This is a genomic window from Nocardia iowensis (genome assembly GCF_019222765.1).
In the GTDB taxonomy this organism is placed as follows: Bacteria; Actinomycetota; Actinomycetes; order Mycobacteriales; family Mycobacteriaceae; genus Nocardia; species Nocardia iowensis.
The window spans coordinates 115,344-173,014 of sequence record NZ_CP078145.1 but is presented as its reverse complement, the minus strand read 5'-3'; the positions used below and the strand labels follow the sequence as shown (position 1 = coordinate 173,014).

The 57,671-nt window shown below is 66.7% G+C and carries 44 protein-coding genes and 1 pseudogene (2 of these 45 cut by a window edge); 19 read left to right on the top strand and 26 right to left on the bottom strand.

Going from position 1 to position 57,671, the window contains the following annotated elements; all coding sequences use genetic code 11:
- The 18 genes from pks13 to KV110_RS00655 all read right to left on the bottom strand — a co-directional run.
- On the bottom strand, window positions 1-4,983 hold the 5' portion of the coding sequence (gene pks13 / locus KV110_RS00740; RefSeq protein WP_393538188.1) for a polyketide synthase Pks13. Its footprint begins 234 nt before the window's first position; only the first 4,983 of its 5,217 coding nucleotides appear in the window; the start codon lies at window positions 4,981-4,983; the stop codon falls past the left edge of the window.
- Window positions 4,984-5,179: 196 nt separating this feature from the next.
- On the bottom strand, window positions 5,180-7,093 hold the full coding sequence (gene fadD32 / locus KV110_RS00735; RefSeq protein WP_218472619.1) for a long-chain-fatty-acid--AMP ligase FadD32: 1,914 nt from the start codon (window positions 7,091-7,093) through the stop codon (window positions 5,180-5,182).
- Between the two features lie 191 nt (window positions 7,094-7,284).
- Window positions 7,285-8,304: an LLM class F420-dependent oxidoreductase gene (locus tag KV110_RS00730; protein WP_218472618.1), complete on the bottom strand. Its 1,020-nt coding sequence runs from the start codon at window positions 8,302-8,304 to the stop codon at window positions 7,285-7,287.
- 269 nt (window positions 8,305-8,573) lie between these two features.
- Entirely contained in the window at window positions 8,574-9,518 is a 945-nt protein-coding gene (locus KV110_RS00725) for a cutinase family protein (protein WP_246634290.1), read from the bottom strand.
- Window positions 9,519-9,556: 38 nt separating this feature from the next.
- Window positions 9,557-10,087, bottom strand: coding sequence for a DUF732 domain-containing protein (locus KV110_RS00720; protein WP_218472616.1), 531 nt, complete (start codon window positions 10,085-10,087; stop codon window positions 9,557-9,559).
- Between the two features lie 101 nt (window positions 10,088-10,188).
- Window positions 10,189-11,985, bottom strand: coding sequence for an alpha/beta hydrolase-fold protein (locus tag KV110_RS00715; RefSeq protein WP_246634289.1), 1,797 nt, complete (start codon window positions 11,983-11,985; stop codon window positions 10,189-10,191).
- 179 nt (window positions 11,986-12,164) lie between these two features.
- Window positions 12,165-13,199: an alpha/beta hydrolase gene (locus tag KV110_RS00710; protein WP_378735776.1), complete on the bottom strand. Its 1,035-nt coding sequence runs from the start codon at window positions 13,197-13,199 to the stop codon at window positions 12,165-12,167.
- Window positions 13,200-13,526: 327 nt separating this feature from the next.
- Window positions 13,527-14,522, bottom strand: a complete 996-nt coding sequence (locus tag KV110_RS00705; protein ID WP_218472613.1) for an alpha/beta hydrolase — start codon at window positions 14,520-14,522, stop codon at window positions 13,527-13,529.
- Window positions 14,523-14,891: 369 nt separating this feature from the next.
- The gene (locus KV110_RS00700; RefSeq protein ID WP_218472612.1) at window positions 14,892-15,953 is read right to left on the bottom strand and encodes an alpha/beta hydrolase; all 1,062 of its coding nucleotides are present in this window, start codon (window positions 15,951-15,953) and stop codon (window positions 14,892-14,894) included.
- Between the two features lie 301 nt (window positions 15,954-16,254).
- Window positions 16,255-17,316: an alpha/beta hydrolase gene (locus KV110_RS00695; RefSeq protein ID WP_218472611.1), complete on the bottom strand. Its 1,062-nt coding sequence runs from the start codon at window positions 17,314-17,316 to the stop codon at window positions 16,255-16,257.
- Between the two features lie 238 nt (window positions 17,317-17,554).
- Window positions 17,555-19,519: an arabinofuranosyltransferase AftB family protein gene (locus tag KV110_RS00690; RefSeq protein ID WP_246634288.1), complete on the bottom strand. Its 1,965-nt coding sequence runs from the start codon at window positions 19,517-19,519 to the stop codon at window positions 17,555-17,557.
- A 4-nt stretch (window positions 19,520-19,523) separates the two neighbouring features.
- Window positions 19,524-20,450, bottom strand: coding sequence for a decaprenyl-phosphate phosphoribosyltransferase (locus KV110_RS00685; protein ID WP_218472610.1), 927 nt, complete (start codon window positions 20,448-20,450; stop codon window positions 19,524-19,526).
- A gap of 78 nt (window positions 20,451-20,528) precedes the next feature.
- Window positions 20,529-21,080 (bottom strand): phosphatase PAP2 family protein, encoded by a 552-nt coding sequence (locus tag KV110_RS00680; RefSeq protein WP_218478066.1) that lies wholly within the window; start codon window positions 21,078-21,080, stop codon window positions 20,529-20,531.
- 62 nt (window positions 21,081-21,142) lie between these two features.
- Window positions 21,143-23,083: a glycosyltransferase gene (locus KV110_RS00675; RefSeq protein WP_218472609.1), complete on the bottom strand. Its 1,941-nt coding sequence runs from the start codon at window positions 23,081-23,083 to the stop codon at window positions 21,143-21,145.
- Entirely contained in the window at window positions 23,080-24,309 is a 1,230-nt protein-coding gene (gene glf, locus KV110_RS00670) for a UDP-galactopyranose mutase (RefSeq protein ID WP_218472608.1), read from the bottom strand. The genes KV110_RS00675 and glf overlap by 4 nt, the downstream gene beginning before the upstream one ends.
- A 173-nt stretch (window positions 24,310-24,482) precedes the next feature.
- Entirely contained in the window at window positions 24,483-25,049 is a 567-nt protein-coding gene (locus KV110_RS00665; RefSeq protein ID WP_218472607.1) for a hypothetical protein, read from the bottom strand.
- Between the two features lie 86 nt (window positions 25,050-25,135).
- Complete coding sequence (locus tag KV110_RS00660; protein ID WP_218472606.1) at window positions 25,136-25,891, bottom strand: MerR family transcriptional regulator; 756 nt, start codon at window positions 25,889-25,891, stop codon at window positions 25,136-25,138.
- Window positions 25,892-25,974: 83 nt separating this feature from the next.
- A complete protein-coding gene (locus KV110_RS00655) occupies window positions 25,975-26,916 on the bottom strand; it encodes an EamA family transporter (protein ID WP_218472605.1) in 942 nt (313 codons plus the stop codon).
- 109 nt (window positions 26,917-27,025) lie between these two features.
- On the opposite strand from KV110_RS00655, the gene KV110_RS00650 reads away from it, so the two are divergent.
- Window positions 27,026-27,526, top strand: coding sequence for a MarR family winged helix-turn-helix transcriptional regulator (locus KV110_RS00650; RefSeq protein ID WP_218472604.1), 501 nt, complete (start codon window positions 27,026-27,028; stop codon window positions 27,524-27,526).
- 17 nt (window positions 27,527-27,543) lie between these two features.
- On the opposite strand, the gene KV110_RS00645 is transcribed toward KV110_RS00650, so the two are convergent.
- On the bottom strand, window positions 27,544-29,157 hold the full coding sequence (locus KV110_RS00645) for a SpoIID/LytB domain-containing protein (RefSeq protein ID WP_246634287.1): 1,614 nt from the start codon (window positions 29,155-29,157) through the stop codon (window positions 27,544-27,546).
- 265 nt (window positions 29,158-29,422) lie between these two features.
- On the opposite strand from KV110_RS00645, the gene KV110_RS00640 reads away from it, so the two are divergent.
- Window positions 29,423-31,837 (top strand): N-acetylmuramoyl-L-alanine amidase, encoded by a 2,415-nt coding sequence (locus KV110_RS00640; protein WP_343224158.1) that lies wholly within the window; start codon window positions 29,423-29,425, stop codon window positions 31,835-31,837.
- 270 nt (window positions 31,838-32,107) lie between these two features.
- Here KV110_RS00640 and KV110_RS00635 read toward each other — a convergent pair whose 3' ends face one another.
- Window positions 32,108-32,947, bottom strand: coding sequence for an HAD family hydrolase (locus KV110_RS00635; protein ID WP_218472602.1), 840 nt, complete (start codon window positions 32,945-32,947; stop codon window positions 32,108-32,110).
- Between the two features lie 412 nt (window positions 32,948-33,359).
- Here KV110_RS00635 and KV110_RS00630 point away from each other — a divergent pair, with 412 nt between their 5' ends.
- The 9 genes from KV110_RS00630 to KV110_RS00590 all read left to right on the top strand — a co-directional run bounded on the left by KV110_RS00630 (window position 33,360) and on the right by KV110_RS00590 (window position 44,452).
- Window positions 33,360-34,337, top strand: a complete 978-nt coding sequence (locus tag KV110_RS00630; RefSeq protein ID WP_218472601.1) for an ABC transporter permease — start codon at window positions 33,360-33,362, stop codon at window positions 34,335-34,337.
- Window positions 34,334-35,254 carry an ABC transporter permease gene (locus tag KV110_RS00625; protein WP_218472600.1) on the top strand — a complete coding sequence of 307 codons (921 nt, stop codon included), beginning with the start codon at window positions 34,334-34,336 and terminating at the stop codon, window positions 35,252-35,254. The genes KV110_RS00630 and KV110_RS00625 overlap by 4 nt, the downstream gene beginning before the upstream one ends.
- Complete coding sequence (locus KV110_RS00620; protein ID WP_218472599.1) at window positions 35,251-37,101, top strand: dipeptide ABC transporter ATP-binding protein; 1,851 nt, start codon at window positions 35,251-35,253, stop codon at window positions 37,099-37,101. Before KV110_RS00625 ends, KV110_RS00620 begins: the two co-directional genes overlap by 4 nt.
- Before the next feature lie 12 nt (window positions 37,102-37,113).
- The gene (locus tag KV110_RS00615; RefSeq protein ID WP_218472598.1) at window positions 37,114-38,802 is read left to right on the top strand and encodes an ABC transporter family substrate-binding protein; all 1,689 of its coding nucleotides are present in this window, start codon (window positions 37,114-37,116) and stop codon (window positions 38,800-38,802) included.
- A gap of 44 nt (window positions 38,803-38,846) precedes the next feature.
- Window positions 38,847-40,523 (top strand): ABC transporter family substrate-binding protein, encoded by a 1,677-nt coding sequence (locus tag KV110_RS00610; protein ID WP_218478065.1) that lies wholly within the window; start codon window positions 38,847-38,849, stop codon window positions 40,521-40,523.
- Between the two features lie 37 nt (window positions 40,524-40,560).
- Window positions 40,561-42,231 (top strand): ABC transporter family substrate-binding protein, encoded by a 1,671-nt coding sequence (locus tag KV110_RS00605; protein ID WP_218472597.1) that lies wholly within the window; start codon window positions 40,561-40,563, stop codon window positions 42,229-42,231.
- On the top strand, window positions 42,228-42,890 hold the full coding sequence (locus KV110_RS00600; protein WP_218472596.1) for a hypothetical protein: 663 nt from the start codon (window positions 42,228-42,230) through the stop codon (window positions 42,888-42,890). The genes KV110_RS00605 and KV110_RS00600 overlap by 4 nt, the downstream gene beginning before the upstream one ends.
- Before the next feature lie 111 nt (window positions 42,891-43,001).
- Entirely contained in the window at window positions 43,002-43,724 is a 723-nt protein-coding gene (locus KV110_RS00595) for a FadR/GntR family transcriptional regulator (RefSeq protein ID WP_218472595.1), read from the top strand.
- Between the two features lie 23 nt (window positions 43,725-43,747).
- Window positions 43,748-44,452, top strand: a complete 705-nt coding sequence (locus tag KV110_RS00590) for a sterol desaturase family protein (RefSeq protein ID WP_218472594.1) — start codon at window positions 43,748-43,750, stop codon at window positions 44,450-44,452.
- A gap of 93 nt (window positions 44,453-44,545) precedes the next feature.
- Here KV110_RS00590 and KV110_RS00585 read toward each other — a convergent pair whose 3' ends face one another.
- Window positions 44,546-44,998, bottom strand: a complete 453-nt coding sequence (locus KV110_RS00585) for a MarR family winged helix-turn-helix transcriptional regulator (protein WP_218472593.1) — start codon at window positions 44,996-44,998, stop codon at window positions 44,546-44,548.
- 100 nt (window positions 44,999-45,098) lie between these two features.
- On the opposite strand from KV110_RS00585, the gene wrbA reads away from it, so the two are divergent.
- From wrbA to KV110_RS00560, 5 genes and pseudogenes are all read left to right on the top strand, one after another.
- Complete coding sequence (wrbA, locus tag KV110_RS00580) at window positions 45,099-45,713, top strand: NAD(P)H:quinone oxidoreductase (RefSeq protein ID WP_218472592.1); 615 nt, start codon at window positions 45,099-45,101, stop codon at window positions 45,711-45,713.
- Window positions 45,714-45,737: 24 nt separating this feature from the next.
- A pseudogene (locus KV110_RS00575) lies at window positions 45,738-46,323 on the top strand (MFS transporter); the annotation flags it as partial.
- Window positions 46,324-46,377: 54 nt separating this feature from the next.
- Entirely contained in the window at window positions 46,378-46,599 is a 222-nt protein-coding gene (locus KV110_RS00570; protein WP_218472591.1) for a heavy-metal-associated domain-containing protein, read from the top strand.
- A 29-nt stretch (window positions 46,600-46,628) separates the two neighbouring features.
- Complete coding sequence (locus tag KV110_RS00565; protein ID WP_246634286.1) at window positions 46,629-47,600, top strand: DUF748 domain-containing protein; 972 nt, start codon at window positions 46,629-46,631, stop codon at window positions 47,598-47,600.
- Between the two features lie 72 nt (window positions 47,601-47,672).
- Complete coding sequence (locus tag KV110_RS00560) at window positions 47,673-49,922, top strand: heavy metal translocating P-type ATPase (protein WP_218472590.1); 2,250 nt, start codon at window positions 47,673-47,675, stop codon at window positions 49,920-49,922.
- A gap of 165 nt (window positions 49,923-50,087) precedes the next feature.
- Here KV110_RS00560 and KV110_RS00555 read toward each other — a convergent pair whose 3' ends face one another.
- Window positions 50,088-50,978 (bottom strand): NAD(P)H-binding protein, encoded by an 891-nt coding sequence (locus KV110_RS00555; protein WP_218472589.1) that lies wholly within the window; start codon window positions 50,976-50,978, stop codon window positions 50,088-50,090.
- 95 nt (window positions 50,979-51,073) lie between these two features.
- Here KV110_RS00555 and KV110_RS00550 point away from each other — a divergent pair, with 95 nt between their 5' ends.
- Window positions 51,074-51,943 carry an AraC family transcriptional regulator gene (locus KV110_RS00550; RefSeq protein WP_478356838.1) on the top strand — a complete coding sequence of 290 codons (870 nt, stop codon included), beginning with the start codon at window positions 51,074-51,076 and terminating at the stop codon, window positions 51,941-51,943.
- Between the two features lie 60 nt (window positions 51,944-52,003).
- Here the strand turns inward: KV110_RS00550 and KV110_RS00545 are convergent, their stop codons facing one another.
- Window positions 52,004-52,750 carry a lysophospholipid acyltransferase family protein gene (locus tag KV110_RS00545; RefSeq protein WP_218472587.1) on the bottom strand — a complete coding sequence of 249 codons (747 nt, stop codon included), beginning with the start codon at window positions 52,748-52,750 and terminating at the stop codon, window positions 52,004-52,006.
- A gap of 15 nt (window positions 52,751-52,765) precedes the next feature.
- Window positions 52,766-53,512 carry a lysophospholipid acyltransferase family protein gene (locus KV110_RS00540; protein ID WP_218472586.1) on the bottom strand — a complete coding sequence of 249 codons (747 nt, stop codon included), beginning with the start codon at window positions 53,510-53,512 and terminating at the stop codon, window positions 52,766-52,768.
- 229 nt (window positions 53,513-53,741) lie between these two features.
- On the opposite strand from KV110_RS00540, the gene KV110_RS00535 reads away from it, so the two are divergent.
- Complete coding sequence (locus tag KV110_RS00535) at window positions 53,742-54,581, top strand: hypothetical protein (RefSeq protein ID WP_246634285.1); 840 nt, start codon at window positions 53,742-53,744, stop codon at window positions 54,579-54,581.
- 42 nt (window positions 54,582-54,623) lie between these two features.
- On the top strand, window positions 54,624-56,162 hold the full coding sequence (locus KV110_RS00530; RefSeq protein ID WP_218472585.1) for a Rieske 2Fe-2S domain-containing protein: 1,539 nt from the start codon (window positions 54,624-54,626) through the stop codon (window positions 56,160-56,162).
- Between the two features lie 154 nt (window positions 56,163-56,316).
- On the opposite strand, the gene KV110_RS00525 is transcribed toward KV110_RS00530, so the two are convergent.
- Both KV110_RS00525 and KV110_RS00520 read right to left on the bottom strand, forming a co-directional pair.
- Window positions 56,317-57,273, bottom strand: a complete 957-nt coding sequence (locus KV110_RS00525; protein ID WP_246634284.1) for a DMT family transporter — start codon at window positions 57,271-57,273, stop codon at window positions 56,317-56,319.
- A gap of 92 nt (window positions 57,274-57,365) precedes the next feature.
- Window positions 57,366-57,671 carry the final stretch of an oxygenase MpaB family protein gene (locus tag KV110_RS00520; protein ID WP_218472584.1) on the bottom strand. The gene runs 948 nt beyond the window's last position, so the window shows 306 of its 1,254 coding nt (coding positions 949-1,254); its start codon lies off the right edge, out of view — the gene reads right to left on this strand; it ends in the stop codon at window positions 57,366-57,368.

Sequence of the window (57,671 nt, the reverse complement as noted above, 5' to 3'; positions counted from 1 at the left end):
CGTCGTCTTGGCCAGATGCCGTCCCTCGATCCACGAGGTGCGCTGATGCTCCAGCACACCGCCGGGGATCTTGGTGCCGCTCATCTTGACCAGATCGCTGATCATCTTGAACTGCTCTTCATCGGTAGCCGCCGCCAGCGTCTCCAACTGCTCGCGATCCAGCTCACCCTCGACGCCGTAGGTCTTCTTCGCGAAGACCTGGTAGCGCTCGATGCGGCGTACCCGTTCCTCGGGGCTGTTGTCCTCGTCCTCGACCGGCATGGCCAGGTCGATCAGACCGACGATGCGGACGTCGGCGCCCTCGGCCCGCAGCAGCTGGGCCACCTGCAGCGCGAACACCGCACCGAGTGACCAGCCGTACAGGACATACGGACCGTCACCTTGGATCTTGCGGAGCTCGGTCACATACTGGCGCGACCGCTCCAAGATGTCACCCTCGACGCGCTCGAAGCCGTACATCGGAGTGTTGGCCGGAAGCCGCTTCAGCAGCGGTTCGTAGACCAGCGTGTTGCCACCCGACGGGTGGAATACGAAGACCGGCAGGTCATTCGAGCCCTCTGGCCGAGGTCGCAGCGGCCGGATGAACCCGTCCACATCGGCACCGCTGTCCTGGAGGTTGCGCACGATGTCGGCCAACTGCTCGATGGTCTCGCAGTCGAGCACGTCGTCCACGGTGACCTCGGCCTTGACCCGCTCGGTGAGCCGGGCCGCCAGCTTCTCGGCGACCTCTTCCTCGAGGATCGGCAGGGTGTTGAAGATGCCTCCGGCGGACTTGCCGGTGACGACCGCCCAGGTGGCGAAGGTCAAGCGCTCGGCGGCATCACGGGGCGGCACATCGTCTTCGTCCGCGGACTGCTGACCGCCGAAGACCGGAGCGGCCGCAGGCGGCGAAACAGGTTCGGCCACAACAGCTTCGGTCGGCGCGGCAGCGACGGGGGATTCCGCCGCCGCAGGTGTGGCATCGGCCGGTGCGGACTCGGTCACTGCGTCAACCTCGGCGGTCGGCGAACCAGCCTCGGCGGCAGTGGTATTCGCGGCTGCGGCGGCAGCGATCGCGGCCGGGTCCTCGCCAGCCGCAACAGCGGCACGAGCCGCCTCGATGAACCCGGCGTCGATCGTGGTCTCTTCGCCCGCAGCCTGCTTGGCGGCGACCGCCGCCAACTCCTCGCGGTGCTCGATGGCGTAGCGCAGTACCTTGCCGACCTCGTTGAGGTTGGCGTCGCGCACCGCCTGGATCTGCAGCTGCGGGATGTCGAATTCGTACTCGACGCGGTTCTTGATGCGCATCGCCATCAGCGAGTCGAGGCCGAGCTCCATCAGCGGGATCTCCATCGGGAGGTCCTCGACGGCGTAGCCCATGGACTCGGCGACGATCAGCGCGAGCCGATCCTCGAGCTTCTGGGTGCCGTTGGGATCCCACCGCTCACCGAAGGTCTCCACGACCTCGATGTCGGCATCGCTGGTCGGCGCGACCGCGGCGGCCGGAACAGACTCGGCCACAACAGGTTCCGGTAGCTGCGCACCGGAGGTGACCACCGCGTCGAACAGCAGCCGGAAGGCGTTGCCCTCCTTGGCGTGCACCTGCACCGAGGCGCCGCCGGGGTGCGGGGTCAGTGTGGTGGTCAGCGTGCCGGTGGCCGGAACGGTGGCATGCGCGATCGAAGCGCCCAGCGATACGTCGCTGAGTACCTGTGCCGCAGCGGCATTCACCAGTGCGGCGAGATCGGTGACCGAGGACGCCTGGACTTCCCATGCGTGCCTACCATCCGGCATGGCCACGTGCGCGCCGGGCACCCGGCCGTTGCCACTGCCGCCGGCCAGCGAAACCTTCGGCCAGAACTCCTTGCGCACGAACGCGGTTCGCGGAACATCGGCGTACTCGCCCGCGGGCAGCAGCGACGGCAGGTCCACCTTGTGCCCGTGCACGTACAACTGGGCGAGGGCTCCGATCACGCCCCCCGCCTCGTCTTCCTTGCGCTTGAGCGTCGGGATGAGCTGTGCGTCGTGCAAGCCCGCCGCGAAGGTAGTGCCAAGCACCTGCATCAGCGCAACGGAATTCGGCGCGAGCTCCAGGAAGGTGGTGTGCCCGGCGTCGACCGCGAGCTTCACCGCGTTGGTGAAGTACACGCTGCCGCGCATGTTCTTGACCCAGTAGTCCTCGGTGTGAATCGGGTCGTTGCCCGGGCGGTAGAACTCGCCTTTGTGCACCGTCGAGTAGAGGCCGGTCTTCAGCTTGGTCGGTTCGATACCGGCCAGCTCCGCGGCCAGTTCACCGAGCAGCGGGTCCATCTGCGAGGTGTGGCCCGCGCCGCGGGTCTGCAGGATGCGGGCGAACTTGCCCTCCGTCTCGACCCGCGCCACGATCGCCTCGACCTGCTCCCGCGGGCCGCCGATCACCGTGTTGGTGGGCGCGGCGTATACGCCGACCTCGACGTCGGGGTACTCGGTGAGCAGCTTCTCGATGTCCTCGGCGCTGTACTCGACGAGCGCCATATTGCGCACGTCGTCGTCGGTGATCATCTGCTCGCCCTCGTGCATCAAGCGCGAGCGGGCGCAGATCACTCGGACCGCGTCCTCGAGCGGCAGGCCACCGGCGATGTAGGCCTCGGCGACCTCACCCATCGAATGGCCGACCACCGCGTCGGGTTGCGCGCCGTGCGCGCGCAGCAGCGCGGCAAGGCCGATCTGGATGGTGAAGATGCCGACCTGCGAGGTGCCGACGTTGTAGTCCTGGCTGTCGTCCAGGAACATGTCCCGGATCGAGTACCCGGCCTCGTCCTGCACCAGTTCGTCGACCTCGTCGACGGCCTTGGCGAAGATCGAGTTCTCCAGGTAGAGCGCCTTGCCCATCTTCCGGTGCTGCGCACCGAAACCGGAGAGCACCCAGACCGCACCCATGGTGGCGGGCGCGTCGGCGGTGAACACACCGTTGCCCGGCTTACCCGTCGCGATGGCACGCAGACCGGCGACGGCCTCCTCGTGTGTCTTGGCGAGCACGACACCGCGCGAACGCCAGTGGCTGCGCTTGGCCAGCGACCGCGCCACGTCCTCCAGCGAAGCATCGCGCCCCGCTTCGGATTCCAGCCAATCGGCCAGCTCGGCGGCGGCACGGCGGCGGCGCGAGGGCAGATAGCCGGAGACCGGCAGGATCACCGGCAGCGGCTCGGTGCGCTCGGCGGTCCACTCCGCTACTGGCGCCATGGATTCCGCGACCGGCTGGGCGTCCGCGACTGGTGCGGGAGCCTCGGCGGGCTCGTCGGCGGCCACCGCGTCCGCTTCCGTGATCACATCGGCCGTCTCGTCGTCGAGGTCGGCATCGAGTGCCGAGGCGGCGACCTGCGCGGCGGGCTCGGGCGCGACCTCGGCCGAGGCCGGAACGTATTCCTGCACAACGACATGCGCATTGGTGCCACCGAAGCCGAAGCCGGAGACGCCGATCGTCGCCTTGCCGCTGTAGCGGGGGAATTCGGTCGGCTGGTCGACAACCTTCAACCGGGCCTGGTCGAACGGGATGTACGGGTTCGGACCCGCGAAGTTGATGTTCGGCGGAATAACGTTGTGCTGCAACGCCATCACGATCTTGGCGAAGCTCGCCGCGCCGGCGGCGGACTCCAGGTGGCCGAAATTGGACTTCGCCGATCCGAGCAGCGCGGGCTTGTCGTCGTCACGACCACGACCGACCACCCGGCCGAGCGCGTCCGCCTCGATCGGGTCACCGAGCAGCGTTCCCGTGCCATGCGCCTCGATGTAGTCGACAGTGGACGGCACGATGCCGGCGTCCCGATATGCCCGGCGCAGTACCTCGGCCTGAGCATCAGGGTTCGGCGCGACAAGACCGTTGGATCGTCCGTCGGAGTTGATCGCGGAGCCCTTGATGACGGCCATGATTCGATCACCGTCGCGTTCCGCATCGGCGAGCCGCTTGAGCACGATGAGCCCGGCACCCTCGGAACGGACCATGCCATCGGCATCGGCGGAGAACGCCTTGATACGACCGTCCTTCGCGACCGCGCCGACCGAGTCGTAGCCCAGTGTGACCATCGGTGCGAGCAGCATGTTCACACCACCGGCCAGGGCCAGGTCAGCGTCGCCCTCACGGAGCGCGCGCACCGCCTGGTGTACCGCCACCAGCGTGGACGAGCACGCGGTGTCGACGGCGACCGAGGGGCCGCGGAAGTCGTAGAAGTAGGAAACGCGGTTAGAGATGATGCCGGACGACGCACCCGTGATCCCGTAGGCGGCGGCCGAAGCGGGCCGGTTCGGGTCCTGGTCGCCAACCCCGAGCGCAGCGACAAGCATGAAGTCGCTGGTGGAAGTGCCGATGAAGACGCCGACCGGCGCGCCTTTGAGGTCGCTCGCGGGAATCCTGGCGTGCTCCAACGCCTCCCAGGTCAGCTCCATCATCAGGCGCTGCTGCGGATCGACACTCTCAACCTCGATCGGCGACATCGCGAAGAACTCCGCGTCGAAGCCCTTGACCACGTCTTGGTCCAGATATCCGCCGAGGGTGTTGGCGGCGGCGATGGCCGCGGCCGCATTCGGGTCCGTGGCGAACTCGCCCCAACGACCCTCGGGCAGTTCGCGAATCGCGTCGCCGCGATTGATCAGGAACTCCCAGGTCGACTCCGGCGTATCGCCCGCACCGGGCAGCCGGGTCGACAGGCCGACGATGGCGATGTCGTGCGCGTCGTTCGGCTGGTAGCCCGCCGTATAGAAGGAGTCGCCGGAAGCGTCTTCCACGCTTTCCGGCTCTCCGTTGATGACCACCTCGGCCAGCGAGGCGATCGTCGGATGCTGGTAAACGACGGTCGCCGTCAGCACCACACCGGTCAGTTCCTCGATGTCACCGCCGAGAGCGATCGCGTCGCGCGACGCGAGCCCGAACTCCTCCATCGGCCGATCGACCGTGATCTGCTCGATCGGCTGCCCGGTCGCCTCGGCAACCCAGTTACGCAGCCAGTCCCGCAGCTCGGCGACCGTCATATCGGTCTGCGCGCCGGAAGCCTCGCTGGAGGCGGCGGTCACCTGCGCCGGAGCCCGGTCGGCGTCCGCGTCGGCGGGCAGAGTATCGGTCGTCGTGCTGGACGTGCCCTCGTTGTCAGCCATCAATTCCTCAAGCTACCTGTCTGCGTACCGGGCGCGCCGCGAATGTCGGCTGTCCGAGGGCACCCCTGGGCAATTACTCTTCCGGTGCATCGGGGAATGCCTGCTGGATGTAACCACCCCGCAGCGTTCCCTCCAGATAGGCGGCCTTGCAGGCCCGCCGGGCGATCTTGCCGCTGGAGGTCCGCGGAATCGAACCCGCGGGAACCAGCAATACGTCTCGAACGGTGACACCGTGGCGCGAGGCCACGGCGGCGCGGACCTCGTCCGCGATGGGTAGCGGATCGGCTTTGCCCGCACCCGGCCCACGCTCGGCCACGATCACCAGCTGCTCGGAGGCGTCGTCGGCGTCGAACTTCAGTCCCGAATGGCTGCCCTGTTCGAACACCAGCGCGGGTAGCTGATTGGCGGGCACCGAGAACGCGGCGACGAAGCCGGGGCGTAGCGCCTTCGAGGCTTCCTGCGCGGAGAACTCCAGATCCTGCGGGTAATGGTTGCGGCCGTCGACGATGACCAGGTCCTTCACCCGCCCGGTGATGTACAGCTCGCCGTCGAGGTACACGCCGTAGTCGCCGGTGCGCATCCAGTTGGCGTCGTGGTCGGCGCCTTCGGCGTGGCTGCCCTCGGGCAGCCGGTGCGGCACCTTGTTCTGGAAGGTCGCGGCGGTTTCGTCCGGCCTGCCCCAGTAGCCGATGCCCATGTTGTTGCCGTGCAGCCAGATCTCACCGACCCGGCCGTCGGGTAGCTCGCGGCCCCCGTCGGCCTCGACGGTCTCCGGATCGACGATCACGGCCCACTGCGACAGCGCGACGTAACCGCAGGAGACCTGCGCGATGGCGTTCTCCGAGCCGGGCTCGACCTTGACCATCCGGCCCGCGTTCAGCTCGTGCCGGTCGACGTAGGTGACCTTGGCTTCGTCCTCGGCCTTGGTCGCGGACACGAACAGCGTCGCCTCGGCCATGCCGTAGCACGGCTTGATCGCGGTCTTGGGTAGGCCGTAGGGCGCGAACGCCTCGTTGAACTTCTTCATCGAGGAAGTGGTGACCGGCTCGCTGCCGTTGATCAGGCCGATCACGTTCGACAGATCGAGCGACTCGCCGTTCTTCGGCAGGCCGCGCGCCGCGGCGTGCTCGAACGCGAAATTCGGTGCTGCGGCGAAGGTTCCGGCGCCGTCGGACTGCGCGGCGAGTTCCTTGATCCAACGGTACGGACGGCGGACGAACGCACTCGGCGACATGATGGTGATGTACTTGCCGCCGACCGCGGGCAGGATCACCGTCAGCAGGCCCATGTCGTGGAACAGCGGCAGCCACGTGACGCCGCGCGAGTTCCAGTCCAGGTTGATCGCGTCCACCATCTGCAGCAGGTTGGTGCCGACCGCGCGGTGGGTGATCTCCACACCGGCCGGGGTACGGGTCGAGCCCGAGGTGTACTGCAGGTAGGCGATGTCATCGATCGCGATGTCCGGGCGCACCCAGCCTTCGCCGACGCTGTCCGGGATGGCGTCGACCGCGATGATGCGCGGTCGCTGCGCGGCGGGCAGCGCACGGAAGAACTGACGCACACCGGCCGCCGAGGAGCTGGCGGTCAGGATGGCGGCGGGCTCGCAGTCGCCGAGCACGGCGTGCAGGCGATCGGTGTGGCCTGGCTCGTCCGGGTCGAACAGCGGCACCGAGATGGTGCCGGCGTAGATCGCGGCGAAGAAGGAGATCACGTAATCCAGACCCTGGGGGGCCAGGATCGCGACCCGGTCGCCCGGGTTTGTCACCTGCTGCAGTCGAGCGGCCACCGCGCGCAGCCGAATGCCGAACTCACGCCACGTCAGTTCCTGCGCCTCGCCATCACGCTCACGCGAGTAATCGATGTAGCGGTACGCCAGGGTGTTCGCGTCGTTCCGGGTGTGCTTCTCGACGTGATCGACCAGGGTGTGATCCTCGGGAATTCGGATGTTCCCGGTCTCGTCCAGGTAGTCGTCGAAAGTCTCTTCCATTCCTTCTTCTCCTCCGAGGCACGCACAGCAAGACGGCGACAACGCCGCTGTTATCTGTGGGGCCCCGACTCGCTTTCGCCCGCGGGTGGCTCCAAGTGCCCGAGTCAGCCTGCAGTTATTGGGCGGTCTGCGCGGTGACCGCTATCGGCTAGATGTACTCAAACCAGAGTCATGTTACAGAGAAGACCGGCTCACTCGTCTCGCAGCAGGGGAATAACGGGGGCGAATGCGTCCATCTGGGTGGGAAAGACCCCGACATACGACATCGAGGTGAGTTGGCGCACACGACGGATCTGCTCGGCGATTTCCTCGAAGCTGCCGATGGCCACATACGGCGAGTTGAGGATGTCCTCGACCGAAAGCTTCACGTCCACCTCGAGATCCGGGTGCAGGCCCCGCTCGATCGCGGAAAGCGCCATCTCAGCGGTCTTCTCGCGATCGTCGGTGATCACGATGGCGGTGATGGCCCAGTTCAGCTCGATGTCGGCGAACCGGTCACCGGCGGCTTCCCGGATCAGGTTCACCTTCTCGATCGTCTTCTCGAGCGTGATGCCCGACAAGAGGCCTTTACCGTTCTTGGTGGTCACCGGCACGACGGAGATGATGTCGGCGTGCTTGGCCGCCAGCCGCAGCATCTTCGGGCCGCCACCGCCGGTGCAGATCGGCGGACGCGGACCCTGCCGCGGCCGAGGCGTGCCCTTGACCCCGCGCACCTGGTAGTACTTGCCCTCGAAGGTGCATTCCTGACCGCGCAGCAGCACGTCCAGGATGGTCAGCGCCTCGTCGAGCTTCGCCAGCCGAACGCCGGGCGTCTCGTAGGGCAGGCCCGCGGCGACGAACTCGTCCTGCTTCCAGCCCGCGCCGAGGCCGACCTCGAGCCTGCCTTTGGACAGCACGTCGATGGTGGCCAGATCCTTGGCCAGCACCACGGGGTGCCGGAAACCGTTGGCCAGCACCGATGTTCCGAGGCGGATCTTCTCGGTGGCCTGGGTCAGCGCGCCGAGGGCCGCGATCGGGCCGATCTGGTCACCCAGGTGATCGGGCACGACGAAGGTGTCGAAGCCGTACTCCTCGGCCTGTTGCGCCGTCTGGATGAACTTGCGGGCGCCACCTTCTTGCTTATTTCCCTCGCCGGCTGCCGCGAAGCGGAAGCTGCGCAACGGCGTACCAAGCGCGGTCGACTCACCGGCTGGTGCGGCGGCTTCTGTCATGAACTCATGCTCCTGGCTGTAAGGAAATTCGGGCGCGATGGTGCAGGCCGGTCATGCCCCGAGCGCGGAGTCGGGGTTGCCTGCGTCGCGATCACCAGCGCACTTTACAGCGTGCCGGCCAACCGGAGTCGCGCTTGTCACGGCAGTACTGGGTGTACTGCGTGCCGACCCGGGTATTGCCTGTGACTTCTCACGACACCACCTCGCTAACGCTCGGCTCCGTCGTGCGAAGAACGCGCTGCATCTTCGGTTCGCTCGCTGACGCTCGCTCACGAATGTGGTGGATGCGGCGCGGATTCGACGAGACCGTTCGCCCAGTTGACGGTCCACTGGGTGGAGGTGGTCCCGTTCTCGTCGACGACGAAACCGTTGTACAGCGCGTGCACCGGATTGCCCGCCGCGCGCACCAGTGCGCCGACGCTGCCCATGATGTTCCACGGGCTCAACGCTTCTCGCGGTGCGTCGCAGATCAGGTCGCCCTGCGCGCAGATGGTGTAGGTGCGATCGGCCAGTTCACCGAAGCCGCCGGGTCGCGGCCCGGTCATGGTGATGCCCGGCACGTTGAGGCCCTTCAGCGCGACCTCGGCACCGACCCCCGGTGGCACCGCACCGATCTGGATGGGCTGGCCCGGACCCGTATCCCCGGTGCGCCGACCATCCGAAATGAGCGTCACGCCGAGCACCTTGTTGGCCGGGACCGGACCCTTGCCCGCGCCGATCTGCGAGGCCACATCGCCCGCGATCACCGCGCCCTGGGAGAACCCGGCGATCACGTAGGTGGTCAGCGGACATTCGCGGTATCGCGCCTGCATCGCGTCGACCATCCGCTGTGTGCCCTCGGACCGGCTGTTGTTGTAGGACTGCTGACCGTCCGGCGGGATCGCGATCGGATTGGAGAACTGCGCGACGTACGGGACGGTGTACACGTCCAGCCGTTCCTTCGGGAACCGCTGCTCGACCGGGTTGGAGATGTTGAGCATCAGCGATACCGGGTTCGCGGTCGGATTGTGCGGGTCGTCGTTGCTGTTGGACTCCCAGGTGCCGGGCACCGAGATCATCTGCACATCCGGACAGGTCGCCGACTGTGAGGTCGGCTCCTTCGGCGGCTTCGGCCCCGGCTTCGGCTGGCGCAGCAGCCCGGCGAGCAGGTACCACAGCAGCAGCACCACGACGATGATCAGGATGGGGATCCCGATCAGCAGGAGACATCCCACCGGCCGCGACCGGCGGGATGTCGAACCGCGGCGCGCACTCACTGGCAGTACGTCTGCTTCGCGGCGCTGATGTAGATCTGCCCGGCCTTCTCCACCGGCATCTTCGCCGGATCGAAGGACGGATCGGAACCGGCCATCGCGCTCACGAAGGTCATCAGGTCCTGATCGGACGCACCGGACGCGCTGCCCTGGCAGACGTAGTTCGCCACGCTCAGCGCGATATCAGGGGTGGACGGGGTGACGCCCTGCTGCTTCAGCGCGTCGAGGTACTTCTTGTCCTTGTCGCTGAGCTTCGAGGTGTCGGCGGGCGGCGCCGCTTCGGCGGGCACCGGCTGGGGCCGCTCGGGTGCCACCGTGGCTTCCGGCGTCTGCTCGGGTTCGGGGGCCGGCGCCTGCTGTCCGGTGTCCGCGCTGGTGGTGGACGAGGCGGGCGGCTGCGTCGCCGCCGTGGTGCGGGTCAGCGTCGGCGTGCTCGACGCGGTCGAGTCGTTGCCGCCACAGGCGGCAAGCAGGCCGGTAGCGGCGATCGCCACAACAACGCCGAATACCTTTCCACGGGTCCTCTGCATGAATTCTGTCCTCGATCTGTTCGCAAACGGGGGAGGTCGCCCACCAGGCTAGCGGCAAGACCTGAGCAACCGGGGGCAGACAACAAACAGACCGGTCCGATTTAAAGGCCGTGAACCTCCGGTTTGCCATCTCGCACAATGATGAACCCGGTTTGGAAGTTCTGCTGCACACCCCCGGGGACGGGGAACTCGTCGCTGATCGGATACCCGAGCTTGCCATTCTCATAGCCGAGCACCTGCCAGGCCTCCATGATCGGGCCGTTGCGCACGGCCCACGCACCCGACAGCGGGCTCCAATAGATATTGCCGCCCTCGAAACGGCTGTACCGGCCGAGGTCCTTCAGCGGCTGCTCCTCGGCGGCGGGGAAGCCGAGCCAGCTGTTCTCGTAACCCATTTCGGCGTACTTGCCCAGGATCATGCCCTGCACCCGGTGCACACCGGTCTTGGCACTGTAGTAGAACGGGCCGTTCTCGAAGGCCTGCACGGCGCCGTCCCGGTTCGGCGTCGTGACCTCGGGTGCGATGGGATAGCCCGCGGGCCCGCCCTCGTAGCCCTGCTTGCCCCACTCGTCGAGGATGGCGCCGCGCACCACCTGGGCGCCGGTCTGCGGCGTCCAGTAGAGCGAGCCGTTCTGGAAGGTCTGCATTCTGCCCTTGCCGTCGGGCAGTCCGCGTTCGTCGCCGGTCGGCAGCCCGAGCGGCCCGCCGGGGCCGAGTGCGGCCTGATACCCGCCGCCGATCATGCCGCCGACCGGGTGCGCGCCGCCGCCCTGTGCGAAAAAGACCCGGCCGGACCGGAAGTCTTGCGCCACCCCGCCGGCCACCGGGTACTCGCCGGTCAGACAGTCACCGAGCCAGCCGTTGGCGCCGGCCACCGTGGCGATCTGGCCCGAGGCGGTGCACGCGGGCTTGCCCGGGTCGGTGCCGAGCGCGGACGCGGCCTGGGTCCAGGACTGACGCATCTCGAAGTCCCAGTACGGCCAGGAGTGCGTACCGGACGGGCGGTAATTCACCTGGGCCGGGATCGCCAGCTTGCCGAGTTTGGTGACGAAGTTCTGCGAGGTGAGCCGGGACAGGATCTCCAGCCCCATGCCCGCGTAGTTGGTGCTGACCCCGGGGATGCTCGACGCCTGGTCGAACGGACCGCTCGCGCCGCTGCCACTGGAGACGTAGAGGGCGACACCCTTCAGCTTCTCGGCCAGCGTGTACGGATCGTGCGCGGCCCATTCCGGGCTGGTCGGCGGGCCCCACATGGCGCCGACGTCGAAACCGCCCGCTTCGCGCATGGCGAACTCGATGGCCTGCGGCATGCCGATGGTGGTGGTGGTGAGAAAGCCCGAGTAGGACGCGGCGTATTTGGCGAAGCCGGGGTTGCGCGCGGCCAGGAACATGGCCGCCGTGCCACCCATCGAAAGTCCTTCCATGCCACGGACATCCGTTGCCCGCCAGGCACCCTCGAGCAGCGGGGGCAACTCCTTGGTCAGGAAGGTTTCCCACTTGTAGTTCTTGCCGTTGTCCGGTTGTAGCCAGTCGGAGTAGAAGCTGGACTGACCGCCGATCGGCAGCACGACGGTGACGTTCTTGTCGGCGAAGAAATCGACGGCACCGGCGTCCTTGGTCCAGCCGCTCTCCTCATCGGTGGCCCGCAGGCCGTCGAGCAGGTACAGCACCGGGAAGCGCGCGTCGGGGCGGGTGTTCCAGTCCCTGGCCAGCAGCAACTGCACCTGGATCGGCGTGGCCATCGACGGCGAGTTGATCCACAGCGCGACCCGGCGATCGGTCAGCCAGATCACCTTCTGCACAGTCGCCGGGGCGGCGGCTTCCGGGGTAGCGGCGGGCTGCGCGACCGCGGGCGAAACGCCCGCCGCCAATGGAATCACCAGGGCGGTCGCGAGCACCGCTAACCGCCCGCGAGCCGGCCGCGCGCCGCGACGCTCGCGTCTCCCCCATCTGCCGCGCCGAATCCCTGCCACAAGAGCTTTCTACCCCGCTGTTCGGCATGTTTCGGGGAGGACACGCACGAAAACGACTCGGGCCGTACCCCGATGGGGGTACGGCCCGAGTCGTCAGTCAGATATCACCAGGCGCCGGTGGCGTCCAGGATCTGGTTGCGGGAGGCGAACAGCTGGCCCTCCCAGTACTTCCAGGAGTGGGTGCCGACGGCCGGGAAATCGAACCGGGCCGGGATACCCAGCGAGGCCAGGCGAGCCTGGAACGCGCGGGTGTTGACCAGCGAGAGCGCCTCGAGCGCCATCGCGTTGCCGGTGTTGAAGACGCCGATCGCCGAGTTCGGGGCGTCGTACTGACCCGGCAGGCCGCTGGCCGCCGAGATGTACATCGGCAGGCCCTTGAGCTGCGGGGCGAACACGAAGGGGTCCATCCGCAGCCACGCCGGGCTCCACGGCGCCGCCATCGAGTCGACGTTGAACTTGCCCGCGTCCAGCATGGCGATGCGGATGGCCTCACGCATGCCCGGCGCGGAGATGTTCAGGTAGCCCGAGTAGGAGGCGGCGAACTTGAACTGGTCGCGGTGGTAGGCGGCCAGCGCCAGCGCGCCACTGCCGCCCATGGACAGACCGGCCACCGCGTTGTTGGTGCGCGAGACGCCGTAGCCCTCGAGGAAGGCCGGGAGCTCCTTGGTCAGGAAGGTTTCCCACTTGTAAGTGGTCTTCTGGCCATTGGTGTTGCTCGGTGCGTACCAGTCCGTGTAGAAGCTGGACTGACCGCCGACCGGCATGACCAGGGTGATGTTGTCGTTCGCGAACTGCTGCAGTGCGTTCGTCTCGAACGACCACGCATTGCGGTCGTCGCGCGCCCGCAGTCCGTCGAGCAGGTAGAGCGCCGCGTTGCCGCCGCGCGATGCCCACTGCACCTGAACCTTGATCGGGCCCATGCTGGACGGGACCATCAGATCTTCGAATCCGCCTGCGGGAGCACGCAATACCGGTGCGTGCACCGGCGCCGCGGTGGCGATCGGGGCCGCCATACCCGCGGCGATCGGTAGCGCCATCACGGCGGCACCGACTGCCAGAATTCGATTACGCCAACTACGAGGTGCGCCTCGCCGTCCCGACTTCGTTCTCATCGGCGCGGCCGCCCTGCCGAAACGCATGAATCCTGCTCTCTTTCTGCTTTTCTGCCTGTTGTGGTGCCGTCCGCGACCCCGAGGGGTCGAACCGCACCAGTGCTGCCAACGAGACGCACGCCACGTCGCACCGGACCCCGACATTCCGGCACACGCGGCAGCGCTACAACGATCTGGTCACACTTGCGCTCGCTGGACGATATTCGACGCCTGAAGCCTTAGCAAGGCCGAGGCAACCAGGTGGCCGAAATCCGCCCGTACGCAATCTGTGATGGTGCGGTGACCCTATCGCGTTCCGCTGGTTATTGTCGTGCCGGAGCACCAAATTTTTACCTGATGGCGGGAAGTGTCAGCTCAACCCAAATTGGCGCTGAGATCGGGCAGCATCTGGAAGACCTGGTCCTGCCAGTAGTTCCAGCTGTGCACACCTACCGGGGTGTAGACGAACACGGCGTTGCTCGGGCCGAGACTGTTCATCCGCGCTTCGAACGCACGGGTATTGGCGAGCGCGATCGTTTCCAGCGCCATCGCGTTGCCGAGGTGGTAGACGTCGATCGGCGCGTTGATCACATCGCGCGGTCCGTTCACGCCGTTGCCGGTGGCGATCCACAGTCGAGTTCCGTTGTCGCGCAACAGTGGCGCGAACATGAACGGGTCGTTACGCAACCAGCGCGGATCCCATGGCGGGCCCCACATCGCGTCGATGTTGTAGCCGCCCGCGTCGAGCATGGCCAATCGCAGCCCCTCCTTCATGCCGGGCGCGGAAACGTTCAGGTAGCCCGAATACGAACCGGCATAACGGAACTGGTCGGGATGGTATGCGGCCAGCGCGAGCGCGGCGCTGCCACCCATGGACAGTCCGAACACGCCATTGCCGTGCGGGTTGAAGCCGAGGCGGTCGTGCAGCGCCCAGCGCAGATTGTCGGTGAGGAAGGTCTCCCACGCGTATGGCCGCTGTTGGCCATTGGTATTGCTGGCCGCAATCCAATCCGAATAGAAGCTGGATTGACCGCCGACCGGCATCACCAGGTTGATGTTCCACTGCGGCAGCACGCGGGAGATCTCGGTGTCGACTTCCCAGCCGCTCAGATCGTTGCGGGCACGCAGCCCGTCCAGGGCGTAGACCACGCGGTGGGTGTTGCCGTCCGCGGCCGGGAAGATTCGCGACTTGATCGGGCCCATGCTGGAGTCGACCCAGAAGTCGAAGCCAGCGGGATTGTGGGCGGCCTGTGCGTCCGGGCCGAAGCCGCCGAGTGCGGCGCCGAACGGCAGCGCCAATGCGAGCACGAGACCTGCGACGCCGTGGCGAAGCCGGCGGCGGCCGGCCATATCGGGCGTACTGGCTACCATTCCGCGTACTTCGGCTGATCGCATCGATTCGACCTTTCGCCCGCGCGGTCGTCGTTGACCGCAACTGTGGTGCATGGAGATCGATACACGCCACCGAGGGCTTCCAGCGCGAAGTTCTCGGCCTTATCGCTCTTCATAGGGCACTTATTCGCTCGCTGCCCTTCGGAAAACGCGCAGCGATGCGGGATCGTGATGAAAACCAGAGATTTGCCGCGGTTGCGGGTATGCCTGAACGACTCGGCCCGCATAGACCCGGAATGCCTTCCCAGCGATCAATCAGCCAATCGTTGCCCGGTGTGGGCAAGCCAGGCGAAACGACAGACCACCCGGCGCTCAGTAGCGCCGGGCGGTCTGTTCACCAGGAATTCGTCAGCCGATATTGGCGGACATGTCCGGAATCATTCGGTAGGCCTCGTCGGTCCAGTTGTTCCAGGCGTGGATGCCAAAGGCGGGATAGGAGTAGACGGTGTTGCCGCCGCCCAGTGTCGCCATGCGGACTTGGAACGCGCGAGTGTTCGCCAGTGCCAATGCCTCCAGGCCCATGCCGTTGAGGGTGTTGAAACTCGGCGGGTCGTTGGCCGCGGGCAAGCCGCTCGCCGCGGCGATCCACAAGCGGGTGCCGTTGCGCACGAGGTTGGGCGCGAAGACGAACGGATCCATGTGCAGCCACTGCGGACCCCACGGCGGCGCCATCGAGTCGACGTTGTAGCCGCCCGCGTCCAGCATCGCGACCCGGATGGCCTCACGCATGCCCGGCGCGGAGATATTCAGATAGCCGGAGTACGAGCCGGCGAAGCTGAACTGGTCCGGGTGGTAGGCAGCCAGGGTCAGCGCCGCGCTGCCGCCCATGGACAGGCCGAACACGCCGTTGCGGTTCGGGTTGAAGCCGAGCCGGTCGCGCAGTGCGTCGCGCAGTTCGTGGGTCAGGAAGGTCTCCCACTGGTACCGGTAGCTCTTGCCGGGACCCGCGGCCAAGATGTTCAGTGCGCCGGAGCCGGAGGACGAGCCGCTGCCCGCCGGGATGCCGAGCAGCTCACTCGGCGCGTTCCAGTCGGCGTAGAAGCTGGACATGCCGCCGACCGGCATGACGACATTGATGTTCCAGTCCGCCAGCACCTGGGGGACGTTGGTTTCGATCTCCCAGCCATTGAGGTTCTCGGGGGCGCGCATGCCGTCCAGCACGTAGGCGACCCGGTTGGTGTTGCCGTCCCTGGCGCGCAGGATCCGAGATTTGATCGGCCCCATACCGGAGTCGACCCAGAAGTCGAATGCCGCCGGGTCGAATGCCGCCGATGCGGTGGCGCCGCTGCCTGCTGCCGCGATTCCGAAGGGCAGCAAAAGGGCCACGGCAATCCCCAGTGCGGATCGCTTCACCCACGAACCAGTCACTCCGGACCTACCGGGTCTACCTTTCCAGCGGGCTGTTCGCATCAAACTCGACCTTTCGTTCGGGCGACCGGGGGGCAAACAACTGGCGATCTCCACCGGCCCCCTCTTCGGACACCGAGAGCCGCCGTCCACCGAATCCGGACGAATCGACCTCTGTGCATGTTCTCTGTGTATCAATCGGTACCGGATGCTTATATGTTGCTGGAAAGTGACTCTTGCCACAACTCACCTGCCGCTACCCCTCCACATTCGTTACCAAACCCGAGTTGGACGACTGGCAAACGAAAGGACCGCCCGGTGCACTCGGCACCGGGCGGTCCAGTCGGACAGACTTACCCGAAAATCACCCGATATTGGCGGACATATCCGGGATCATCCGGTAGACCTCATCGGCCCAGTAGGTCCAGTTGTGCACACCGACGGCCGGGAAGTCGTAGGTGGCGTTGTTGGCGCCCAAGGTGAGCATCCGGACCTGGAACGCGCGGGTGTTGGCGAGTGCCAGCGCCTCGAGTCCCATCGCGTTGACGGTATTGAAGCTCAGACCGTCGGCCGCGCTCGGCAGACCGCTACCCGCGGAAATCCACAGCCGGGTGTTGTTGGCCTTCAGGCGCGGGGCGAACACGAACGGATCCATCCGCAGCCACTGCGGGCCCCACGGCGGCGCCATCGCGTCGATATTGAAGCCACCGGCGTCGAGCATGGCCACCCGCAGCGCCTCGCGCATACCCGGCGCCGAGATGTTCAGGTAGCCGGAATACGAACCGGCGTAACGGAACTGGTCCGGGTGGTAGGCCGCCAGGGTCAGCGCGGCGCTGCCGCCCATGGACAAGCCGAACACGGCGTTACCGTTCGGACTGAAGCCGAGACGGTCCCGCAGCGCGTAACGCAGGTTCTGGGTGAGGAAGGTTTCCCACTTGTAGGTGTTCGTCTTGCCCATGCCCGCGGAGCCCGACAGCAGGCCGGAGCCGGAGTTGGCGGAGCCGGTGGACGAGGACCCGGCGCTGCCGAGACCGAAGAAGTTGCTCGGCCCGGTCCAGTCCGCGTAGAAGCTGGACGGACCGCCCACCGGCATGACGACGTTCATGTTCCACTTGGTCAGCTCGCGCACGACCTCGGTGTCGACTTCCCAGCCGCTCAAGTCCGGTCGCGCCCGCATGCCGTCCAGCGCGTAGACCACGCGACTGGTGTTGCCGTCGGCGGCACGGAATACCCGGTTCTTGATCGGACCCATCTCGGAGTCGACCCAGAAATCGAAGCCGTCCGGGTTGAATGCCGCGGACGCCGGTCCGGCCGGGCCTGCCACCGACACCCCGAGCGGTAGCAGAATCGCCATCGATACCAGCACCGAACGTTTCAGCCAGGATCCGGCTCTTCGAGTATTCAGACGCCCGATCACGCCTCGCATCAGTTTCGACCTCTCGTTCACGCAACGGCATCGGCCGTCGTCTATCACGATGACCCGCCGATGCCCACAACTAGTCGACGTCATGGCGGGCGTACTTTCGCAGCCTAGCGTGTCATCGATACATGGGCGTTATCGAACCGAGACAGAGCGGCGCAGGCCACGTTGTGGAGGGTTACCAATGCGACCACTGGGCCCCCTGTGAAAGGAGGGCCCAGTGGGGCTTGGTCAGTCCGCTTGACTAGCGCGGTGCCTGCGGGGCCTTGGGGAACGGATCGACCAGACCGCAGCGCTGGATCTCGTACTTGGGCACCCGATCGATCCGGTACTTGGCGAACCGCAGCGCGTTGCGCAGGTTGTGCCGGAAGCGCTCGAAGGTGAACGGGTCGCGATAGGAGACAAGCAGCGCCTCGGTGTCCGGGCAGGACATCGCGGTGCGCGCCTGGGTCACCCACTTCTCGTCCAGGTACCACGGCATCCACGGCTTCTTGTCCACCATGCCGGTGTCCACGATGACCCAGTCCGGGTACAGGCTCTTGTCATGCCCGATCCGGCCGTCGGTGAGCCGCTCGGTGTGCGCTGCGAGCGGATAGGCCAGGCCCATCTGGTCGATGACGCGCACGTTCAGCGGAACGTTCATGCTGGTCATGCCGAGATTGAGGAAGTAGACCGTGTGCCCGGCGCCGCCGGCCGGGATCGGCTGCGGCGGCGGGGCGATGTACCAGAACATGAACGACGGCGAGTTCAGCAGCAGGCCGCCGTTCGGTGTCTCGGCGATGTTGTCGACCATGGCGCGAATGCGCGGATAGTCCAGGTAGTCCTCGGCCAGGATCGGGTGGTCGTGGCCGGTGTTGAGGACGTAGTAGACGCGCTCGTCCACGATGCCGGTCGAGCTGATCTTGGTGCCGGTCTTGATCGCGGTCGTGTTCGCGGCGAACAGCGCCCAGCCCGCGGCACCGAGCAACGCGAAAAGCACCACCGCGAAGGACCAGTCGGTGGCCGTCGACGACCGCAGTCCGCCCGCGGGCAGCCGGATCGGCACCACCGCGACCGGCAGCAGCAGCAGGAACAACTGCGCCAACAACATTCGGCCGTGCATGAAATCGCCGCCGACGCGCAGTGCGTACACCGTGAGCAGGAATCCGCTCACCAGCACCAGGGTGACCACCGCACCGGGCGAGCGCAGCCACAGCCGAATTCGCTGCACGTTCCACCGGGGCTGTTCGTCCGGTGCGGCATGCCGACCGCCCGGATCCGCGGGCGCGCCGGGCTTTCCGCGCGCCGCGACAACTCCCGCGACGAGCAACACCAGCAGCGGAACCCACAGGTAGTACGGGCCGACGAGATCCCACAGGTAGGTGAAGCCCTGTCCCCACTTGGCACCGCCCGCGTCCTTGGCGACCGCGGTGTTCGGGTAGGGCAGGCCGTAGTAGCCCATCCGCCAGATCTGGTAGCCGAGCGGCACCAGTCCGGCGACGGCAACGATCAAGGCGCGCAACGCGATCGGGCCGAACCGGAATTCCGGCATCGGCGCGATCACGATCATCAGCAGCGCGAGCCCGCCGACCAGCGTCATCTCCGGCCGGATCAGCGGGGCCAGCCCCGCGAGGAACACCAGGCCGAGCAGACCCGGGATCCGGACGCGCTCCGCTTGGCTCCAGCGGATCAGCTGCCACCACAGCAGGCCAAGCCAGCAGATCACCAGGCCGCTCTCCAGGCCCGAGGTGACGTAGTCGCGGGCGGGCGGGATGGCGATGTAGACCAGCATTCCGGCGGGCAGCAGCAGCGCCGACTTGGTGCCGCCCCACAGCCGCGCCGCACCGAGCATGGCGAACACCACGGCCGCCATCGACGCAGTGAACGCGACACCGAGCACGACGTACTCCAGCCGCGCCTCGGTCAGCCAGCTGAAGAACCAGACGATGTAGGTCCACGCGGTGCTGGTGTTGGTCTCGACGCGCTCGCCCTCGTTGAAGACGGGCCCGTTGCCTGCCAGCAGGTTGCGCACCGTGCGCAGCACGATCAGGCCGTCGTCGGCGATCCAGCGGCGCTGCCAGCCGCCGACGGCGAAAAGGAGGACGGTGAGCGCGATCCCACCGACGAATGTGGCGAGGGATAGCCGGGCGAACCGCGACGCCGAGCGGGCCGGCTGTTCAGCCGGCCCCTCGTTCGCGTATTCCGTTCGCTCCACTTCCGCTACCAACATCTCGTCAGGTGAGATAGACAGCGACACCTACCGCTCCGATCCAGGCAATTGCGAGGAACTGGAGGACGCGATCCCCCAGCGCGATCTCTTCGGGTTCACCGGCCTCGCCGCCATCGACGTCGACCGCGTAACGCAGGATAGCGATGGTAAACGGAATCATAGAGATAGAGAACCAGTTGGTGTCTTTCAGACCGTCCTGCTGGAACGCCCACAGACCGTAGAACACCACCACGGCCGTTGCCGCGAGGGTCCAGATGAACCGCAGGTAAGTCGGCGTGTAGTACTCCAGCGACTTACGGATCTTGGCGCCGGTGCCCAGCGCGATCTGCAGTTCGGCATAGCGCTTGCCCGCCGCCATGAACAGCGAACCGAACGCCATGATCAACAGGAACCACTGCGACAGAATGATATTCGCGGCCGCGCCACCGGCGACGGCACGCAGCAGGAAGCCCGAGGACACAATGCAGATGTCCAGCACCGCCTGGTGCTTGAGCCCGAGGCAGTAGGCCAGCTGGATGCCGATGTAGACCGCCATCACCACGGCCAGATGCCAAGAGGCGAGGAACGATCCGGCGATCGAGCCGACGAGCAGCACCACCGAGAGCAGGTATGCCAGTTTGATCGGGACGACGCCCGCGGCGATCGGCCGGTACCGCTTGGTCGGGTGCGCCCGGTCGGCATCCACGTCGAGCGCGTCGTTGATCAGGTAGATGCCCGAGGCCGCCATGCAGAACACCACGAAGGCGATCCCGATGGGCCTGAGCACGTCGAGCTCGTTGGCCGTGCCCGCGGCCAGCGGGGCCGCGAGCACCAGGACGTTCTTGACCCACTGCCGTGGCCGGACAGCCTTGAACAGCCCACCGGCCAATGTCTTCGGCGGACCCTTGACGACCGCTTCGGCTAGGTCGGTTCCGGTTGGCTCTTCACTCATGACTCCACCTCGCTGGCGCTCGGCTCCGTCATGCGCGAAGCACACTGTTTCATGATTCGCTCGCTGCGCTCCCTCATGTCAACCAAGGCTCTTTCTGTGGCGGTCATCGAGTCTCTTTTCGGCGGCAAGCACTACGGCGGCGGACGCGGCACCGAGCGCGGAACCGGCGAGCACATCGGAGGGATAGTGCACGCCGAGCACAACCCGGGACAGCAGCATCGGCGGGACGAGCACCGCAGGAAAGGGTAGCCCGGTCAATCGGCCGAGCAACACCGCCGCCGCGGTCGTCGAGGTGGCGTGCGAGGACGGGAAGCTGAGCTTGCTCGGTGTCGACACATTGACCTGCACCGACGGATCGTTGGGGCGAGGCCGCCGGACGATCCGCTTGATGACGATCGAGGCGGCGTGCGCGCCGACCGCGCCGACCGCGACCCCGGCCCACTGCCTGCGCCGCGGCTTGTCGACGACCCAGCCCGCCGCGGCGATGCCGACCCAGCCGAGCGCGTGCTCACCGAAGTGCGACATGCCGCGCGCGGCCTTGATCACCTCGGGTGTGCCGATCCTGGCCTGCACCGCGTTGAGGATCTTCACCTCGGCGGGCACCGGCTGCGCCGACGGCACCGCGGACACCGGTCCGCCATGGCCGTTGGTGCTCTGCAGCGGCTGGTTCACCGCGGTGTTGTCCGCGACACTCACTGCTCGTCACCCTTCGTCTCGGCACCGATGCCGAAGGCATTTTCCCAGGCCGCGGTGCTGGTCAGCTGCGGGTGGGCGGCGCGGTAGCGCTGCTGCATCTCCGGGAAGCGTGCGGCCAATTCCTTGCGCAGACGCATGGCTTCCTTGAACAAGCCGAGGGCCTGGCGCGGATCGCGCTTGCGGTAGACGACGCCGCGGCCGTCGGCGGTGGTGACGGTAACGCCGTCGACCTGCGACAGCAAGAACCAGCGCGCGTCCAGCGTCGGGACGTTCAGCTGCGGGGTCTGGTGGTGCTGGGTGTGCGCCGGGCGCAGGTTGTGCACCAGGCCCTTCGCCAGCCGGACCACCTTGGCGATCGGGTTCGCCGGCTCGCCGACCGCACCGACCTCGACGTGGCTGGCCAGCGGCAGCTCGGTGGACGAGGGCAGGATGACCGCGTCCGGGAACTGCTTGCGCAATTCGTGCACCGCGCCGAGCGCGCTTGGCAGCAGCTGGAACAGCCGCTCCGGACCCGCCAGGAAGTCGCGGATCGCCAGGTTCTGGATGGCGACCGTCGAATACTCCAGGCACAGCAGGTGTTTCAGGGTCGCCTTGATCGTGTTCACGACCATGGCCCGGCCATTGCCCGGCAGGTGCAGCGAGGCGACGACCAAGCGGTTGCGCAGGTGGAAGTACGCCTGCCAGTCGATGGCGTCGTCCTTGTCGCTCCACGCCATGTGCCAGACCGCCGCGCCGGGCAGGGTGACCGTGGAGTAGCCGTGCACCCGGGCGCGCAGCCCGTATTCGACGTCGTCCCACTTCAGGAACAGCGGCAGCGGCTGCCCGATCTCCTCGGCGACCCGACGCGGGATCACGCAGGTCCACCAGCCGTTGAAGTCGACGTCAATGCGCCGGTGCAGCAGCTTGGAGTTGTCGCGGTCCTTGAGCGGGTACTTGGCGAAGTCGTGGTCGTACTCGACGTTCGGCGCGGAGGTCCACATGAAGATGCCGCGGTCGACGACCTCACCCATGCTGTGCAGGTGCGAGCGCTCCTGCAGGTTGAGCATCTGGCCGCCGACCAGCATGGGCGACTTGGCGAACCTGGCGAAGGCCAGCGCGCGCAGGATCGAGTCCGGCTCGATCTCGATGTCGTCGTCCATGTAGACGATGTATTGGGCATCGGTGGTCTTCAGCGCCTCGTACATCACCCGGCTGTAGCCGCCGGAGCCGCCGAGGTTGGGCTGGTTGTAGATGGCGAGCCGGTCGCCGAGCACGGCGGCGGCCTCGGTGAAGCCGGGCTCGTCGACCACCTTGCGGTTGCCCTGATCGGCGACGATCACCGCGGCGATCTTCGCCAGCACCAGCGGGTCCGAGCCGAGCGCGGCAAGGGTTTTCACCAGATCCGTCGGCCGGTTGAAGGTCGGCATGCCGACCGCGATGGTGCCCTCGTCGGGCGCTTCGACCGGCGCGTGCCAGCCGCCGGACAGCAGGGTGACCGCGGTGTCGGTGGTGATGTCGAACCAGATCCAGCCGCCGTCTTCGAACGGCCCCAGATCGGTCTCGAACTCGACATGCACCGACTCGGCGCCGCGCGCGACGGCGAATTCCTTGCCCTGCACGTGGATTCGCGAACCGTCCGCCTTCGACCGGTACACGTCGACGCGGCCGTGACCGGCCAGCTCCAGGCGGAGCACCACCGATCCCAGAATGCTCCAGCGGCGCCAGTAGCTCGCGGGCAGCGCGTTGAAGTAGGTGCAGAACGACACCTCGGACTCCGCGCCGATCGACAGCGAGGTGCGGGTGGCGGCGTGCGCGCGCCTGGCGTTGGTCGCCGACTCCTCGACATAGAGGGTGCGTACGTCCAGCGGCTCACCCGGCCTCGGCAGGATGATGCGCTGCAGCAACGATTTCGCGCGGGTCTCGGTGGTCATGTCTTCCACAATGGATTGGGAGGTCATTCTGCACTTTCGTCAGCGAGCGGCGCACCGGTCTCCAGATGCGGCCGCAGCACATTGTCGAACATGCTCAGCGCGCTACCGATCGCCATGTGCATGTCCAGGTACTGGTAGGTGCCGAGGCGGCCGCCGAAAAGGACCTTCTCCGTTGCGGTTTCCTTCTTGGCCAGGGCGCGGTAGGCGGCCAGCTTGGCCCGGTCCTCCGGCGTGTTGATCGGGTAGTACGGCTCGTCGCCGGTCTGCGCGAAGCGGGAGAACTCGCGCATGATCACGGTCTTGTCGTTCGGGTAGTCGCGCTCTGGGTGGAAGTGGCGCGGCTCGATGATGCGGGTGAACGGCACGTCCGCGTCGTTGTAGTTCATCACCGAGGTGCCCTGGTAGTCGCCGGTCTCGAGCACCTCGGTCTCGAAATCGATGGTGCGCCAGCCGAGTTCGCCTTCTTGGTAGTCGAAATAGCGGTCCAGCGGGCCGGTGTAGACGACCGGGGCGTCCGGGTTCGCGGCGCGCAGCTCCTCGCGCACCTCGAACCAGTCGGTGTTCACCCTGACCTCGATGAGGTCGGAGGCGGCCATGTTCTCCAGCCACTTGGTGTAGCCCTCTTTGGGCAGGCCCTCGTAGGTGTCGTTGAAGTACCGGTTGTCGAAGGTGTAGCGCACCGGAAGCCGGGTGATGTTGCCCGCGGGCAGTTCCTTCGGGTCGGTCTGCCACTGTTTGGCGGTGTAGTCACGCATGAACGCCTCGTACAGCGGGCGGCCGATCAGCGAGATCGCCTTTTCCTCGAAGTTCTGCGCATCCTTGGAGTCGACCTCCGCGGCCTGCTCGGCGATCAGCTTGCGCGCCTCTTCCGGCGTGAAGTAGCGGCCGAAGAACTGCGAGATCAGGCCGAGGCCCATCGGGAACTGGTAGGCCTGCCCCTTGTGCATCGCGAAGACCCGGTGCTGGTACCCGGTGAACTCGGTGAACTGGGTGACATAGTCCCAGACCCGCTTGTTCGAGGTGTGGAACAGGTGCGCTCCATATTTGTGGATCTCGATCCCGGTGTCCGGATCCGGCTCCGAATAGGCGTTGCCGCCGAGGTGGTAGCGACGATCGATCACCAGCACGCGTTTGCCGAGCTCGTTGGCGGCGCGTTCGGCGACGGTCAGCCCGAAGAATCCGGAACCGACGACGATCAGATCGAACTGTGAGGTGGAGTTGGCGGAGTTACCCGGGGACGATGCGACGGTCACGGGAGCCCAGAGTATCGGAAGTCCGCGCCGGGCCCCGGCGGAGTCGCGAGGCGCACAGACCCACACCGCGCCGGCCCCCGATTTCGTACCCGAGCCACCCGAATTTCCCCGCCCGTTTCCCGAAAACAGACCTACTGGCCACGGTCCCTCCGTTGAATGTCCGCCCGCACCCCTCAGCCGGACATTTCCCGCCAGCCATCCACTCCCGAACCTGCTTCGACCCAGGCTTCGGTGTAGTGGGAGGAAGTGAGCAGGTATACGGCCAGCGGGAGGGCCAGGCCCGCGAGGCTGGCCAGCCAGTCGCGGTGGACGAAGGCGGTCAGAATCCCGACGAGGCCACCGAAGGCGCTGGTGAGCGGATCGGCTATCGGGCCTTCCTCGGGAAACCAGTCGATGGCGTAGTCGGGTTGATAGCCGGTGAGCGAACAGACAAGGCCGACAAGGGCGATCGCCGACAGCACGCCCGAGGCGAGGAGCACGGTGTATCGACCAGCCTGATCATGGCGGAACATCAGGGCGGTGCCGTAGACGAGGGCGAACGCGGCCAGCAACCCGCCGAGCCCGCCGAAGATCGCCAGTGAGTTGTCGAGATCCGCCGGGCCGTGCCCGAATGGTTCCAGCAGAGTTCGTCCACCCCACACGTTGCACAGTCCGACGAGCAATGCCAGCACGCCCGCGGTCTTCGGCACGAGCCCGCTCGGGGCCGCCGGTGCGGCCACGGCCGGATTTCGGTAGGTCATGTCGAACATCCTCCCCATCGGTGGTGGCCGAACCGGCGACGGCCGGCACGCGTCAAGTATGCGTACCGGCCGTCTGTCGGTGTGATCTACAGGTTGGCTTCGGCGTAGACCTTCATGGCGTCGCGAACGAACTCCACGGTGCCCTTGCCGTGCACGTCGTAGTTGCCCCCGAACCGGGGGTCCGCGACGTACATCTCGCCGAGACCGATGAAGGCCTCCTTGAGCACGGCCTTGCCCTGCCAGCCGTCGCCGATCCAGGCGCGGTGCCGGGCGACGATCGCCTGGACCTCGGCGCTGTCGGGCGCGAGCCCGGCGGCATGCGCCCTGCCGTAGTCGGCGGCGATGTCCAGGTGGGTCTGGAAGTGCGCCTGCTTCTGCTCCTCGCTCAGCGAGCGCCACCACTTGTCACCGCTGTCGTAGGCGTCCTTGCCCCAGCGTTCGATCACCTCATCCTTGTACTGAGTGTGGTCGAAGCCGTCGAAAACCTCTGCGGCCATGAGTTGTTCACCTCTTTCCGTCTTGTGCAGCGTGGTTTGCACCGACTCGATCTGGCGCCGGATCCGATCCTGTTCCTGCCGAAGCAGTTCCAGGTGCGTGCGCAATGCGGCGGCGGGGTCCTGTTCCCCGGCAAGGACTTCGGCGATGACCGGTAGGCCGAGGCCGAGTTCTCGCAGCAACAGGATGCGTTGCAACCGCACCAGGGAGTTCTGGTCGTAGTAGCGGTACCCGTTGGTGCCGATCCGGCTGGGCGGCAACAGCCCGAGCTGGCCGTAGTGGCGCAGCGTGCGGCTGGTGGTACCGGCCGCCTTGGCCAGATCCTGGATGGACCATTCGGTGCTCACGATCTCTTCTCCCTTCTCATCTCGTCGGCGTGACCAGCATGCAAGTTGACGTTACGTCAAGGTCAACCCTCTTTACCGACAGCTCAGCGGGCCGCCACCAAGACGGGCACGACCGGCTTCGGCACGGTGACGGTCGCCGCCTTCGGCTTGCCTGCCAGCTGACCGAGCACGGTGCCGACCAGTGCGATGACCAAGCCGAGCATCTGCAACGGGCTGAGCGCCTGCCCGAGCGCGATCCACCCGATCACGGCGGCGGACACCGGACTCAGCAGGCCGAGGAAGGCGACCGAGGTGGCGGGCACCTTGGAGATGCCACGGAACCAGAGCCAGTAGGCCGCCGCGGTTCCGACGATGCCGATGTACAGGTAACCACCGACCGCCTGACCGTTCAGCGCGGGCGGCGCACCCTCGATCAACAGCGCCAGCGGCAGGATGAACAGCCCACCGGCGGTGAGCTGCCAGCCGGTCAGCGCGAGCGGGCCGACCCCGTCCGGACGTCCCCACCGCTGGGTGAGCACGGTGCCCGCCGCCATGGACGCGGCCCCGGCCAGTCCGGCGACGACGCCGATGGTATCGAGTTGCGCATTGGCGCGCAGCACCACGAGCGCAACGCCGAAGACGCCGATCAGACCGGCAATCACCTTGCGCCCGTTGGGCTTCTCGGCGAGTACGACGGTGGCCAGACCGAGCGCGAACATCGGCGCGACCGCACCGAGCACGCCGGCGACGCCGCCGGGCAGCCGGTACGCGGCGAGGAACAGCAGTGGGAAGAAGGCACCGATATTGAGCAGGCCGAGCGCGGCGGCGCGCCCGACCCAAACGCCGCGCGGGAGGATCCTGGTGATGGCGAGCAGCGCGAGACCGGCGGGCAGCGCGCGGACCAGCGCGGTGAACAGCGGGCGGTCCGGCGGCAGGAATTCGGTGGTGACGGCGTAGGTGGAGCCCCAGACGATGGGGGTGAGGGCGGTGAGCGCCAGGGTGCCCGCGTACGAATTTCCGGTGCGCGCGGTGGTGCTTATTGTCATGATGTTCGCTCCTCATTGATAATCTCAACGTTGAAATATCTACCCGCTCAGACGTCTCAGCGTCAAGTAGATCAATGTTAAGATTCTTACAGTCGAGAGGAGAAGCCTTATGGCGGACGCGGTGGATCTGTTCACCCAGCACTGGAACCGGGAGCGCCCGGAGGTCGACGTCTCGCCGATGGCGGTGCTCGGCCGCATCCAACGGCTGTCGCGGTTGATCGAGCAGGACCTGAAGCGGTTTTTCAGCGAGTTCGGGATGGAGTTCTGGGAATTCGACGTGCTCGCCACGCTGCGCCGCTCCGGCGGCGACGAGGGGCTCACCGCGGGCGCGCTGATCAAGGTGGCCATGGTGACCTCGGGCGCGATCACCAACCGGATCGACCGACTGGTGACCAAGGACTGGGTCGAGCGCGTGCCGTGCCCCGAGGACCGCAGAGTGATCCGGGTCCGACTGACCCCGGCAGGTCGCAAGATGATCGACGACCTGCTCCCGAAGCACATGGAGAACGAGCAGCGGCTACTCGCGGCGCTGGATCTGGAATCGCGGCAGCAGCTCGCGGGGTTGTTGCGGACGCTGGCCGAATCGCTCGGGGATGGGGCGCCGGACTGAGTGCCGAGAGTCGGTCGCTACGCCGTATCCCGCTGCGACGCTTCGGGCCACGGCGCACCGCTCGACGGAATCGGGACTCCCGGCGTGGGAGGCGGGGTCGGAGTGGAGGCCGTCGTCGGTGCTGCTGTGCTGCCGGGCGGAACCGAAGTCGAGGGTGACAAGGTGAGGCCCGAGGGCACCGACTGGTGCGGTGGCGGCACGGCCGGTCCGGAGTCGTACACCGGCGGCACAGCGGCACCCGGTGGGGCGGACTCGTGGACGGGCGGCACAGCAGCACCGGACTGGTGCACCGGCGGCACAACCGCACCCGACGAGGTGGACTCGTGGGCAGGCGGGACGACCGGAGCGGGCGGATGTGCCGGGGGCACAACAGAATCGGACGAGCCGGTTTTCTGCGCGGCCTGGTCCGGCACCAATTGCAGAAGAGTGGTGAAGTCGACGACCTGTGCGCCGAGGGTGTCCGTCGAGATGATGACGCCATTGGTGAACAAGCGATACGTCCCGGCGTTTTCCGGCAATACCATCTCCGGGCCGAGTGGCCGACCGACCGAGCTGGCCGCGCCGCCGATCCGCCGGTATTCCACGTCGATCGCCGATTCGCCGACGGCTGCCCGTTTCCGCGGATCCATCGGAGCGCTTGGCGCGGTCGGGACCAGATCGCTCACCGCCGGTCCGACGTCGAAGGCGTAGATGTCGGCGGGCTCTCCCCCGCCCGGTGCGGAGGAATACTCCGACCGCAAGATCCGCCCGTCGCGCAGCAGCACGGTCCCCGCGGTGGCGGCGACGGCGGCTGCCGCCCGCGGATCTTCCTTGACGGTGCCGGGATACACCTGACAATCGCTGCTGTCACAACTCTGCGCGTACGAATAGCGTTGCTCGGCAAGCACATACGAGCGTGCGGCGATCGCCTGCGCCCGCAGCGCCTCCCCGGCGCCCTTGTCCGCCCAGTTGGCCTGCACTTCGGCTGGAACGACACCGAGCAGATAGTCCTCCACATCGACGCGATTCACGGTGCGCGCCGCTCCGTTCTCGGTGGCCACACCGAGCGCGCCGCGATACGCCGTGCCACCGCAGAGCGTCAGGTGTTCCGCGGCGGGACGGCTCGGTCCCGGTGCGACCGGGTAGACCCACGGATCGTCGGTCGCCGCCTGCCACAGCACTTCACCGTCGCAGCCGCGGGTCACCACCACGTTCGCGCCCCCATCGGGCAGCGGGGTGAGATGAGCCGCCTGCCCGGCCTGAACCACCTGACCGGCGACCCGAAGACCGGCGGGCGCGTAGGTGTCGAGGGTCGAGTCGTCTTGTGCGGTGAGCCGGATTCCGACGTTGGTTGCTGGAACGGTGCCGAGAGCGGCACCGGGGTAGTAGTGCTCAAGGATTCGCTCGGCCATCCACCCCTGCTTGGCATTCTCGAACGCCCCGAGTTGACTCATCCCGCGCCCGTGCCCCGGCCCCGCCACCGTTCGATACGGCGCTTCCCCCGGCCAAGCCCACAGCACGAGCACGGTGCCCGCGGCCAGCGCTGCCCCGCCGGTGACCAGCACTGGACGCAGCGATAGCGCAGGTCGTGGGCGTCTGCCCCGCCCGCGACGAAATGCCCGTTTGCCGCTGCGCGCAGATTTCACCCGCATTTGTGCTCCCCCCGTGCGCTTTCGTTCCGGTGCTGTGTGACGTCGCATCCGTTCACTCCCACGGTTTTCCAGGGCCGGGCGGATTCGATACCTATCGGCATGTCGTTCCATCCGACCGCAATCCGAGAGCTACATTCGAGCAATCACATAATCCTCAACAACAGGTTTAGATATGTGACAGTTGTGACTATTGTGATCGTTGATACATCAGGAAGCAACCCTGGTTTTGCACACGATCACTGGTTCGACCTGAATGGAGACGCTCGTGCCCTACCGCAAACCGAAACGTTCCTACGTCCTCCCGGTTGTCACCACGCTTGCGGTAGCGGCCCCGCTCGCGACGCTCACGATGAGCGACTCGCCCGACTATCGGTCGACCACCGGCACCGAGCTTGCCGCCGTACCGGCGCAACTCGCCGAGGTCGTCTTGAATTCGGCCCCCGACATCGTGCTTCCGCTACGCGAACTAACCGGATTGGAGCTACCGGATCTGCGTCTGTCGGATCTACGAATGCTGCCGCTACCAGCGTCCATTCCGATTCCCGAAGGCCTACCACTGCCACCGGGTGTGCAACTACCCAAAGAAATTCCGCTCCCCAAGCTAAACGCTCCACACCCCGCCGCCCCCGGCCAGCAGAGCGCGCCAGGTCAGAGCACCACACCTGGACAGAACGCCACTCCCGGGCAGAGCCGCACACCGGGGCAGACTCCACTTCCTGGACAAGCCGCCGCGCCGAGCCAGAACACGATTCCTGGACAAAACCCCAACCTCGGGCAAACCGCACCGGCGCCCACCCCGTCGATTCCCGGCGGCACCCGATTCATCGCAGACCCGGCGCGACTCGAACCGGGCACCACGCCCGACACGCCCGCGCTGGCCCCCGGCGCTGTCCCGCCCGACCTGGCCGATCAGGTCGGTGCGCAGGTCAAAGAACTTTCTCGGGAAACCCCGTTCAGCGTGGTCGCACTCACCGCCGCCGATCTGACCAACACGAAGGCGTTGGTCCGCGCCCGCCAATCCGATGGCAGCTGGGGCCCATGGTTCGACACCGAACCCGTCGACACCCGCCGCACCGATCGCAGCACGCCGGGCGGCAAGACCGGTACCGAACCGCTCTACGTCGGCAATACCAACGCCGTGCAGATGCTGGTGACCCGCAAGCCCGCCGCGGCGACCACACCGGACGCCACCGGCGCACCGGACGCCGCCACACCACGCTCGGACGATCCCGCCCAGCTGTCGGGCGTCGACCTGACCGCCGTGCTCATCGACCCGGGCCGCGGCGCCATCGACGGTGCGCTGCACAAGGTCGCCGCACCGGTGGCCGCAGGCGGGCCGGCCGTGATCACCCGCGCGCAGTGGGGCGCCGATCCGGACATCCTCTGCCAAGAGCCCGAGTACGACGACGAACCCGGTGAGGACGGCCTCGGCGGCATCACCGTGCACCACACCGCGGGACGCAACGACTACAGCAAGGAAGAGTCCGCGGGCATCGTCCGCGCGATCTACGCCTATCACGCAAAGACGTTGGGCTGGTGCGACATCGGCTACAACGCGCTGGTCGACAAGTACGGCCAGATCTTCGAGGGCCGCGCGGGCGGACTCGACCGCGCCGTGCAAGGCGCGCACGCCGGTGGCTTCAACGAGAACACCGCGGGCGTCGCGTTGATGGGCAACTACGAATCCGAGGAGCCCAGCGCGGAGTCGATCGACGCCATCGGCAACTTCATCGGCTGGCGTGCCCAGGTCGCGCACCTCGATCCCAAGGGCAAGACCGTCATGTACTCCGAGGGCACGGAGTTCACCTCCTATGCCCTCGGCCAGGCGGTGAATCTGCCGATCGTGTTCGCCCACCGCGACGTCGGCAACACCAGCTGCCCCGGCGACGCCGCCTATGACCTGATGGATCGGATCCGCGATATCGCCGCGAGTGTCGCGGGCGGTGGCGGTCTCGCCGCCGGTGGAAACAGCGGAAACAGCAGCGACGTCTACGCCAGCAACGACACCGGGAACGACAGCACCGGGACCAGCCCGGCCCCGCGGACCACCCCGCGCGCCAAACCCGACCTCGCCACGCTTGCCGCACTGACCGAAAAGCTGCTCGGCATGGTGGACGAAAACCCCATCGCCAAGCACTGGGCCAACAAGGGTGGTCCGCGTGGACCGCTCGGGCCCGCGCAGACCGAACCACTGCCCGCCGCACAGGGCCAGCAGTACGCGAAGTTCGCCAACGGCTACGTCTACACCGCGCCGGACGGCAAGGTCATCGAGGTGATCGGGGCGATCCTCGATCGCTTCCTGCAGCTCGGCGGCGACGCCGGCGTGCTCGGCCTCCCGCTGAGCGACTCCTATGTCGTCCCGAACGGCCTGCGGTCGGACTTCCAGAAGGGCTCGCTGATCCTCAATCAGGTGACCGGGATCGTCACCACGATCTGGAAGACCTACAACGACACGTACCAGCAGGAAGCGAGTCGTCCGGTGCCCGGCCAGAGTGCTCCGGCTCCGGCTGCCGTCCCGGCTCCGGCGCCAGCACCTGCTCCGACTCCGGCTCCGGCTCCGGCCCCAGCCCCAGCCGAGGTCCCGGCCCCGGCTGAGGTCACGGAACCGGAACCCGGTGTCCTCCAGTTCCCCGCCCCCGAAGACTTCCTTCCCACACCTGCCCCCGAGCCAGCAGGCTGACCCGGATCACGCACAACTCGGAGCTCGCCGCCGCAACCTCGTCGTCGGCCGCGAGCTCCGAGCGCGTTCACGGCACCATGCCGCACCTTCTGACGTCCCGCGCGCGACAGCGGGCAAAGCCTCGCGCAGCACGCGAATCCATGTGCGCGACAGCAGATCAGCTCGAGTCAGCACGATCGCGGCGAGAGACTTCGGGGCTGCGACAACAGCGTCTGTCGCCGATCCGGCGGCATTGCGGTCGGATGCGCGCGGCGGATGCGGATGAACCGCTCAGATCCACCAACGTTCGAGTACGCGGGCGACGCCGTCGTCAGCGTTGGATTCGGCGACCTCGTCGGCAGCCTCGATGGCTTCGGCGTGGGCGTTGGCCATGGCGACTCCGTGCCCGGCCATGGTGAGCATCGGGACGTCGTTGGGCATGTCGCCGAAGGCGATGATGTTCGCGGACTCGACGCCGAGCCGCTGGGCGACGATCGACAGACCCGACGCCTTGGTGACGCCGGGCGCGGACAGTTCGATCAGCCCGTGTTCGGTGGAGTAGGTGATGTCCGCACGTTCGCCGATCAGCGGGGCGAGCACCGTGCGCATGTCGGTACTGCGAGCGCCGGGCAGGCGGATCAGCATCTTGATCGCCGGTGCGTCGATGACCTCGTGGCGGGCGACCGACGTGTCGTCCGGGTTCAACCAGGCGTGCTCGTACAGCGGGGAGCTGACGAACTGCGGAGTGACCGCGTCGTGCGCGCTTTCGCCGACCCGTTCGGCCGCGAGCCCGCACCCGGGCAGGGCGTCCTCGGCCAAGTCCGCGATCCAGGACAGGGTTTCCACATCCAACGTCCTGCTGGCGAGCACTCGATCGGTGGCGCTGTCGTAGATGACGGCCCCGTTCCCGCATACACACAGCGGCGCGTACCCGAGTCCGTCGACAACCGGGTCGATCCAGCGCGGCGGGCGACCGGTGGCGAGCACGAACGGCACACCGTCGCCGATCAGCGCGTCGACCGCGGCCTTGGTGCGCGCGGTGACCCGCTCGTCGTGATCGATGAGGGTGCCGTCGACATCGGTGGCCACCATCTTCGGCTTGGGCAGGTGCAGGAGGGTCACCCATTCCATCCTGCCGGACAACCGTCTCGAAGTGGCGGGCGTATCACCAGCAGGCCGTCCGACACCCCGCATCCGCCGCCCGACACCGCCACGGTTCATGATCAATGGCACATAACTGCGCGATCCGAAAGCCGGACCGATACCACCGCCGAGCAATTGCCCGGCACTGCCCGACACACGCCAGCACCCGCGGTAATGGCCGTGGCCCCGATCGGGCCGACACTCCGGATACGGTATACCACCTGGGAATTGCAAATATCCCATGATCCTTCCATTGCGGCGTCGACCGACTAGCAACGCGGGTGTCGCAATAAAGGACATGCCCGAGCCCCCGCGTGCCGCACACGGCGGGGTCTTCGTCCTTATGATCAGGGGCTAATACTCGACGCTGGTCCAGCCAGCCGAAAGACCACGAGGACTGATGACCGGCTTCCTGCTACGACGCGCGCTTCACTATGTCGTGCTGTTGCTGCTGGCGTCGTTCCTGACCTTCAGCTTGGCGTCGCTGACGTTTCGCCCGCTGGACAGTCTGGAACAACGCAACCCGCGCCCACCTCAGGCGGTGATCGATGCCAAGGCCGAGGAGCTGCACCTCAACGACCCGATCCCGCAGCGCTATCTCACCTGGCTGAAGGGCATACCGGAAGGGGATTTCGGCAAGACCCTGGCGGGCCAGCCGGTGAGTGAGGAGCTGCCGCGCCGGGTCGCGGTGAGTTTGCGGCTGCTGATCATCGGTTCGCTGGTCGGCACCGTGCTCGGCGTCTTGATCGGTGCGGCGGGCGCGATCCGACAATACAAATTCAGTGACTACTTCACCACGGTCATCTCGCTACTCGTGCTCAGCACCCCGGTGTTCCTCCTCGCGACATTGTTGAAATACGGTGCGCTGGAAATAAATTCGCTCACCGGATCACAGATATTCCTCTACACCGGGGAGACCTCGGCGAACCGGATCGACGGATTCTGGCCACAACTGCTCGACCGCCTCCAGCATCTGGTGCTGCCGACGGCCGGCCTCGCCCTCGGCGCCATGGCGGGCTATAGCCGCTACCAGCGCAACGCCATGCTCGACGTGCTGCAAAGCGATTTCATTCGCACCGCCCGCGCCAAAGGCCTGACGCGAAGCAAGGCGCTGTACAAGCACGGCCTGCGCACCGCCCTGATTCCGATGGCGACATTGTTCGCCTACAGCCTGCTCGGCTTGATCACCGGCGCGACGTTCACCGAGAAGATCTTCGGCTGGCACGGCGTCGGCGAGTGGCTGGTCGATTCGATCAATGCCCAGGACCTGTACGTGGTGGTTACGGTGACCGCGTTCGCCGGATTGGTGGTGCTGGTGTCCGGCCTGCTCTCCGACATCGTGTTGGCGATTCTCGATCCACGGGTGCGTGTGCGATGACCGAAGCCGAAATCATCGTCCAAGGCGCTCCCGAGCCCGCCGCGGCAGGCCGGAGCAAGCTGGTGCTGCGCCGCTTCCTGCGCAACAAGCCCGCGGTGATCGGCGCGGTGATCCTGATCCTGCTCTTCGTCGCCAGCTTCGCGTTGCCGCCCCTGCTCGAGTACGACTACCAGCAGCTCGACTACACCGCGCTGTTGAAGCCGCCCAGCGCCGAGCATCCGTTCGGCACCACGCAGATCGGGCAGGATGTACTCGCCCAAACCCTGCGCGGCATGCAGAAGTCGCTGCTGATCGGCCTGTGCGTAGCCATCATCTCCACCACCATCGCCGCGACCGCTGGCGCGACCGCCGGACTGCTCGGCGGCTGGACCGACCGCGCGATCATGTGGCTGGTCGACCTGCTGCTCGTGGTGCCCAGCTTCATCATCGTCGCGCTGTTCGCGCCGCGGACGAAGGGCAGTGGCTCGATTCTGCTGCTGATCCTGCTGCTCAGCGTGTTCGGCTGGATGATAAGCGCCCGCATCGTGCGCGGCCTGACGCTCAGCCTGCGCGACCGCGAATTCGTGCGGGCCGCACGGTATATGGGCGCGCCGACGCGCACCGTCATCGTCAGCCACATCCTGCCGAACATCGCCTCGATCCTGATCATCGACACCACCCTCGCGGTCGGCGCGGCGATTATGGCCGAAACCGGGCTCAGCTTCCTCGGTTTCGGTGTGCAGCCACCGGACGTCTCGCTCGGCTCACTGATCGCGTCCGGCACCAAGTCGGCGCTGACCTATCCGTGGCTGTTCCTGTTCGCCGGTGGCCTGCTGATCACCATCGTGTTGTGCGCCAACCTGGTCGGTGACGGACTGCGCGACGCATTCGATCCCGGTGCCAAGCGGGCGCGCTCGAAGAAGAAGGCGAAAGTATGACCGGCACTGACCTCACCGCACCGCTACTGGAGGTCACCGACCTGCGCGTCTCCTTCCCCAGCGAAGAGGGACGCATCGAGGCGGTGCGCGGCGTCAACTACACCGTCTCCGACGGTGAAGTGCTCGCCATCGTCGGTGAATCCGGTTCCGGCAAGTCGGTGTCGTCGCTGGCGGTGATCGGCCTGCTGCCGGAGCAGGCGCGGATCAATGGCTCGATCCGGTTGCGCGGCCGCGAACTGCTCGGCCTCGGCGATCGCGAATTGTCCAGGCTGCGTGGCAGTTCCATCAGCATGGTGTTCCAGGACCCGCTCTCGGCGCTGACCCCGGTGTACCGGGTCGGTGAGCAGATCGCCGAAGCCCTGCTGGCGCACGGCAAGATGACCAAGAACGAAGCGGCGGCCAAGGCGATCGAACTACTCGGACTGGTCGGCATCGATGAACCCGAGGTGCGCGCCAAGGCGTTTCCGCACGAGTTCTCCGGCGGCATGCGCCAGCGCGTGGTCATCGCCATGGCGATCGCCAACGATCCCGCCCTGATCATCTGCGACGAGCCGACCACCGCGCTCGACGTCACCGTGCAGAAGCAGATCCTGAACCTGCTGCGCAAGGCGCGCGACATCACCGGCGCCGGCGTCATCATGATCACCCATGACATGGGCATCGCTGCCACCCTGGCCGACCGGGTCGCGGTGATGTACGCCGGGAAGATCGTCGAAACCGCCACCACCACAGAGCTTTTCACTGCACCGCGGATGCCGTACACGGTGGGCCTGCTCGGCTCCATCCCGCGGATGGACCGCCCGGCCCGGCAGCCGCTCATCCCGATCGTCGGCGCACCACCGGCCATGCACGCGCTGCCGCCCGGCTGCTCGTTCGCGCCGCGCTGCCCGATCTCGATCGATGAATGCCGGGTCGCCGAACCACCGTTGGAGAAGACCAATCCCGGGCATTCGGCCGCCTGCATCCGCACCGCGGAGGTCGGCACCGACGACCTGTTCGAGGCCTACCGCCAGGAAGTGACCGAGCCCCAGGTCGAGGCCGAGATCAGCGATCAAGTGGTGCTGCGGGTTTCGGAGCTGGTGAAAACCTTCCCGATCACCTCCGGCATCCTGTTCAAGCGCCGCAGGGGTGAGATCCGCGCGGTCGACGGCATCAGCTTCGAGGTGCGGGCGGGTCGCACGCTGGCCTTGGTCGGCGAATCCGGTTCCGGAAAATCGACAACGCTCAGCCAGATTCTCGACCTGGTCGAGCCGGAATCGGGCACCATCGAAATCATGGGCAGCGATGTCGCGACCCTGACCAAGGCGCGGAAGCGGGAGATCCGCCGGAAGATGCAGATCGTCTTCCAGGACCCCACCGCGTCCCTCGATCCGCGACTGCCGATCTTCGACGCGCTGGCCGAGCCGATGCGCATCGACGGACGCTCGCGCGACGAGATCGGGCGCCGGGTGCCGGAACTGCTCGAGCAGGTCGGCATGCGCCGAGATCACGCCGAGCGCTATCCCGCCGACTTCTCCGGCGGCCAGAAGCAGCGCATCAGCATCGCCCGCGCGCTCGCGCTGGACCCGGAGATCCTGGTGCTGGACGAGCCGGTGTCCTCGCTGGACGTGTCCATCCAGGCCGGTGTGCTGAACCTGTTGCGCGACTTGCAGGTCGAGCGCGGATTGTCCTACCTGTTCGTCTCACACGACCTGTCGGTGGTCCGCAACCTGGCTCACGACATCGCGGTGATGTACCGCGGCAAGATCGTCGAATCCGGTCCGGCGGAACAGATTTTCGCCGGCCCGCGGCACGAGTACACGCGTGAGCTGATCGACGCGGTGCCCGTCCCCGCAGTCAGTCGATAGAAGGAGAGCGCGATGCCGATCCGAGCGAGCCGAATACCGGCCCTGCGCTGGGCGATACCGGTGATCGCGCTAGGCCTGGTCGCGACAGGCTGCGGCTCGGGCGACAACGAGTCGGCCAGTGGTGTGTCCGCCGCGATCGGCAGCACCAGCGATATCAACCCGAAAAGCGTGGACGAGCTGCGCGACGGGGGCAACCTACGGCTGGCCACCACCGCTTACCCGGCGAATTGGAACACCCTGTCCAGCGACGGAAACGATGGCGAGATCGCCGATATCGAGCGGCCGTTGCTGCCGCGCGCGTTCGATACCGACGCGGCGGGCGAGCTCAGTGTCAACAAGGACTACTTCACCGATGTCGCGTTGACCAACACCAACCCACAGCAGGTCACCTACACGATCAATCCGAAAGCCGTATGGTCCGACGGCAATTCGATCACCTGGGAAGACATTCGCTCGCAAGCCAAGGCACTCGACGGCACCGACAAGCGTTTCCTGATCGCCATCACCGTCGGCTTCGACCGGGTGGAGAAGGTGGAGCGCGGTGTCGACGACCGGCAGGCCGTCATCACGTTCAAGCAGCCCTTCACCGAATGGCGCGGACAGTTCGCGGGCAACATGGCGCTGTTTCCCAAATCGGTGACCGCCGATCCGGAAGCGTTCAACAAGGGCCTTGTCGACAACATGGGGCCGACCGCGGGCCCGTTCCTGGTGCAATCCACCGATCGCGGACAGGGCCGAATCGTGCTGGGCCGCAATCCGAACTGGTGGGGCGCCAAGCCGAAGCTCGACACCATCACCTACAGCGTGCTCGACCGCAACGCCTGGGTGGGCGGCCTGCAGAACAATGAACTCGACGCCGTGCTGCTGAGCAACCTCGACGACGTGACGACCGTACGGAATTCCTCGGGCGTCGTCATCCGCCGCGCACCCGGTAATCGCTGGCGGCACCTCACCTTCAACGGCGCACCGGGCTCCATTCTCGCCGATCCCGCACTGCGCGTGGCGATCTCGAAGGCGATCGATCGGCAGGGTATCTCGACCGCGGTGCAGAACGGCCTCGTCGAGCAGCCGAAGCCGCTGAACAACCACGTCTTCCTGGCGGGCCAGGCGGGCTACCAGGACAACAGCTTGCCGTTCGATCCGGCCGCCGCCGCAAAGGAACTCGACGCGCTCGGCTGGCGGCTCAATGGCGACACCCGCGAGAAGGACGGCCGCAAGCTGGTCATCCGCGACGTGATGTACAAGGACGACACCTGGGTGCAGATCGCCCAGATCATCCAGCAGAACCTCGCGCAGATCGGCGTGAAACTGGTCATCGACACCAAGCCGAGCGCGGGCTTCTTCACCGATGTCATCATCCCCGGCGATTTCGACGTCGCCCAATTCGTCTACGTCGGCGATGCGTTCCCGCTCAGCAGCATTCCGCAGACCTACGGCTACTACCCCGGCAACTGGCAGAACAATTTCGGCCAGATCGGCTCCCCGGAACTCAACGCCCTCATCGATCGCACCCTCTCGGAACTGGACCCGAAGAAGGCGATCGAGCTGGCCAACGAGGTGGACCGAAAAGTCTTCGAAATGGGCCATTCCCTGCCGCTGACGCAATCGGAGGGCAACTGGGGCGTGCGCGCCGACATCGCCAACTTCGGGTCCCCCGGGCTCGCTTCTTATGACTACACCAAGATCGGATTTGTGAAGTGAACGTCAGATTCTTTTCCGTCGAGCGGCCGTTGCCGCGGCGCCGAATGGCCGGAACTCGGTTAGCTGTCCCCGTCGTTGCTCTCGGCCTGATCCTGGCGGGCTGCGAAAGCTCGGGCGACGACGGTCACGCCCAGGGTGCGACCGGATCGTTGAGCACGACAAACGACATCAATCCGAAGGACCGCAGCGAGTTACGCGACGGTGGCAACCTACGGCTGGCGATCACGTCACTGCCGGAGAACTGGAACACACTGTCCGTCGACGGTAACGATGGCCAGATCGCGAGCATCGTCCGTCCGACGCTGCCGCGTGCCTTCAAAACCGACGCCGCGGGCAAGCTTTCGATCGACACCAACTACTTCACCGATATCCAGCTGACCGGCACCAACCCGCAGCAGGTCACCTACACGATCAATCCGAAGGCCGTGTGGTCCGACGGCTCCCCCATCACCTGGGAGGATCTGCGGTCGCAGGCGGCGGCCATGAGCAATGCCGACAAGGAATTCCTGATCGCGCAGACGTTCGGCTTCGACCGCGTAGAGAAGGTCGAACGCGGAGTCGACGACCGGCAGGCGGTCATCACGTTCCGGCAGCCGTATGCGGAATGGCAAGGTCAGTTCGCCGGTGAGGCCTTCCTGTACCCGAAGTCGGTCACCGCGAATCCGGAGGCTTTCAATAAGAGTCTCGTCGACGGCATCACCCTTACCGCAGGGCCATTCGTGGTGCAGTCGCTCGATCGCACCCAGCGACGTATCGTTCTCGGCCGCAACCCGAAGTGGTGGGGCGACACCCCGAAGCTCGACTCCATCACATTCAGCGTGCTCGACAGTTCCGCTTTCCTGCCCGCGTTGCAGAACAACGAGATCGACGCGGTCGGGATCGGCACCATCGATGACGTACGGACGGCGCGCAACACACCCGGTATCGCCATACGCAGGGCGACAAGCAACTTCTGGGGTCATTTGCGATTCAACGGTGCGCCCGGGTCCATCCTCGAGGATCCCAAGCTGCGGGTCGCCATCTCGAAGGCTATCGATCGGCAGGGCATCGTCACCGCCATCCACAACGGCATGGTCGAGAACCCGAAGCCGTTGAACAACCATGTTTTCCTCGAAGGCCAAGAGGGCTATCAGGACAACTCGGCTCCGATCGCGTACGACCCGGCCGCCGCCGCCCGAATGCTCGACGAACTCGGCTGGAAACTCAACGGCGACGTCCGCGAGAAGGACGGCCGGAAACTCGAGATCCGCGACGTCATGTACAACAGCCAGGGCTGGATCCAAATGGCCCAGATCATCCAGCAGAATCTCGCCCAGGTCGGCGTCAAACTGATCATTGAGCCCAGGCCGGGCCAGGGCCTGTTCACCGACGTCATCCGCCCCGGCAACTTCGATGTCGCGCAATACTCCCTCTCCGGTGACGCCTTCGCCATCGGCGATCTCGCCCAGCAGTTCGCGTACAACCCCGACGATATGCAGGGCAACTACGGCCGCATAGGCTCACCGGAGCTCAATGCCCTCATCGAACGCACCGTCTCCGAACTCGACCCGAAGAAGGTCATTGAACTGGCCAACGAGGTAGACCGCAAGGTCTTCGAATTAGGGCACTCGCTGCCGTTGTATCAGACCCCCGGCAACGTGGGGGTGCGTGCGGAGCTCGCCAACTATGGCGCCGCCGGGCTCGCCTCCTACGACTACACCAAAATCGGTTTCGTGAAGTAGGCGTTCCCGGTTGTCTATTGAACAGGAAGGTCCCCGTATGAGGATTCGCTCGCTAGGCGCGCGATTCGCTATCCCGTGCGTCGCCATCGGGCTGATCGTGGCTGGTTGCTCCGACAACGGCAGCGTCACGCCGGGCACGAGTGACATCGGCAGCACCAACGACATCAACCCGAAGGATCCGAGCGAACTGCGCGACGGCGGCAATCTACGGCTGTCGCTGACCGCAATGCCGGAAACGTTCAACTATCTGCACGTCGACGGTGGCACCGAGAACACCTCCGCCATTGCCGCGCCGACCATGCCCTCGCCGTTCACCAGTAACGCCGCGGGTGAGCTCTCCGTGGATCACAACTTCTTCACCGATGTGAAGCTGACAAGTACCAGCCCGCAGCAGGTCACCTACACGATCAATCCGAAGGCCGTGTGGTCCGACGGTTTACCGATCACCTGGGAGGATCTGCGCTCGCAGGCCGCCGCGCTGAGTGGCCGGGACAACCGGTTCCTCGTGTCGTCCACCAGCGGTTTCGAACGTGTCGAGAAGGTCGAGCGCGGGGTCGACGATCGGCAGGCGGTCGTCACCTTCAACAAGCCCTATTCCGAATGGAAGGGCCAGTTCAGCTACCTGTACCCGAAGGAAACCACGGCGACCCCTGAGGCGTTCAACGACCGCGACCGGAACGCCCTGATGCTCAGCGCGGGTCCTTTCACGATCACCGAAATAGACCGTAGCCAGAACCGGATCGTCTTGGGCCGGAACCCGAAGTGGTGGGGACCGACGCCGAAGCTGGACTCGATCACGTTCAGCGTGCTCGACAGCACGGCGTGGCTGCCCGCGATTCAGAACAACGAGCTCGACTACGCCTACATGTCGGGCATCGAGAATGTGACCGGCGCACGCAATTCCAAGAATATCGTCATCCGCCGCACCCCTGAGCCGAGCTGGTCGCACCTGACCTTCAACGGCGCACCCGGCGCGCTGCTCGAGGACCCCCAGCTGCGCATCGCGATCTCGAAGGCGATCGATCGGCAGGGTTTGGTCACCGCGGCACAGAACGGGGTGGTCGACGATCCGAAGCCGCTGAACAATCACATCTTCATGGCGGGTCAGAAGGGCTATCAAGACAATTCGGCGCCCATCGCCTACGATCCGGACGCGGCCGCGCGGATGCTGGATGAGCTGGGCTGGAAGCTCAACGGTGACGTGCGCGAGAAGGACGGGCGCAAGCTCGAGCTCCGCGATGTGATGTACCAGCAGGACCAGTGGGTGCAGACCGCGCAGATCGTGCAGCAGAACCTGGCGCGGGTCGGGGTGAAGTTGAATATCCAAACCGTGCCCGGTGCTGGGTTGTTCAAGAACGTCATCGATCCAGGCAATTTCGATATCGCCCAGTTCACTTGGGGCGGTAGTGTTCTCCCGCTCAGCGCGCTGCCGCAGATCTACGCCTATGACCCGAACAACCTGATGGGCAACAAGGCACGCATCGGTTCACCGGAGCTGAACGCGCTGATCGAACGCACGATCTCGGAGCTCGATCCGGACAAGGCCATCGAGCTGGCCAACCAGTGTGATCAAATGATCTGGGCCTCGGGTTATTCCGTCCCGCTGCAGCAGGCGTCCGGTACCTACGCCGTCCGCGACAATCTCGCCAATTACGGCGCGTTCGGCCTCGCTACCCCTGACTACACCAAAGTGGGCTTCCTGAAGTGAGTTTCGGGTCAGGCCAGCCCCTGGCCTATCCGATCAGCGTGACGATCGGCGCCCTGGCGGTATGCCTCGCCTGGGCGCCGTTCGGCGATCTGGACCAGGTGGCGGGGTTGGCTACGGTGGGGTTGGGGATTGTCGGGTACTCGGGGTATCGGATGGCTGTTGCGGTGGGGGTGTTCGCGTTCTGGCCTTCGGGAAGTGCACGTAGCGTGGGTGTTTCCCGAATTCGGCAACAGCATCGGCTGCTCAGTCGGTCCTGGCTCGAGATCAGCGGATCAGGTCGGCCGCGGTGGCTGCCGGTCTATTTCGATTCGGCTTTGCTGACGCTCACCGAGACCAGGGGGGAGGTCACTGACCGGACCGTCCACGTCGCTGGGCACCGTCTCTATCCGGCCGGTCGCATCCGCACCACGGAGCCGCCGGGGCGGCTGATCGATAATCCGTCCCGTCCCGATCCGGAAGCCCCTGCCCTCGCCACGACCGCGACCCGCCTGCGTCGACGCCTGCTGCTCGATGCCCAGTCCACCGTTGCCGCCCCTTTCGCGGCGCTCATGTGGATATATGTCGATGACGGCGACTTCACCACCTTCCTCGCCGCCACGTCGGTCGCCGCCGCCACCGCACTCTGGCTTTCCGCGATTCGCGGTTCCGACCCCAGCTGACCTCGTAGCCAGTCCGCCGGTGGCTTCGCTGGATGCCACGCACCAAGGGGTCCGTCACCAAATTGGTCTGACCACTTGACCTCCTTACCTATCCTGGCGCAAAGTGTGAGCATGGCGTTGCAACCTGTGGTCAAGCGGTCGGTGTCGGGCGATGTTTTCGAGCAGATCGCGGCGGATGTGCTGAGTGGGGAATTGGCGCCGGGGGTGGCATTGCCGAGTGAGCGGCAGTTGGCGGAGGCGCTGGGGGTATCGCGGCCCGCGGTACGGGAGGCGTTGCAGCGGCTGGCGGCGGCGGGGCTGGTTGCGGTGCGGCAGGGGGATGCGACGACCGTGCTGGATTATCGGCGGGGGGCGGGGCTGGAGGTTTTGCCACGACTACTGGTGCAGGCCGGAGAGTTGGATCCGGGTGTGGCGCGCAGCATTCTGGAGGCGCGGCTGCACAACGGCCCCAAGGTGGCCGAACTGGCTGCCATCCGGCTCGGCGCGACGGATTCGGCGACCGTCGGCGCGACATTGGCCGCAAGCGTCGAAGCGCTTGCCGCAGAAGACGATCCGGTGGCGCAACAACGGCATGCGATGGAGTTCTGGGATCACGTCGTCGACGCGGCCGACTCGATCGTCTTCCGGCTGATGTTCAACATGCTGCGCGCCGCTTATGAGCCCGCGCTCGCTGCGCTGGCCCCGATCATGTCCGCCGAGGTGGGCAATGTCGATGCCTACCGGGAACTGGCCGCCGCCATTGTGGCGGGCCGGCCGCAAGAGGCCGCCGATACCGCTCGGGCCTTGCTCGAGCCGGCGACCACCGCTCTGATCGACGTCCTCGACGGACACTGATCACGCTTCAGCTAGGAAACACCATGACGAAACCCCGGTCCCCTCAGCAGGATTCAGCGAGCGCCCGGGTGCGCAGGGACGAACGGTCACTGCGCCGTGGGCTCACCCTCGACGCGGCCTTGCGCGAGTTCCTCCGCCATCCCTCGCCCTGGCTCATCGGCGTCACCTTGGTCGCGGCCCTGATCGGCCGAATCCTGGTCGGCGACTGGCAACCGACCGACGCGCTGGTGCCAGCGGTGATGCTCGCGGCGTTCCCGGTCTTCGAGTGGATCGTGCATGTCACCGTATTGCATTGGCGGCCACGCCGACTCGGCCCGATTCCGATCGACAGCGAGCTGGCCCGCAAACACCGGGAACACCACGTGGATCCGCGAAACATCCCGCTGATCTTCATCCCGACCAAGACCCTGTCGGCACTCGTGGTCCTCCTGGTCGCCTTGGCCGCCTTCGCTTTCCCGCGCACCGGCCTAGGCCTGACCTTCCTCATCACCATCACCGTCCTCGGCCTCACCTACGAGTGGACCCACTACCTGATCCACACCGACTACAAGCCGAAGCACTCGCTCTACCGCGCGATCTGGCGCAACCACCGCCACCACCACTACAAGAACGAGCACTACTGGTTCACCGTCACCACCTCGGGCACCGCCGACCGCCTCTTCGGCACCCACCCCGACCCCGCAACAACGGACACCTCCCCCACCGCCCGCAACCTCCACCCTGCCTGACCGCCCGGAAGACCCAGGACGCCGTTCGAACGGGACCTGACTGTGCGGCCACTCGGACTTCGCCGCACCCAGGTCCCGCTGGACGGAACAGAGTCAGTCGGCGTCGCGGCGGAGGGCGACGATTCGACGGAACGTGCTCTTGAAGTCCTCGTAAACATCCGCACCGACCGCGTCGGCGAGCCGACGCTCCATGTCCACGAAGAGGGCGTCGGAGCGCTTCATCTGATCCAAGCCGAGTTCGGTCGGGACGATGAGCTTTGCGCGGCGGTCGTCCGGGTCGGGTTCGCGGCGGACGTAACCGAGTTCGATGAGCTCGTCCACGAGCGTGCTGATCACCTGCTTGTGCTGGCCGGACCGCTTGGCGAGATCGGCCGCCCGGCTGCCCTCCTCGTCGAGGTAGGCCAGCACCGCTCCATGCTTGGGCCGGAACCGCTCGTGGCCTTGGCCCGCCAGCGTGTCGTACACCTCCTGCTGCAACGACACCAGCAGTCTCCCGGAGAGAATCCCCAGGTCCGGGTCGCTTTCCTTGCGCTCATGACGTCTCACCCAAGCACACCTCATTTAGTCACTAATCTTGACGGTCACTAATATTGACTATATGTTCGCACCTTGTCCGAGCCAACACCCTTGCCAAGCGGGAGCGAACATGTCCGTGAACCTCACCATCGTCTACTACTCCGCGACCGGAACGATCGCCGAACTCGCCGCCGTCATGGCCGACATCGCCGAGCAGGCGGGCAATCAGGTGCGGGTGCGCCGGGTCGCCGAGCTGGCACCGCAGTCGGCGATCGATGCCAACCCGGCGTGGGTGGCCAATATCGCGGCGACCGCACATCTACCCCTGGCCACCCACGAGGATCTCATCTGGGCCGATGCGGTGATCATGGGATCGCCGACCCGATTCGGCAATATCGCCGCGCAGCTCAAGCAGTTCCTCGACACCTTGAGCGGGCCATGGAGTCAGGGCCTGCTCGCGGACAAGGTCTACAGCGGATTCACCTCGGCAGGCACCGCACACGGTGGACACGAGTCGACCTTGCTCGCGCTGACCAACACCTTCATCCACCTCGGCGGCGTCATCGTCCCACCCGGTTACACCCATCCCGATAAGTTCACAGACGGAAACCCTTACGGCACTTCGCATTGCACGCGAAACGGGACCTACGCCGTCGACGAGGTCGCACGCGCCGCGGCCAAGGTGCAGGTCGAGCGGGTGCTGCGATTCGCACACGCCAACCAGAACGCACCCACCCCCGTCTGACCCGTCGGCCCCAGTGGTGAATGAGGCTGGGCGGTGCTGCTGGTCGGCTCGGTAATCGCGGGCGCCGCAGGCAATGTCGGCGTCGAGCTCGCGGGCCGGGCGATTCAGGGCGGCGGCGCGGCGCTGATCGCGCCGTCGGCACTCACCCTGCTCAGGCTGCTGTTCGGTTCCTCGCCACAGGAATTGACGAAAGGCGCTCGCGGTATACGAAGCGGCGGCACCCGCCGGCGGCACCGCGGGCGTCTTCCTCGGCGGCGTCATCACCGAGTAATCAGCTGGCCGTGGGTCTTCGATATCTGCGGCGGGTGGCATGGCACTGGCGTTCATACCCTCGCTGGGTACCGCTATCTCGGCAGCCCGACCGGAAGAGGGCGGGCTCGCCGCAGGCATCGTCAACGTCGGATATCAGGTCGGTTCGGCCATCGGTCTGGCCGCGATGACCGCCGTTGCCGCCGCGTTCGGTGCCGATCGGGTAGGCGATGCATCCGAGCTGACCAGCGGTTTCTCCGCAGCCTTCCTTGGTGCGGCGACCATCGCACTCGTCGGTGCCGGGTTCACGGCGGTCACCATGCGCGTACCGGCAACGGATTCCGCGGCCGGTATGGATTGACAAAGTACCCTAGGGGGGTATGGTAAGAACAAGTTCAGCAAAAGGAGAGACCAGATGAGCACCGCAGCCACCACCACCGCCACTGTCACGGTCACCGGAATGACCTGCGGATGCTGCGCCAACTCGGTCCGCGACGAGATCGGCCGTGTACCCGGCGTCACGGCCGTCGCCGTCGATCTCACCGACGGCACGGTCACCGTCGACAGCGCGGCCCAACTCCAGCCCGACGTGATCGCCACCGCGGTCGTCCGAGCCGGTTACGCGGTCGCCGACTGACGCACAGCAACTCGGAAACGGAGCATCCGATGCACGCAACCACGAAATTCGCCGGGTTCGCCCTCGGTCTGGCCGCCGTCTTCGGGATCGCTCTCGCGACCGGAGCGGTGCTCGGCCCGGAACCCGCCGCGCCCACCGCACACGATTCGAACGCACACGAGGACGGGCCCCGCCCCGCAGAGGTACTTGGAGGAATGATGGCCACCGATGGCGGATACACCCTGCGGCTCGATACCGCGCTCACCACCGCGGCGCCGAACGTCCCGCTGCGCTTCCGCATCCTGGGTTCCGATGGCGCGCCGCTCACCCGCTACCAGCGCAACCACGACAAGGACCTGCACCTGATCGTGGTCCGTCGCGACATGGTCGCCTTCCAGCACGTCCACCCCACCCTCGACGGCGACGGAACCTGGAGCGTCCCACTGGATCTCACCCGGGCGGGCGACTATCGAGTGTTCGCGGACTTCAGCCCCGAGGGTGGCGACAACCTGACCCTCGGCGCGGACCTGCGGGTCGCGGGCAACTATGACCCGCAGCCGCTGCCGGTCGCGGCGACCACCAGCACGGTCGGCGGTTACACCGTCACCCTCGACGGCACCGTCACCCCTGGTCAAGCCTCGAAGGTCATCTTGTCTGTGAGCCGGGACGGCAAGCCGGTCACCGACCTCCAGCCGTACCTGGCGGCCTACGGTCACCTCGTCGCGCTCCGCACCGCCGACCTCGCCTACCTGCACGTCCACCCGGACGGCCACCCCGGCGACGGCATTACCCCGGCAGGGCCGGGCATCACCTTCTATGTGACCGCGCCGAGCGCGGGCGACTACCGGCTGTTCCTCGACTTCCAGCACGAAGGAGTGGTCCGCACAGCCGAATTCACGCTGACCGTCGGCCCGGGAGCAGCGGCTGCCGAGCCAGCGGCGACGCACGACGGCGCAGCCACGCCCGAACCCGCACACAACGGACACGGCGGCGCCACACCCGCACCGGCACACGGCCACTGAGCGCCGGAGCGGGCCACCGCCATCGAGCCCGCGGCTACCCGATCTACCGTGCCGCACAGAACGGAGCACACGATGACCACCAGGACACAACCACCCGGCACCGGGCAGGTCGAATTGGTGATCGGCGGCATGACCTGCGCGTCCTGCGCCAATCGCATCGAGAAGAAGCTGAACAAGCTCGACGGTGTCACCGCAACTGTGAACTACGCGACCGAGAAGGCGCGCGTGGATATCACCGGTGACGTCTCGCCGGAGGCTTTGATCGCCACAGTCGAGCAGGCTGGATACCGCGCGACACTGCCCGCGCCGACGGCGGCGGCCCCGGAAAGCACTGTCGCCGAATCGGATCCGACGGCCGCACTGCGGACGCGGCTGCTGGTCTCGCTGGTGCTGACCGTGCCGGTGATCGCGATGGCGATGATCCCCGCGCTGCAGTTCACCAACTGGCAGTGGCTGTCGCTGACGCTGGCGGCGCCGGTCGTGGTGTGGGGCGCGCTGCCGTTCCACCGAGCGGCGTGGACCAACCTGCGCCACGGCACGGCGACCATGGACACCCTGGTGTCGATGGGAACCCTTGCGGCACTGGGCTGGTCGCTGTACGCGCTGTTCTGGGGCACCGCCGGGACGCCTGGCATGACGCACCCGTTCGAGTTCACCATCTCCCGGATGGACGGCGCGGGCAGCATCTACCTGGAGGCCGCGGCGGGCGTCACCACGTTCATCCTGGCCGGGCGCTTCTTCGAGGCGCGGTCCAAGCGGCGAGCCGGTGCGGCGCTGCGGGCGCTGCTCGAGCTCGGCGCCAAGGAGGTCTCGGTGCTGCGCGACGGCACCGAGCAGCGGATACCGGTGGAGCAGTTGGCCGTCGGCGATCGGTTCGTGGTTCGTCCCGGTGAGAAGATCGCCACCGACGGTGTCGTGGCGGAAGGGTCGTCGGCGGTCGACGCCTCGATGTTGACCGGCGAATCCGTGCCGGTCGAGGTCGGGCCCGACGATGCGGTGGTCGGCGCCACCGTGAATGTCGGCGGACGGATAGTGGTGCGCGCCAATCGGATCGGCTCTGACACGCAGCTGGCGCAGATGGCGAAGCTGGTCGAGGACGCGCAAGCCGGTAAGGCGCAGGCGCAGCGGCTGGCCGACCAGATCTCCGGCTTCTTCGTGCCGATCGTGATCGCGCTGTCGGTCGCGACGCTCGGATTCTGGCTCGGCACCGGTGGTTCCGTCGCGGCGGCCTTCACCGCGGCGGTCGCGGTGCTGATCATCGCCTGCCCGTGCGCCCTCGGCCTGGCGACGCCGACCGCGCTCATGGTTGGCACCGGTCGAGGTGCGCAGCTCGGCATCCTGATCAAGGGGCCAGAAGTATTGGAATCGACCAGGCGGGTGGACACCGTGGTGCTCGACAAGACGGGCACCGTCACCACCGGCCGGATGACGCTGCTGGATGTCGTTGCGGCCGAGGGCGAAGACGCTGGCCAGGTGCTCGCTCTTGCTGGGGCGCTGGAGGATTCGTCCGAACACCCGATCGCACAGGCGATCGCCAAGGGTGCCAAGGAGGTCGGTGCGCTGCGAACCGTGGAGGGGTTCGCGAATATCGAGGGCCTCGGTGTGCAGGGCGTGGTGGATGGGCACGCGGTGATCGTCGGACGGGCCAGTCTGCTCGCGGACTGGGCGCAGCAGCTGGATGCCGATCTGGAGCGGGCCATGCAGGCCGCCGAGGCCGCGGGTAAGACCGCGGTGGCGGTGGGTTGGGACGGCAAGGCGCGCGGCGTGCTCGTGGTCGCGGATACGGTGAAACCGACCTCCGCCGAGGCGATTTCGCAACTGCGGGCACTCGGGCTGACGCCGATCATGCTGACCGGCGACAATCGGGCTGCCGCCGAGGCCATCGCCGCACAGGTCGGCATCGACGCGGTGATCGCGGAGGTGCTGCCGCAGGACAAGGTCGACACCGTCAAGCGGCTGCAAGCCGAGGGCAAGGTCGTCGCGATGGTCGGTGACGGCGTCAACGACGCCGCGGCCTTGGCCCAGGCCGACCTCGGCTTGGCCATGGGCACCGGCACCGACGTCGCCATCGAGGCAAGCGACCTCACCCTCGTCCGCGGCGACCTACGCGCCGCCGTCGACGCAATCCGCTTGTCCCGCAAGACCTTGAGCACCATCAAGGGCAACCTGTTCTGGGCCTTCGCCTACAACGTGGCCGCGATCCCTCTGGCCATGGCAGGCCTGCTGAACCCGATGCTCGCAGGCGCCGCCATGGCCTTCTCCTCGGTCTTCGTCGTCAGCAACAGCCTGCGCCTACGCACCTTCCGCTCCACCGCCCAGTAGTCACCGGAGCACCCGAACGGGACGGCACCCCACGGTGCCGTCCCGTTCGTCGTTCCGAGTTCAACGCCGGATGCCCACTGGTCCCACCGCAATATCGAGGCGACACCGCCCGGATCGCACGGCCGCGATTCAGGTGCGGCCGATTCAGGCGCGCGGCCGATTGAACTACGCCAGAGTTATTCGACCGTGTGATGCCGTGCTCGGCGCTTCGAGGAAGGCGGATGCGTGGTCGGTGGCCCATTCGGCGTAGGTGTGGGATGGGCGGGCGAGGATTTGGGAGAGGTCGTCGGTGATGATGGCGTTGCCGCCTGCTCGGACGTAGGCCTGGCCGTCCAGGGCGCCGTCGATGAAATCGGGGGACATGCCTGCGGCGCGCATATGTTCTCGGGCAGCGTGGTCCGGCACGTCGATTACGTCCACCGTACGGTTGAGCACGATGGACAGGGTGGCGGCTTGGTCGGCGCTGGTGAGCAGTTCGGGGCCGGTGAGGGTGTAGATGCGGCCTGCGTGGGTGGGCGAGAGCAGTGATTCGACGGCGGCCGCGGCGACGTCGCGCGGGTCGACTACGCCCTGTTTACCGGTGCCGGTCATGCTGGGCACGGGCTGACCGGCGCGGATCGCCTCGGCCCAGCTCAGCGTGTTGGAGGCGAAGGAGCTCGGGCGCAGGATGGTCCATTCGACGCCGCTCTCCCGAGCCGCCTGTTCGCCGGGCAGGTGCCAGGTGCCGACGCGGCCGAGGGCGGTGTCGCCGGTACCGATGGCCGAAAGTTTCACGATGCGGCGGACTCCGGCGTCGCGGGCGGCGGTGATCAGTGCCCGGTCGGCGTCGATGTATTCCGGGCCTAGGACGCCGACGATGAACGCGGCTTCGGCACCGGCTAGCGCGGCTGCCATCGATGCGGTGTCCAGGAAGTCGCCGCGGACCACCTCGACGCCGGCGGGCAGCTGCGCCGTCGCCGTGTCTCGCGTGACGGCGCGGATCTGCTCGCCGCGCGCCGCCAACTGGCGGACGATTTCGCTGCCGATGGTGCCCGTGGCACCGGTGATCAGAATCATGAGCACCACGCTGCCGTCCGGACGGCCGGGTTCTCTAGGAAATTTCGGCACACCTATCGGCACGCGAAATGCTTACTGTGGATCCGGTGACCACCATGCTGCGTCCGGCGCCAGTCGTGACCGCCGATCTCGTCGAAGCGACGGTACCCGCGCCGGAATCGTTGCGGCCCTGGCTCACCGAATTCGGGTGGGTGCCGACCGTGCGTGATCTGTCCGAATCATTCACCCACCTCCCCCAGGCCGAAATCACGATCGTGCTGCGCGCCGATGTACCGGGCGCACGCGACGCGCTCGTCATCGGTCCGCAGACCAAGGCGTTCTACGCCCATCCGAGCAAACCCGCGGGTTGCACCCGGTTGCGTCTGGCCCCCGGTTCCGCCCGGCCACTGCTCGGTGTTCCCGCGTCCGTGCTCACCGATCGCGTGGTCCGCCTCGCCGAACTACCCGGCGCGGTGGCCGATCTCGCCGATGAGCTGGCGGACCTGGACGCCGACGAGGTTTTTCCGTTCCTGGAAAACGTTCTGCCGCAGCGTATTTCCGAGGACGCGACGCAACGTGCCCAACGTGACCTGCTCCGCTCGGCGGTGCTCACGATTTCGTCGGACCCGGCCGGCCGCTCGGTGCAAAGCCTGGCCGCCGACCTCGCCGTCAGCGAACGGCAACTCCGTAACCTGTTCACAGCGGGAGTCGGCGTCTCCCCCAAGCACTTTGCGCGGATCGATCGCGTGCGGCGAGTCCTGGCCCAAGCCGAAACCATCGCGTGGGGCCAACCCGACAGCCCAAAGCATCACGCCCGCACGGAAACTCCACCACTTTCACTTGCCCAACTCGCCGCCGACAACGGCTATTTCGACCAATCCCACATGACCGCCGACTTTCGCACCCTCATGGGCGTCCCGCCGACTTCCTTCCTGCGTGGCACCCTCCCCACCCCAACCCCTTGCCGCCCGCTAGACCGCATCTAGCTCGCGAGTGGCGGCCCACCTCGGCCGATGCCGCACTCGCGGCCGAGTAACGGTGACCGCCTACGGGTTCTGGCGTTTGGCTCGGCGGCGGGCCAGTTCTTCCTGTTCCAGGATGGCGGCTTCGGCGAGAGTGGGGGCGGTGCCGCCGAGTCGGGCAGGGACCCAGCGGGCGCCGGGCTCCATGGGGTAGTCCCGTTGGGCCTGGGTGAGGAGGTCGCTCATGTGCGTGCGCAGGGTGGTGGTGAGGGCGTCGGGGGCTTCGGCCGGTGGGATGGGTTCGCCGATGCGGATGTTGATCGGAAACTTATGGCGGCCGAGCTTTTTCGGGATGTCCTTGGTCCAGACGCGGTGGGCGCCCCAGATGACCACGGGAATGATCGGAACTCCGGCCTCGATCGCCATGCGGGCGGCGCCGGACTTGAATTCCTTCAGCTCGAAGCTGCGGCTGATGGTCGCTTCGGGATAGACAACGACGAGTTCGCCGTCGCGCAGCGCTTGCACCGCGCGACTGTAGGATTCGGCGCCCGCGGTGCGGTCCACTCCGATTGCCTTGCAGTGCTTCATCAGAAAGCCGACGATGCCGTGCTCGAGCTCGGCCTTCATCATGTATCGGACATTGCGGCCGGACTTGCGCCCGACCAGTCCGACCTCCATGAAGTCCAGGTACGCGGTGTGATTCACGGCCAGCACAGCGCCGCCGGAGCGCGGGATCCGGTGCTGGCCCGCGATATCGATCCGCAGCCCCTGCACCAGGAAAATGGTGCGGACCAAGCCGGTGAGAATGTCGTAAACCGGTTCCCGCGCCATTCGAACTCTCCGCTACTACGTGGCCGTCTTCTTTCGCGCGGCCTTTTCCGCGGCCTCGGCGGCGTCGAGCGCGTCGGCCTCCTCCAGGGTAGGAGCGCTGCCGCCGAGCCGGGCCGGTACCCAGTACGCGCCTGGTTCGTGCACGTAGTCCTGCTGCAGGTCCAGCAACATCTTCTGCATGGTCGAGCGCAGCTTGGCAGTCAACTCCGACGGTGGTTCGAACGGCTGGATCGGTTCGCCGACCGCGATGGAGATCGGAGTGTTGGTGCGACCCAGACGCTTCGGGAAACCCTTGGTCCACACCCGCTGCGCGCCCCAGATGACGATCGGGATGATCGGCACGTCCGCCTCTATTGCCATGCGCGCCGCGCCGGATTTGAATTCCTTGATCTCGAAGCTGCGGCTGATGGTCGCCTCGGGGTACACGCCGACGAGCTCACCGCGCCGCAGGTACTCGACCGCCGCCTGGTAGGAGTCGGCGCCCGCACCCCGGTCGACCGGAATGTGCTTGAGCGCGCGCATGATCGGGCCGGAAATCTTGTCGTCGAAGACTTCCTTCTTGGCCATGAACCGGATGTTGCGCTTGGGAGTGCGCACCGGTAGACCCGCATAGGTGAAATCCATATATCCGGTGTGGTTCACCGCGAGCACGGCACCACCCCGCGCGGGGATATGTTCATCGCCCTTGACGGTGAACTTCAGACCTTCGACGAAGAAGACGGCTCGGGCCAGGCCGATGATCGTCCGGTAGACGGGTTCCACAATTCCGCTAGCGTAGTCGCTGACTGTCCCATCCGGCAGTGCGCCGCCTGTTTGTGCGCCACACCGGGCGCGGGACGGCCCGATCGGACCGCCCAACGCTGTAGAGAAGAGGATCGTCGAAGTGGAACGCCCCCGTCCGAAACCGCGTGGCCGCGACCGGAAAACGCCGCGGGATCGCCATCGGGCAGCACAGCTCGGCCGGACAACACCAGACTCGGACGAACAGACGATGCGTGGTGCGCGATCGGCCCGGCGCGCATTGATCGGCGGCGTTGCCGTGATCGGCGCGTTCGCCCTCGCCGGTTGTGACTCCGCGGTCGGCATCCCGAACGACGAACCGGTGCGGGCCACGGCGGCGACCAAGACCCCACCCGCCGCTGTCCCGACCACTCAGGACAGCGCGACGCCGTCGGCCGCCGTACCCCCGGTCGGCGTCGTCGCAGAGTTGCCCGCCGCCGTACAGCGCTGGGCCGACGACCTGAAGACCAGCACCATCACTCAACTGCAGGCCAAATGCTGGACCATCGCGCCGAGGAACGTGGCCGAGATGTACAGCGACGAGGAAGCCATTCTGGCCGCCCTCGCCCAGCCGGGCACCGCCACGCAGGACAGCGTCACCTGGAAGAACCGGACCACCACGGTTGCCGTCGAGCGCACCGCCATGGACAGCGGCTACGCGTGCCCCCGGGTAGCGTCGGCGGGCGCCGATATCGAGTACAACGAGGCCGACGCCAGGCACACCGTGCGCCGCTACCTGGCCAGGTTCGTCGGCAGGCCACTCGATGCGGCCGACAAGGAAGGCGCTTATCCCCTGGTCTGCAAGCCGTCACCGGCGACCTGGGATCCCACCGGCACCGGCAAGGTGATCCCCGCCCCGCTGGCCAACAATCCGGGCAAGCTGACCGGCGCCACCTCGTTCGCCGATCAGGAAATCCGTTCCGAGCGGTTGCGCGAGGACTACGTCGCGGTCAAGGTCCCGGTGACCAACTCGTCGGGAGTGACCCAGACCCGCACCTTCACCCTGACCGCCGGGGCACAGGGCTACTGCATCGGCGACGTTTCCGCCTAACAACTACCCTGGATGGCTGGTAACGGTCAGGAGGAGCAGCTCGTGCAGATCACCAGCGTCGGACACGCCGGATTCCACATCCGCACCGCGGCCGGGACGATCCTTTGCGATCCCTGGGTGAACCCCGCGTACTTCGGTTCGTGGTTCCCGTTCCCCGACAACTCCCAGCTGGACTGGGACGAGCTGGGCAATTGCGACTTCCTGTACGTCTCGCACCTGCACCGTGACCACTTCGACGCGGTGAACCTGGCTGCGCACGTCAACAAGGACGCGACGGTGCTGCTGCCGGACTACCCGGTGCCGGATCTCAAGCGAGAGCTGGAGAAGCTCGGCTTCCACAAGTTCTTCGAGACCGAGGACTCGGTCAAGCACACCATCACCGGTCGGGGCGCCGAGCTCGACATCATGATCATCGCGTTGCGCGCGCCCGCCGACGGTCCGATCGGCGACTCCGGGCTGGTCGTCTCCGACGGGGAGACCACCTGTTTCAACATGAATGACGCCCGGCCGGTGGACATGGATGTGCTGCACGACGCGTTCGGCCACATCGACATCCATCTGCTGCAGTACTCGGGCGCGATCTGGTACCCGATGGTCTACGACATCCCGAGCCGGACCAAGTCGAACTTCGGTAAGCAGAAGCGGCAGCGCGGAATGGACCGGTGCCGTAGTTATATCGAGCAGGTCGGGGCCACCTGGGTGGTGCCGTCGGCGGGACCGCCGGTGTTCCTCGACGACGAGCTGCGCTACCTCAACGACGACCACGGCGACGAGGGCAACATCTTCCCGGACCAGATGGTGTTCCTGGAACAGATGAAGATCCACGGCAACGAGGGCGGGATCCTGATGATCCCCGGCTCGGTCGCCGACCTGCGTGGTGGCGAACTGACGCTGAGCCATCCGTTCGAGCCGGGGTTGATCTACGACAACAAGGCCGAATACATCGAGCTGATGGCGCAGCGGATGGCACCGGTGTTGGCGGCCGAAAAGGCTTCCTGGGCAACCGGTGACGAGCCACTGCTGGAACCGTTGAAGGCGCTGTTCGAGCCGATCATGGCGCAGAGCGATCTGATCTGCGACGGCATCGGCTACCCGGTCGGCCTGGTACTCGGCGACGAGACCGTGGTGCTCGACTTCCCCAAGCGGGTGGTGCGCGGGCCCATCGAGGGAGAAGGCAAGTACCGCTACGGTTTCCGCATCGCCCCCGAATTGGTGCGCACCGTGTTGCGGGACAACGAGCCCGACTGGGTGAACACGATCTTCCTGTCCACCCGTTTCCAGGCGTGGCGGATCGGCGGTTACAACGAATTCCTCTACACGTTCTTCAAATGCCTCACCGATGAGCGGATCGCGTACGCCGACGGATGGTTCGCCGAGGCGCACGACGATTCCGCCTCGACCGAATTGTCCGGATGGGAAGTGCAGCGCCGCTGCCCGCACCTCAAGGCGGACTTGTCGAAATTCGGTGTGGTGGAGGGAAACACCCTCACCTGCAACCTGCACGGTTGGCAGTGGGATCTGGAATCCGGCCGCTGCAAAACGTCCAAGGGGCATGAACTGCGCGCCCGCAAGCTGACCTGAGCCATCGGACCCGCCCGGAGGCGGGTTCGTCGACGGGGAGGCTTGCTCGACGGCAAGTGCCACGCGGGCTACCGCAGTGCGGTGGGCTTGCGCAGCTCGGCATCCCCGATCCCACCCGTGCCGCGGCACGATGGGTTGCGGACGGCAGCGCTGGTCAGGGGCGTGAACGAGTGGCTATCGCGACGGCGGCGAGGGTCAGGATGCTGCCTGCTACCGCAGGGGCGGACAAGCCCGCGCTGGTGGGGGTGGCGATGTCCAGGGCGATGGACATCAGGAGTTGGCCGGCTACTGAGGTGAGGCCGAGTAGGAGTACGCCGATCCAGCGGACGGTGATGGCGGCGAGGGCGATGAAGGCGACGCCGATGAGGCCGCCGAGGTAGAGCCAAGGCTGGGTGGGGAATTCGGCGGGCCAGCCGGTGCCGATCAGTACGGCAGCCTCCACCAGGAGCAGTGCGACGAGGCCGACGCAGAAGTTCACCAAGGTGGCGGACAGCGAGCCGCCGACCGCACCGACGCGGCCGTTGACCGCCTGCTGCCAGGCCAGGCCGATGCCTGCCAGAGCGGGCAGGACGATGAGCAGCGCGGTCGGTGCGCCGCGCAGCGCGTCGGGCACCGAGAGGGCGCCGGCCGGTGCGTCCGAACGTCCCGCTCCGGCGAGCAGCACCGCGAGCACGGCGAGAGCGGCACCGCCCAATCGCAATGCGGTAACCGGCGTACGGCCGTTGGGGGCCAAGCCGAGTCGATCGACCACCAGGCTGCTCAGCAGTTGACCCGCGACCGTGGCGACGGTGAAGGCGGTGACGCCGATCGCGACAACGGTCAGACCTTGACAGGCGACGAAGAAGGCGCCACACAGCCCACCGAGCAGCTGCCACGGGCGGAGCGTGCCCGCAGCCAACGCGCTGCGCACCCGCACCACACCATCCCGAAGACGGCTGCTCAGCAAGAACGCGATAACGAGGATCAGCAGACCGGAGCCGAAACTGATGGTGGCGGCGGCGATTCCATCATGCAGCCGGGCCCCCAGCGCGCCGTTGATCCGGCCCTGCACCGCCACCCCGGCACCGATGCCGAACCCGAACACCAGCCCCCACCGCACCCGCACGTCCACACCCGGCACGGTACCGTCGCGATCTCGTACCACCGCTCGCGCGCCGCGTCCGACGCGAGTCTCGCAGGCAGAGTGCCCTCGGCTGGGGTAGGTCAGCCTGCGCGGAGGGCGGGGCGGGTGGCGTAGGTGTCGTGGCGGGCGTAGGTGCGGTCGCCACCGTTGCGGGCGATGGAGCCGCGGACCAGGCGGGTGCGGATGCGGGCACCGAGGTTCTCGTGGAAGCGGGTGGCGCCGGGGAGGATTCGGCGCGGTAGCTCGAGGGCGCCGTTGACCACGGCGGTGGCCATGACCGCGCTCTGGAAGAACCGGCTGTCGGGGAGACCGAGGAAGTCGGCGTTGCTCGGACCGAGAATGATTCGGCTGTACGCGACCATGTAGCTGGTGATCACCCGGCGAAC

Excerpts from the sequence above, each read along its gene's own strand:
- fadD32 (WP_218472619.1), bottom strand. The coding sequence starts at position 7,093 with ATGGAAGAGACTTTCGACGACTACCTGGACGAGACCGGGAACATCCGA.
- KV110_RS00730 (WP_218472618.1), bottom strand. The coding sequence starts at position 8,304 with ATGACAGAAGCCGCCGCACCAGCCGGTGAGTCGACCGCGCTTGGTACG.
- KV110_RS00720 (WP_218472616.1), bottom strand. The coding sequence starts at position 10,087 with ATGCAGAGGACCCGTGGAAAGGTATTCGGCGTTGTTGTGGCGATCGCC.
- KV110_RS00710 (WP_378735776.1), bottom strand. The coding sequence starts at position 13,199 with ATGCGTTTCGGCAGGGCGGCCGCGCCGATGAGAACGAAGTCGGGACGG.
- KV110_RS00705 (WP_218472613.1), bottom strand. The coding sequence starts at position 14,522 with ATGGTAGCCAGTACGCCCGATATGGCCGGCCGCCGCCGGCTTCGCCAC.
- KV110_RS00700 (WP_218472612.1), bottom strand. The coding sequence starts at position 15,953 with ATGCGAACAGCCCGCTGGAAAGGTAGACCCGGTAGGTCCGGAGTGACT.
- KV110_RS00695 (WP_218472611.1), bottom strand. The coding sequence starts at position 17,316 with ATGCGAGGCGTGATCGGGCGTCTGAATACTCGAAGAGCCGGATCCTGG.
- KV110_RS00690 (WP_246634288.1), bottom strand. The coding sequence starts at position 19,519 with ATGTTGGTAGCGGAAGTGGAGCGAACGGAATACGCGAACGAGGGGCCG.
- KV110_RS00685 (WP_218472610.1), bottom strand. The coding sequence starts at position 20,450 with ATGAGTGAAGAGCCAACCGGAACCGACCTAGCCGAAGCGGTCGTCAAG.
- KV110_RS00675 (WP_218472609.1), bottom strand. The coding sequence starts at position 23,083 with ATGACCTCCCAATCCATTGTGGAAGACATGACCACCGAGACCCGCGCG.
- KV110_RS00665 (WP_218472607.1), bottom strand. The coding sequence starts at position 25,049 with ATGACCTACCGAAATCCGGCCGTGGCCGCACCGGCGGCCCCGAGCGGG.
- KV110_RS00655 (WP_218472605.1), bottom strand. The coding sequence starts at position 26,916 with ATGACAATAAGCACCACCGCGCGCACCGGAAATTCGTACGCGGGCACC.
- KV110_RS00650 (WP_218472604.1), top strand. The coding sequence starts at position 27,026 with ATGGCGGACGCGGTGGATCTGTTCACCCAGCACTGGAACCGGGAGCGC.
- KV110_RS00645 (WP_246634287.1), bottom strand. The coding sequence starts at position 29,157 with ATGCGGGTGAAATCTGCGCGCAGCGGCAAACGGGCATTTCGTCGCGGG.
- KV110_RS00635 (WP_218472602.1), bottom strand. The coding sequence starts at position 32,947 with ATGGAATGGGTGACCCTCCTGCACCTGCCCAAGCCGAAGATGGTGGCC.
- KV110_RS00630 (WP_218472601.1), top strand. The coding sequence starts at position 33,360 with ATGACCGGCTTCCTGCTACGACGCGCGCTTCACTATGTCGTGCTGTTG.
- KV110_RS00625 (WP_218472600.1), top strand. The coding sequence starts at position 34,334 with ATGACCGAAGCCGAAATCATCGTCCAAGGCGCTCCCGAGCCCGCCGCG.
- KV110_RS00620 (WP_218472599.1), top strand. The coding sequence starts at position 35,251 with ATGACCGGCACTGACCTCACCGCACCGCTACTGGAGGTCACCGACCTG.
- KV110_RS00615 (WP_218472598.1), top strand. The coding sequence starts at position 37,114 with ATGCCGATCCGAGCGAGCCGAATACCGGCCCTGCGCTGGGCGATACCG.
- KV110_RS00610 (WP_218478065.1), top strand. The coding sequence starts at position 38,847 with ATGGCCGGAACTCGGTTAGCTGTCCCCGTCGTTGCTCTCGGCCTGATC.
- KV110_RS00605 (WP_218472597.1), top strand. The coding sequence starts at position 40,561 with ATGAGGATTCGCTCGCTAGGCGCGCGATTCGCTATCCCGTGCGTCGCC.
- KV110_RS00595 (WP_218472595.1), top strand. The coding sequence starts at position 43,002 with ATGGCGTTGCAACCTGTGGTCAAGCGGTCGGTGTCGGGCGATGTTTTC.
- KV110_RS00590 (WP_218472594.1), top strand. The coding sequence starts at position 43,748 with ATGACGAAACCCCGGTCCCCTCAGCAGGATTCAGCGAGCGCCCGGGTG.
- wrbA (WP_218472592.1), top strand. The coding sequence starts at position 45,099 with ATGTCCGTGAACCTCACCATCGTCTACTACTCCGCGACCGGAACGATC.
- KV110_RS00570 (WP_218472591.1), top strand. The coding sequence starts at position 46,378 with ATGAGCACCGCAGCCACCACCACCGCCACTGTCACGGTCACCGGAATG.
- KV110_RS00565 (WP_246634286.1), top strand. The coding sequence starts at position 46,629 with ATGCACGCAACCACGAAATTCGCCGGGTTCGCCCTCGGTCTGGCCGCC.
- KV110_RS00560 (WP_218472590.1), top strand. The coding sequence starts at position 47,673 with ATGACCACCAGGACACAACCACCCGGCACCGGGCAGGTCGAATTGGTG.
- KV110_RS00555 (WP_218472589.1), bottom strand. The coding sequence starts at position 50,978 with ATGATTCTGATCACCGGTGCCACGGGCACCATCGGCAGCGAAATCGTC.
- KV110_RS00550 (WP_478356838.1), top strand. The coding sequence starts at position 51,074 with ATGCTGCGTCCGGCGCCAGTCGTGACCGCCGATCTCGTCGAAGCGACG.
- KV110_RS00545 (WP_218472587.1), bottom strand. The coding sequence starts at position 52,750 with ATGGCGCGGGAACCGGTTTACGACATTCTCACCGGCTTGGTCCGCACC.
- KV110_RS00535 (WP_246634285.1), top strand. The coding sequence starts at position 53,742 with ATGCGTGGTGCGCGATCGGCCCGGCGCGCATTGATCGGCGGCGTTGCC.